50 protein-coding genes, 1 tRNA gene and 2 pseudogenes (1 of these 53 running past the window's edge) are annotated in these 55,961 nt (G+C 72.9%); 25 read left to right on the top strand and 28 right to left on the bottom strand.

Going from position 1 to position 55,961, the window contains the following annotated elements:
• On the top strand, window positions 1-2,067 hold the 3' portion of the coding sequence (locus LG632_RS04985; RefSeq protein ID WP_226725522.1) for a glycosyltransferase family protein. 636 nt of this gene lie to the left of the window's left edge; 2,067 of the gene's 2,703 nt are visible here — the last part of the coding sequence; its start codon lies beyond the left edge, outside the window; the stop codon is at window positions 2,065-2,067.
• 135 nt (window positions 2,068-2,202) lie between these two features.
• Here LG632_RS04985 and LG632_RS04980 read toward each other — a convergent pair whose 3' ends face one another.
• On the bottom strand, window positions 2,203-2,853 hold the full coding sequence (locus LG632_RS04980) for a putative DNA-mimic protein (protein WP_226725521.1): 651 nt from the start codon (window positions 2,851-2,853) through the stop codon (window positions 2,203-2,205).
• A 144-nt stretch (window positions 2,854-2,997) separates the two neighbouring features.
• A complete protein-coding gene (locus LG632_RS04975) occupies window positions 2,998-3,744 on the bottom strand; it encodes an SLATT domain-containing protein (protein WP_226725519.1) in 747 nt (248 codons plus the stop codon).
• Between the two features lie 266 nt (window positions 3,745-4,010).
• Between LG632_RS04975 and LG632_RS04970 the strand changes: the two genes are divergently transcribed.
• The 7 genes from LG632_RS04970 to LG632_RS04940 all read left to right on the top strand — a co-directional run bounded on the left by LG632_RS04970 (window position 4,011) and on the right by LG632_RS04940 (window position 10,224).
• Window positions 4,011-4,355 (top strand): YbaB/EbfC family nucleoid-associated protein, encoded by a 345-nt coding sequence (locus tag LG632_RS04970; RefSeq protein WP_226725517.1) that lies wholly within the window; start codon window positions 4,011-4,013, stop codon window positions 4,353-4,355.
• 165 nt (window positions 4,356-4,520) lie between these two features.
• The gene (gene recR, locus LG632_RS04965; protein ID WP_226725515.1) at window positions 4,521-5,120 is read left to right on the top strand and encodes a recombination mediator RecR; all 600 of its coding nucleotides are present in this window, start codon (window positions 4,521-4,523) and stop codon (window positions 5,118-5,120) included.
• A complete protein-coding gene (locus LG632_RS04960) occupies window positions 5,113-5,760 on the top strand; it encodes a DUF5063 domain-containing protein (protein ID WP_226725513.1) in 648 nt (215 codons plus the stop codon). Before recR ends, LG632_RS04960 begins: the two co-directional genes overlap by 8 nt.
• 169 nt (window positions 5,761-5,929) lie before the next feature.
• A complete protein-coding gene (locus LG632_RS04955; RefSeq protein ID WP_226725511.1) occupies window positions 5,930-7,210 on the top strand; it encodes an aspartate kinase in 1,281 nt (426 codons plus the stop codon).
• A complete protein-coding gene (locus LG632_RS04950) occupies window positions 7,207-8,280 on the top strand; it encodes an aspartate-semialdehyde dehydrogenase (RefSeq protein ID WP_226725510.1) in 1,074 nt (357 codons plus the stop codon). Before LG632_RS04955 ends, LG632_RS04950 begins: the two co-directional genes overlap by 4 nt.
• 262 nt (window positions 8,281-8,542) lie before the next feature.
• On the top strand, window positions 8,543-9,109 hold the full coding sequence (locus LG632_RS04945) for a SigE family RNA polymerase sigma factor (RefSeq protein ID WP_226725508.1): 567 nt from the start codon (window positions 8,543-8,545) through the stop codon (window positions 9,107-9,109).
• Window positions 9,106-10,224, top strand: a complete 1,119-nt coding sequence (locus tag LG632_RS04940) for a hypothetical protein (protein WP_226725506.1) — start codon at window positions 9,106-9,108, stop codon at window positions 10,222-10,224. Before LG632_RS04945 ends, LG632_RS04940 begins: the two co-directional genes overlap by 4 nt.
• 74 nt (window positions 10,225-10,298) lie before the next feature.
• On the opposite strand, the gene LG632_RS04935 is transcribed toward LG632_RS04940, so the two are convergent.
• Complete coding sequence (locus LG632_RS04935; RefSeq protein WP_226725505.1) at window positions 10,299-11,078, bottom strand: SURF1 family protein; 780 nt, start codon at window positions 11,076-11,078, stop codon at window positions 10,299-10,301.
• Window positions 11,079-11,145: 67 nt separating this feature from the next.
• A complete protein-coding gene (locus LG632_RS04930; protein WP_226725558.1) occupies window positions 11,146-12,924 on the bottom strand; it encodes a S9 family peptidase in 1,779 nt (592 codons plus the stop codon).
• 158 nt (window positions 12,925-13,082) lie between these two features.
• Here LG632_RS04930 and codA point away from each other — a divergent pair, with 158 nt between their 5' ends.
• Window positions 13,083-14,393 carry a cytosine deaminase gene (gene codA, locus LG632_RS04925; protein WP_226725503.1) on the top strand — a complete coding sequence of 437 codons (1,311 nt, stop codon included), beginning with the start codon at window positions 13,083-13,085 and terminating at the stop codon, window positions 14,391-14,393.
• Window positions 14,394-14,427: 34 nt separating this feature from the next.
• On the top strand, window positions 14,428-15,039 hold the full coding sequence (locus LG632_RS04920) for an HD domain-containing protein (RefSeq protein WP_226725501.1): 612 nt from the start codon (window positions 14,428-14,430) through the stop codon (window positions 15,037-15,039).
• 44 nt (window positions 15,040-15,083) lie between these two features.
• On the opposite strand, the gene LG632_RS04915 is transcribed toward LG632_RS04920, so the two are convergent.
• From LG632_RS04915 to kdpF, 4 genes are read right to left on the bottom strand one after another with little or no spacing between them, the layout of a single operon-like run.
• On the bottom strand, window positions 15,084-15,782 hold the full coding sequence (locus tag LG632_RS04915) for a potassium-transporting ATPase subunit C (RefSeq protein WP_226725500.1): 699 nt from the start codon (window positions 15,780-15,782) through the stop codon (window positions 15,084-15,086).
• Between the two features lie 5 nt (window positions 15,783-15,787).
• On the bottom strand, window positions 15,788-17,896 hold the full coding sequence (kdpB, locus tag LG632_RS04910; RefSeq protein ID WP_226725498.1) for a potassium-transporting ATPase subunit KdpB: 2,109 nt from the start codon (window positions 17,894-17,896) through the stop codon (window positions 15,788-15,790).
• Entirely contained in the window at window positions 17,893-19,557 is a 1,665-nt protein-coding gene (gene kdpA, locus LG632_RS04905; RefSeq protein ID WP_226725496.1) for a potassium-transporting ATPase subunit KdpA, read from the bottom strand. Before kdpA ends, kdpB begins: the two co-directional genes overlap by 4 nt.
• Before the next feature lie 7 nt (window positions 19,558-19,564).
• Complete coding sequence (gene kdpF / locus LG632_RS30480) at window positions 19,565-19,654, bottom strand: K(+)-transporting ATPase subunit F (protein ID WP_125645268.1); 90 nt, start codon at window positions 19,652-19,654, stop codon at window positions 19,565-19,567.
• A gap of 537 nt (window positions 19,655-20,191) precedes the next feature.
• Between kdpF and LG632_RS04895 the strand changes: the two genes are divergently transcribed.
• Window positions 20,192-20,770, top strand: coding sequence for a hypothetical protein (locus LG632_RS04895; protein WP_226725495.1), 579 nt, complete (start codon window positions 20,192-20,194; stop codon window positions 20,768-20,770).
• A gap of 79 nt (window positions 20,771-20,849) precedes the next feature.
• On the opposite strand, the gene LG632_RS04890 is transcribed toward LG632_RS04895, so the two are convergent.
• The 8 genes and pseudogenes from LG632_RS04890 to LG632_RS04855 all read right to left on the bottom strand — a co-directional run.
• Entirely contained in the window at window positions 20,850-21,506 is a 657-nt protein-coding gene (locus tag LG632_RS04890) for a contact-dependent growth inhibition system immunity protein (protein ID WP_226725493.1), read from the bottom strand.
• A 12-nt stretch (window positions 21,507-21,518) separates the two neighbouring features.
• A complete protein-coding gene (locus tag LG632_RS04885; RefSeq protein ID WP_226725491.1) occupies window positions 21,519-21,818 on the bottom strand; it encodes an RNase A-like domain-containing protein in 300 nt (99 codons plus the stop codon).
• A gap of 62 nt (window positions 21,819-21,880) precedes the next feature.
• The gene (locus LG632_RS04880) at window positions 21,881-22,489 is read right to left on the bottom strand and encodes a hypothetical protein (protein WP_226725489.1); all 609 of its coding nucleotides are present in this window, start codon (window positions 22,487-22,489) and stop codon (window positions 21,881-21,883) included.
• Window positions 22,490-22,505: 16 nt separating this feature from the next.
• On the bottom strand, window positions 22,506-24,275 hold the full coding sequence (locus LG632_RS04875) for an RNase A-like domain-containing protein (RefSeq protein WP_226725488.1): 1,770 nt from the start codon (window positions 24,273-24,275) through the stop codon (window positions 22,506-22,508).
• Window positions 24,275-24,580: a WXG100 family type VII secretion target gene (locus LG632_RS04870; RefSeq protein WP_226725486.1), complete on the bottom strand. Its 306-nt coding sequence runs from the start codon at window positions 24,578-24,580 to the stop codon at window positions 24,275-24,277. Before LG632_RS04870 ends, LG632_RS04875 begins: the two co-directional genes overlap by 1 nt.
• A 22-nt stretch (window positions 24,581-24,602) precedes the next feature.
• Window positions 24,603-25,004, bottom strand: coding sequence for a WXG100 family type VII secretion target (locus LG632_RS04865; RefSeq protein WP_226725485.1), 402 nt, complete (start codon window positions 25,002-25,004; stop codon window positions 24,603-24,605).
• Between the two features lie 229 nt (window positions 25,005-25,233).
• Window positions 25,234-25,307: transfer RNA gene (locus LG632_RS04860), tRNA-Pro, on the bottom strand.
• A gap of 102 nt (window positions 25,308-25,409) precedes the next feature.
• Window positions 25,410-26,345: pseudogene (locus tag LG632_RS04855) on the bottom strand (metallophosphoesterase); the annotation flags it as partial.
• A 76-nt stretch (window positions 26,346-26,421) separates the two neighbouring features.
• On the opposite strand from LG632_RS04855, the gene LG632_RS04850 reads away from it, so the two are divergent.
• Window positions 26,422-26,886, top strand: coding sequence for a GatB/YqeY domain-containing protein (locus LG632_RS04850; RefSeq protein ID WP_226725483.1), 465 nt, complete (start codon window positions 26,422-26,424; stop codon window positions 26,884-26,886).
• Window positions 26,887-27,009: 123 nt separating this feature from the next.
• Here LG632_RS04850 and LG632_RS04845 read toward each other — a convergent pair whose 3' ends face one another.
• On the bottom strand, window positions 27,010-29,313 hold the full coding sequence (locus LG632_RS04845; RefSeq protein ID WP_226725481.1) for a transglycosylase domain-containing protein: 2,304 nt from the start codon (window positions 29,311-29,313) through the stop codon (window positions 27,010-27,012).
• Window positions 29,314-29,699: 386 nt separating this feature from the next.
• On the opposite strand from LG632_RS04845, the gene LG632_RS04840 reads away from it, so the two are divergent.
• On the top strand, window positions 29,700-30,050 hold the full coding sequence (locus LG632_RS04840; RefSeq protein ID WP_226725556.1) for a WhiB family transcriptional regulator: 351 nt from the start codon (window positions 29,700-29,702) through the stop codon (window positions 30,048-30,050).
• 66 nt (window positions 30,051-30,116) lie between these two features.
• Here the strand turns inward: LG632_RS04840 and LG632_RS04835 are convergent, their stop codons facing one another.
• Window positions 30,117-31,637, bottom strand: a complete 1,521-nt coding sequence (locus tag LG632_RS04835) for an ArsA family ATPase (protein ID WP_226725480.1) — start codon at window positions 31,635-31,637, stop codon at window positions 30,117-30,119.
• A complete protein-coding gene (gene bagA / locus LG632_RS04830; protein ID WP_226725479.1) occupies window positions 31,637-32,614 on the bottom strand; it encodes an ATPase BagA in 978 nt (325 codons plus the stop codon). Before bagA ends, LG632_RS04835 begins: the two co-directional genes overlap by 1 nt.
• 86 nt (window positions 32,615-32,700) lie before the next feature.
• On the opposite strand from bagA, the gene sp36 reads away from it, so the two are divergent.
• The 4 genes from sp36 to LG632_RS04810 all read left to right on the top strand — a co-directional run bounded on the left by sp36 (window position 32,701) and on the right by LG632_RS04810 (window position 35,316).
• Window positions 32,701-32,862, top strand: a complete 162-nt coding sequence (gene sp36 / locus LG632_RS04825; RefSeq protein ID WP_007264966.1) for a Sp36 family protein — start codon at window positions 32,701-32,703, stop codon at window positions 32,860-32,862.
• The gene (locus tag LG632_RS04820) at window positions 32,859-33,329 is read left to right on the top strand and encodes a RidA family protein (RefSeq protein WP_226725477.1); all 471 of its coding nucleotides are present in this window, start codon (window positions 32,859-32,861) and stop codon (window positions 33,327-33,329) included. Before sp36 ends, LG632_RS04820 begins: the two co-directional genes overlap by 4 nt.
• A 224-nt stretch (window positions 33,330-33,553) precedes the next feature.
• Window positions 33,554-34,471 carry an NUDIX hydrolase gene (locus LG632_RS04815; RefSeq protein ID WP_226725476.1) on the top strand — a complete coding sequence of 306 codons (918 nt, stop codon included), beginning with the start codon at window positions 33,554-33,556 and terminating at the stop codon, window positions 34,469-34,471.
• Complete coding sequence (locus LG632_RS04810) at window positions 34,468-35,316, top strand: MBL fold metallo-hydrolase (protein WP_226725475.1); 849 nt, start codon at window positions 34,468-34,470, stop codon at window positions 35,314-35,316. The genes LG632_RS04815 and LG632_RS04810 overlap by 4 nt, the downstream gene beginning before the upstream one ends.
• Before the next feature lie 25 nt (window positions 35,317-35,341).
• On the opposite strand, the gene LG632_RS04805 is transcribed toward LG632_RS04810, so the two are convergent.
• Together LG632_RS04805 and LG632_RS04800 are read right to left on the bottom strand one after the other, a co-directional pair.
• On the bottom strand, window positions 35,342-36,292 hold the full coding sequence (locus tag LG632_RS04805) for a nucleotidyltransferase domain-containing protein (RefSeq protein WP_226725473.1): 951 nt from the start codon (window positions 36,290-36,292) through the stop codon (window positions 35,342-35,344).
• A gap of 138 nt (window positions 36,293-36,430) precedes the next feature.
• The gene (locus tag LG632_RS04800; RefSeq protein ID WP_010473292.1) at window positions 36,431-37,105 is read right to left on the bottom strand and encodes a Crp/Fnr family transcriptional regulator; all 675 of its coding nucleotides are present in this window, start codon (window positions 37,103-37,105) and stop codon (window positions 36,431-36,433) included.
• 207 nt (window positions 37,106-37,312) lie between these two features.
• Here LG632_RS04800 and nth point away from each other — a divergent pair, with 207 nt between their 5' ends.
• The 3 genes from nth (at window position 37,313) to LG632_RS04785 (ending at window position 40,194) form a co-directional block, all read left to right on the top strand.
• A complete protein-coding gene (nth, locus tag LG632_RS04795; protein WP_226725555.1) occupies window positions 37,313-38,203 on the top strand; it encodes an endonuclease III in 891 nt (296 codons plus the stop codon).
• A 70-nt stretch (window positions 38,204-38,273) separates the two neighbouring features.
• Window positions 38,274-38,978, top strand: coding sequence for an NUDIX hydrolase (locus tag LG632_RS04790; protein ID WP_226725471.1), 705 nt, complete (start codon window positions 38,274-38,276; stop codon window positions 38,976-38,978).
• 13 nt (window positions 38,979-38,991) lie between these two features.
• Window positions 38,992-40,194, top strand: a complete 1,203-nt coding sequence (locus tag LG632_RS04785; RefSeq protein WP_226725470.1) for a MarP family serine protease — start codon at window positions 38,992-38,994, stop codon at window positions 40,192-40,194.
• A 333-nt stretch (window positions 40,195-40,527) separates the two neighbouring features.
• Here the strand turns inward: LG632_RS04785 and LG632_RS04780 are convergent, their stop codons facing one another.
• From LG632_RS04780 to LG632_RS04760, 5 genes are all read right to left on the bottom strand, one after another.
• The gene (locus LG632_RS04780) at window positions 40,528-41,505 is read right to left on the bottom strand and encodes an alpha/beta fold hydrolase (RefSeq protein ID WP_226725469.1); all 978 of its coding nucleotides are present in this window, start codon (window positions 41,503-41,505) and stop codon (window positions 40,528-40,530) included.
• A complete protein-coding gene (locus LG632_RS04775; protein ID WP_226725468.1) occupies window positions 41,502-41,960 on the bottom strand; it encodes a phage holin family protein in 459 nt (152 codons plus the stop codon). The genes LG632_RS04780 and LG632_RS04775 overlap by 4 nt, the downstream gene beginning before the upstream one ends.
• Window positions 41,961-42,002: 42 nt before the next feature.
• On the bottom strand, window positions 42,003-43,406 hold the full coding sequence (gene nhaA / locus LG632_RS04770) for a Na+/H+ antiporter NhaA (protein WP_226725467.1): 1,404 nt from the start codon (window positions 43,404-43,406) through the stop codon (window positions 42,003-42,005).
• Window positions 43,407-43,642: 236 nt separating this feature from the next.
• Window positions 43,643-45,598, bottom strand: a complete 1,956-nt coding sequence (acs, locus tag LG632_RS04765; protein WP_226725466.1) for an acetate--CoA ligase — start codon at window positions 45,596-45,598, stop codon at window positions 43,643-43,645.
• 188 nt (window positions 45,599-45,786) lie between these two features.
• On the bottom strand, window positions 45,787-48,174 hold the full coding sequence (locus tag LG632_RS04760; RefSeq protein ID WP_226725464.1) for a bifunctional SulP family inorganic anion transporter/carbonic anhydrase: 2,388 nt from the start codon (window positions 48,172-48,174) through the stop codon (window positions 45,787-45,789).
• A gap of 234 nt (window positions 48,175-48,408) precedes the next feature.
• Between LG632_RS04760 and LG632_RS04755 the strand changes: the two genes are divergently transcribed.
• Entirely contained in the window at window positions 48,409-49,704 is a 1,296-nt protein-coding gene (locus LG632_RS04755) for a polysaccharide deacetylase family protein (RefSeq protein WP_226725463.1), read from the top strand.
• On the opposite strand, the gene LG632_RS04750 is transcribed toward LG632_RS04755, so the two are convergent.
• A complete protein-coding gene (locus tag LG632_RS04750) occupies window positions 49,673-50,686 on the bottom strand; it encodes an ATP-binding protein (RefSeq protein ID WP_226725461.1) in 1,014 nt (337 codons plus the stop codon). The two genes, LG632_RS04755 and LG632_RS04750, sit on opposite strands and share 32 nt — an antisense overlap.
• Before the next feature lie 102 nt (window positions 50,687-50,788).
• Here LG632_RS04750 and LG632_RS04745 point away from each other — a divergent pair, with 102 nt between their 5' ends.
• Window positions 50,789-51,631, top strand: a complete 843-nt coding sequence (locus LG632_RS04745) for a Fic family protein (protein WP_226725460.1) — start codon at window positions 50,789-50,791, stop codon at window positions 51,629-51,631.
• A 536-nt stretch (window positions 51,632-52,167) separates the two neighbouring features.
• On the opposite strand, the gene LG632_RS04740 is transcribed toward LG632_RS04745, so the two are convergent.
• Complete coding sequence (locus tag LG632_RS04740; protein WP_226725458.1) at window positions 52,168-53,034, bottom strand: HAD family hydrolase; 867 nt, start codon at window positions 53,032-53,034, stop codon at window positions 52,168-52,170.
• Between the two features lie 433 nt (window positions 53,035-53,467).
• On the opposite strand from LG632_RS04740, the gene ssd reads away from it, so the two are divergent.
• The 3 genes and pseudogenes from ssd to LG632_RS04725 form a co-directional block, all read left to right on the top strand.
• Complete coding sequence (gene ssd / locus LG632_RS04735; protein ID WP_226725457.1) at window positions 53,468-54,583, top strand: septum site-determining protein Ssd; 1,116 nt, start codon at window positions 53,468-53,470, stop codon at window positions 54,581-54,583.
• Window positions 54,580-55,728 (top strand): TadA family conjugal transfer-associated ATPase, encoded by a 1,149-nt coding sequence (locus tag LG632_RS04730; protein ID WP_226725456.1) that lies wholly within the window; start codon window positions 54,580-54,582, stop codon window positions 55,726-55,728. Before ssd ends, LG632_RS04730 begins: the two co-directional genes overlap by 4 nt.
• Window positions 55,725-55,961: pseudogene (locus tag LG632_RS04725) on the top strand (type II secretion system F family protein); the annotation flags it as partial. The gene LG632_RS04730 and the pseudogene LG632_RS04725, both read left to right, overlap by 4 nt.

Genomic DNA, 55,961 nt, shown 5'->3' with positions numbered 1-55,961 from the left:
GGACGCTTGCCGGGCGGCCCGCGGCTCTTCGACGGGGACCGGGCGCGCGCCGCCTTCGGCGCTTCCCGGCTGGACGACCGGGCCGTCGAGGACGAGGTCCTGCGGTACTTCCGTACGCGCGGCTGGCCCGTGGCGGAGGTCCCGCCGTCCCGTCCGGCGCACGACGACCGGCCCGACGGCGACGACTCCCTCGCCCCGCACCAGCACCAGCACCCGCACCAGCGCCAGCACCAGCACAGCGCGAGCCAGGCCCCCGCGGCAGCGGACCCCGCCGGCGCCCGCGCCCCGGGAGCCCCTCGCCTCCGCCTCCGCCTCCGCCTCCGCCTCCGCCCGGGCCTCCGTCGGCTCGGCGGTTCGCGTCTGGCCGTGCCCGGTCTCTTCCTCCTTGTCGCGTTCCTCTTCTACGCCCGCCTCTGGGCCGACCTCGACGGCGCCTACCTCGCCGACGCGATGCAGGACCAGAACCAGTGGGAGTGGTTCTTCGCGGTCACCGCCGACAACGTCGCCCACCTGCGCAATCCGCTGTTCACCGAGTTCCAGGGCATGCCCGACGGCGTGAACCTGATGGGCAACACGGTCATGCTCGGCCTGTCCGTGCCGCTCGCGCCCGTCACCCTCGCCTTCGGCCCGACGGTCACGCTCGCGCTCGTCTTCACGTGCGGGGTCGCCGCCACCGCGTCGGCCTGGTACTGGCTGATCCGCCGGTGGCTGGACGTGGGCCGCCCGGCCGCGGTCGCGGGCGCGGCGCTGGCGACGTTCGCGCCGCCGATGGTCTCGCACGCCGCCGCGCACCCGAACTTCGTCGTCCTGTTCGTGCTCCCGCTGATCGTCGACCGCGCCCTGCGCCTGTGCGCCGGGCGGAACGTGGTCCGCGACGGGATCGTCCTCGGCCTCCTCGCGACGTACCAGATCTACCTCGGCGAGGAGGCCCTGCTCCTGGCCGCCCTCGGGATGCTGGTCTTCGCCCTCGGCTACGCCCTCTTCGACCGCCGGCGGGCCCGGGTGGCGGCGAAGCCGCTGCTGCGCGGCATGCTCGTGGCGGCGGCCGTCTCGGTGCCGCTGGTGGCGTTCCCGCTGTGGTGGCAGTTCGCCGGACCGCAGAGCTACCACTCCGTGCCGCATCCGCAGGGCGCGGCCAACAGCCCGCGCGCCCTGATCGAGTACGCCGGTCACTCGCTCTTCGGCGACAAGGACACCGCCGCACGGCTGTCGATGAACCACACCGAGCAGAACGGCTTCTACGGCTGGCCGCTGCTGGCGTTCGGCACGGCGGTCGCGGTCTGGCTGTGGCGGCGTACGGCGGTCCGCGCGCTCGCCGTGACCGGCGCCGGGATGCTCCTGCTGTCGCTGGGGCCGGCCGTACCGGTGCCCGGGACCGGGCTCGTGGTGCCGGGGCCGTGGCGTCTGCTGACGCAGTTCCCGCTGTTCGAGTTCGTGATCGAGGGGCGTGTGGCGATGGTCTGCGCGCCGGTCCTCGGCATGCTGCTGGCCCTCGCCCTGGACCGGATCCTGGCGTCCGGGGCCGGCCAGCGGCGCACGCTGGGGCTGCTCGCGGTGGCTGCCGCGCTGATCCCGGTGCTGCCCGTGCCGGTCCCGCTGGCGGTGCGGGACCGCGAACCGGTGCCGGAGTTCATCACCTCCGGCGCGTGGAAGCCGTACGTGCAGGAGGGCGAGGCGCTCGTCGCGGTTCCGCTGCCCGACGCGGGGGTGGCCGACGCCCTGCACTGGCAGGTGCGGGCGGACTTCGGCTTCCGGCTGGCGGGCGGGTACTTCATGGGCCCGTGGGGGCCCGAGCGGATCGGCACCTTCGGCGCCACCCCGAGGCACTTGTCCAACCTGCTGCGCGAGGTCCGCTACGGCGCCGACCCGCCGCCGCTCGGGCCGGAATGGCAGGAGCAGGCGCGGCGCGACCTGGCGTACTGGAAGGCCGGGGCGGTGGTCCTGCCCGATCAGGACCGCAGCGAGGAGCTGCGCGTGCTGCTGACCGGGCTGCTGGGGGCCGAGCCGGAACGGGTGCGGGACGTGTGGGTGTGGCGCGTCGGACCCGGCGGGCGCCCGGCCGCGTGATCCGCGGGCGCCCGGCCGCGTGACCACCGGCTCGCCCGGCCGCCTGACCACCCGCTCGCCCGGCCGCCTGACCACCGGCGTCCGGCCGCGTCACCCGTGGGCCGGGCCCGTGGTCGTGCGGATGTCCGCCCCCGCTCAACTGAAGATGATCATCGAGCCTTGGCCCAGGCTCCGGGTCGCCGCCGCGTGCAGGCCCAGCCAGACGTGGCGTTCCCGGGCGAACGGGCTGTCGTCGTACGGGATCGGCCCCGCCGGCTCGTCCAGCGAGGTCGGCCGCCCCGGCGGGGCGGGCGCGGCCGGAGGGTTGCCCGGGTCGATCCCGATGGCGGGCGCCACCAGGGCCAACTCGCGCAGCAGGCCGTGGGCGGAACCCAGCGGTCCGCCGCCGGCCAGCAGTTCCTCGTTGGCCAGCGGAGCGGCGAAGTCCACGGGGACGTAGGCCCCGGCGTGGTCGTAGTGCCAGACCAGGTGGGACTGCTGGGCCGTGCCCTCGAACATCTCCAGCAGCTGCTCGTAGTCCCCGCCCAGCTCGTCGACCGGGGTCACCGGCAGCCCGCAGATCTGCAGCAGGTAGGCCCGGCGCAGGAAGTGCAGGGCGTCGTAGTCGAAGCCGGCGACCGGGGCGACGTCCCCGGACAGGCCCGGCATGTAGGCGAAGACGGGCACGGACGGCAGCCCGGCCTCGCCGAGCGCCTTGTCGTACGCGGCGATCTCCTCCGCGAAGGGGTTGTCGGGGCTGTGGCACAGCACGTCGACAAGGGGGACCAGCCACAGGTCACAGGCCACGCGGGCTCCGTTCGGTCGTTGTGCGCCGATCGGGCCAGAGTAATGTGCCGGACACGCTCCGCGAAGGGGTGCGCAGAACCGCGCCCGCCGACGGCGCCCGGTCCCCGCAAGAACGATCAGGCAGCGGTCGCCGCGGGCATCAGCTCAACGCGGCTGCTCCGGCGGCCGCTGCCGCGGCATGTTCGGCCGGGTGCCCGGGGGCAGCGGGAAGCGGCTCGGGTGCGCGCCCGGCTCCGGGCGCGGCGCGGCGGCGCCCAGCGACTGCATCACCAGCGGGGTGGGCCCCGAGCGGAACTCCACCATCCAGTCGGTGGTCTCCGCGCGCACCAGCTCGGTGACATCCTCCGAGAACCGCCGCAGCACGGACAGGCAGCGCTCCGCCGCCTCGCTGGCGGTGCCCTCGGTGGGTCCGAGGACCTCCCGGACGTTCTCCGAGGCCCAGTCGAACTGCAGGGTCTGGAGTCTTCGCTGCACCGCCTGCGCCGTGGCCACGTCCCGCATCCAGCCGGAGGTCAGCCCGAAGAACCGGTCGCAGGCCAGGCAGGCGGCGCCCAGCAGCAGCGCCAGGTACCCGTACGCCGAGGCGCCGGCCACCAGCCCGGTCAGCTCCAGCAGCGGCATCGTGGCGCCGGTGACCGCGCCGGCCGCCGCGCCGGCGCGCAGCACCCGGGCACCGCGCCGCTTCCAGGCACGGTCGGAGAGGTACCACGCGGCGGTGCGCAGCGCGTCGTCCTCGACCCGCCGGTAGAGCTCGTCGAGCCGCTCGGCGGGCTCGCCCCAGTCGCCCAGGGGGAACGGCCGGCCGGTCAGATCGCCCGCGGCGTCCCGCCCGCTGCTCTCCTCCCGGGGATCCCGGGGTGGCCCCTCGGGCTGCATCTCCGGCTGGCTCACCCGGCACTCCCTCTGCCTGCGCTGACGTGTGGTGGTGCGCGTGCGCGCAATGGTGCGCATGCTCTTCCTACCTCCGAATGGCGGGCTTTGGACAACGAATCCAGGGATTTCCGCCCGCAAGGAGGTCTTGATCAGGTACGCGCCCGTCCTCCACCTCACCCGAAAGAGTAGGTCCGCACGGCGTAGGGCGCGGCGCCCGGCGAGCACGTAGGCTCGGATCGAGGAGAGCGCGACGAGCGCCGACGGACGTCTGGAGTGAGTGACCTGTGATTCCCGGTGGTGGCCAGCCCAACATGCAGCAGCTGCTCCAGCAGGCCCAGAAGATGCAGCAGGATCTCGCCAGGGCCCAGGAGGAGCTGGCGCAGGCCGAGGTCGAGGGCCAGGCCGGCGGCGGCCTGGTCAAGGCGACCGTGACCGGTTCCGGTGAGCTGCGCGCCCTGGTGATCGACCCGGCGGCCGTGGACCCGGAGGACACCGAGACCCTGGCCGACCTGGTGGTCGCGGCGGTCCAGGCGGCCCACGAGAACGCCCAGGACCTGCAGAAGCAGAAGCTGGGCCCGCTGGCGCAGGGTCTGGGCGGCGGCTCGGGCATCCCGGGCCTGCCGTTCTGATCAGCCGGACCGGCACCGGTTCGGCACCGGTTCGGCACCGGCGCGGGCGCCCGCAGCAGGCAGCGGCACCCGCACCGGCACCCGAACCGGCACCAGCCACCACGATCACCGACACATCAGCATCAGCATCAGCATCAACAGCAGCAGCAGGAAGAAGGCAGTCCGTTGTACGAAGGCGTGGTCCAGGACCTGATCGACGAACTGGGCAGGCTGCCCGGCGTCGGGCCCAAGAGCGCGCAGCGGATCGCCTTCCACGTCCTGCAGGCCGAGCCGGCGGACGTACGGCGGCTCGCGCACGCGCTGCTGGAGGTGAAGGAGAAGGTCCGGTTCTGCGCGGTGTGCGGGAACGTCGCGCAGGAGGAGCGCTGTGCCGTCTGCCGTGACCCGCGGCGCGACGACGCGGTCATCTGCGTGGTGGAGGAGCCCAAGGACGTCGTCGCGATCGAACGGACGCGCGAATTCCGTGGGCGCTACCACGTGCTCGGCGGCGCGATCAGCCCGATCGAGGGCGTCGGCCCGGACGACCTGCGCATCCGAGAGCTGCTGGCGCGGCTCGCGGACGGCACGGTCACCGAGCTGATCCTCGCCACCGACCCGAACCTGGAGGGCGAGGCCACGGCCACCTACCTCGCCCGGATGATCAAGCCGATGGGCCTGAAGGTCACGCGACTGGCCAGTGGGCTCCCCGTCGGCGGAGACCTGGAGTACGCGGACGAGGTCACGCTCGGGCGGGCCTTTGAGGGAAGGCGACTACTCGATGTCTGACGCAACGCTGCACGCCCTCGGCCAGGATCCGGACGACTTCGCCGTCCAGATCGCCGACCAGATCGAGTCCTTCATCGTCGCGGTCACGGAGGTGGCCAAGGGCGAGGATCCGGACTCCGCCGTGCCGTTCCTCCTGCTGGAGGTCTCCCAGCTGCTGCTGGCGGGCGGTCGGCTCGGCGCGTACCAGGACGTCCTGCCCGACGAGCGCTACGAGCCGGACCTCGGCCCCGAGCCGGATGTGGACGAGCTGCGGGAGCGGTTCGCGCAGATGCTCGACCCGGTCGACGTCTACTCCGAGGTCTTCGACCCGTACGAGCCGCGCCGGGCGCCGGTCGCGCACCGGATCTCGGACGACCTCGCCGACGTGGTCGCCGACCTGCGGCACGGGCTGATCCACTACCAGGCCGGGCGGACCGCCGAGGCCCTGTGGTGGTGGCAGTTCTCGTACTTCTCCAACTGGGGCGCGACCGCCTCGGCCACCCTGCGCGCCCTGCAGTCGCTGGTCGCGCACGTCCGGCTGGACCAGCCGCTGCAGGAGCTGGACGGCCTGGACACCGACGAGGACCTCGCCGAGGACGACCTCGCCGAGGAGGCGGGCCGGGTGATGGCCCAGGAGCTGGGCGGCCTCGGGCACCACTGAGCGGGTCCGCGCCAGGCCTCGGCGATCCGGTGACCTCGCCCCGAGTGATCATGAGGTGAACAACACATCTCACGATTCGGTACATCCCGATCGGATGGCGGTCCGTCGTTAGACTGGCCCGGACCGCCAGGGCGGTCGTACCGCGTAATGGACTGAGCGAGGAGCGCACGTGGGCCTTGTCGTGCAGAAGTACGGAGGCTCCTCCGTAGCCGATGCCGAAGGCATCAAGCGCGTCGCCAAGCGGATCGTCGATGCCAAGAAGAACGGCCACCAGGTGGTCGTCGTGGTTTCGGCGATGGGCGACACGACGGACGAGCTGATCGAACTCGCCGAGCAGGTATCGCCGATGCCTGCCGGGCGGGAATTCGACATGCTGCTGACCGCCGGAGAGCGGATCTCCATGGCCCTGCTGGCGATGGCGATCAAAAACCTGGGCCACGAGGCCCAGTCGTTCACCGGCAGCCAGGCAGGCGTCATCACCGACTCGGTGCACAACAAAGCGCGGATCATCGATGTCACGCCGGGCCGGATCCGTACCGCGCTGGACCAGGGCAACATCGCCATCGTCGCCGGGTTCCAGGGCGTGTCCGCGGACTCCAAGGACATCACCACCCTGGGCCGCGGCGGGTCCGACACCACCGCCGTGGCGCTCGCCGCGGCGCTGGACGCCGAGGTCTGCGAGATCTACACCGACGTGGACGGCGTCTTCACCGCCGACCCGCGCGTGGTGAAGAAGGCCCGGAAGATCGACTGGATCTCCTCCGAGGACATGCTGGAGCTGGCGGCCTCCGGCTCCAAGGTGCTGCTGCACCGCTGCGTGGAATACGCGCGCCGTTACAACATCCCGATCCACGTGCGGTCGTCCTTCTCCGGACTGCCCGGTACCTGGGTCAGCAACGAGAAGCCCGAGTCGCAAGGGGACGAGCAGGTGGAGCACGCCATCATCTCCGGAGTCGCCCACGACGTCTCCGAAGCCAAGATCACGGTCGTCGGTGTCCCGGACAAGCCGGGCGAGGCCGCGGCGATCTTCCGCGCCGTCGCGGACGCCGAGATCAACATCGACATGATCGTGCAGAACGTGTCCGCCGCCTCCACGGGCCTGACGGACATCTCCTTCACCCTCCCCAAGACCGAGGGCCACAAGGCCATCGACGCCCTGGAGAAGGCGAAGGGCGCGATCGGCTTCGACTCGCTGCGCTACGACGACCAGATCGGCAAGATCTCGCTGGTCGGCGCGGGCATGAAGACCAACCCGGGCGTCACCGCCAGCTTCTTCCAGGCGCTGTCCGACGCGGGCGTGAACATCGAGCTGATCTCCACCTCGGAGATCCGCATCTCGGTCGTGACCCGCCAGGACGACGTGAACGCGGCCGTCGTCGCCGTGCACACGGCCTTCGGCCTGGACTCCGACAGCGACGAAGCCGTCGTCTACGGAGGCACCGGACGATGACGCCCGGCCGGTCGCCCGCCCCGGCCCTGGCCGTGGTCGGCGCGACCGGGGCGGTCGGAACCGTCCTGCTCCAGATCCTGTCCACCCGGGCGGACGTCTGGGGCGACATACGCCTGATCGCCTCCCCGCGCTCGGCCGGCCGCCGGCTGACCGTGCGCGGGGAGGAGACCGAGGTGCTCGCCCTCACCGAGGACGCCTTCGACGGCCTCGGCGCGGGCGACGTGGCCCTCTTCCTCACCCCGGCCGAGGTCTCGGCCCGCTGGGCGCCCGTCGTGGTGACCCGGGGCGTGGCCGTGGTGGACCGGTCGCCCGCCTTCCGCGAGGACCCCGAGGTGCCGCTCGTGGTGCCGGAGGTCAACGGGTACGCGGCGCGGATCCGGCCGCGCGGCATCGTCGCCGGGCCCGACTGCGTGACCGCCGCGATGATCGCGGCCGTGGGCGCCCTGCACGCCGAGTTCGGGCTGGCCGAGCTCGCCGTGTCCTCGTACCAGGCCGCCGGTGCCTCCGGCCGGGCCGGCACCGAGGCGCTGCGCCGCCAGCTGGCCGTGGTCGCGGGCGCGGAGCTGGGCTCGCAGCCCGGTGACGTGCGGCGGGCCGTGGGCGAGGACACCGGGCCGTTCGCGGCGCCGCTCGCGCTGAACGTGGTGCCGTGGTCCGGCGAGCTGCGCGCGGACGGCTGGTCCTCGCACGAACTGGCGATCCGGGCCGAGTCCCGGCGGATCCTGGGGCTGGACGCGCTGCCGGTGTCGGTGACGTGCGTCCAGGTGCCGGTGCTGACCGGGCACTCGCTGACGGTACGGGCCCGCTTCGAGGCCGCCGTGGACGCCGCGCGGGCCCGCGAGGTGCTGGAGTCCGCGCCCGGCGTGGTGCTCGTCGACGACCCGGCGGCGGGGGAGTTCCCGACCCCCGCGGACGCGGCCGGGACGGATCCGGCGTGGGTGGGCCGCGTCCGCGGTTCGCTGGACGACCCGCGGGCGCTGGAGTTCTTCGTGTGCGCCGACAACCTGCGCACGGGCGCGGCCGTGAACGGCGCCCAGATCGCGGAACTGATCGCGCGTGAACATGCGTAATTCGCTTTGTAGGATCGACCCCGATCCCTCGATCAAGGTGAAGGCACCGGTGCCGCCTGGACAGGTAGGGCATTCGGGAAGAGCGGGTACGCATGAGGGCATTTGGCGCACGGCACAAGAAATCGCCGCGCGCGTACAACCCTGACGAGGGCAGGCGCGTCCTACTGACGTGGCACCAGCTCTGCTCGACCACTGCCTCGTACCGGCGCGCCTCGACCTCGTCCCGGCGCCCCGGCCCTCACGCGTTCCCGGCGGTCGCCTCGTGACCGCTCCCGACGCGCAGGACGCGCGGTGCGCGGAGCAGCCGCAGCCCGCACGGCCGGAGGTGGTGGCCGGGACCACGGTCGACCACCTCACCGAGACCTACCAGGCGCACTACCGCTCCCTCCTGGGGCTCGCCGCCCTGCTCCTCGACGACACCGCCTCGTGCGAGGACGTCGTCCAGGAGGCCTTCATCCGGGTCCACTCGGCGCGCAGCCGGGTCCGGGACCGCGAGAAGACCCTGGCCTACCTCCGGCAGACCGTGGTCAACCTCTCGCGTTCCGCGCTGCGCCGGCGCATCCTCGGGCTGAAGCTGCTGTCCAAGCCGATGCCTGACATGGCGAGCGCGGAGGAGGGCGCGTACGACCTGCTGGAGCGGGACGACCTGATCAAGGCGATGAAGAGCCTGCAGCGGCGGCAGCGGGAGGTTCTGGTGCTGCGGTACTTCGCGGACATGACGGAGTCCCAGGTCGCCGAGACCCTCGGCATCTCCCTGGGCTCGGTGAAGGCGTACGGATCGCGGGGCATTGCTGCGCTGCGGGTGGCGATGGAGGCCGCGCAGTCATGAACGAGCACGACGGTCCCACCCGGCACGACGGCCCCGCGGAGCACGCGGCGCCGGACGAGGTCCGCGGCGGGCACGCCGAGGCGCACGCCGACGCACACACCGGCGCGCACGCCGGTGGGCCGGACGCGGAGCAGGAGCGGCTGCGGGCCCTGTTCCACGCGGCGGTCGACCAGATCCAGCCCGCGGCCGGCTCCCTGGACCGGCTGCGGCACGCGGTCCCCGCGCGCCGGGCCCGCCGCCGGCAGACGCTGGTCGGGGCCGCGGCGGCCGTCCTGCTGGCCGGCGCCGGGATCCCCGCCACCTTGCACCTGGCGGACGACGCGCACGGCCCCGACACCGCCGGCCCGGCGACGGCCGGACACCAGCAGGACGCCGTCGGCCGCGTCGACGGCGGCTCCGACCCGCACGCCACCGGCTCGGGCGACCTGCGCAACCCGCCGCGGCACCCCGCGACGGGCGGCCCCGACACGGCCGGCCCCGACCGGCGGCCCGGCACCAGCGCCGGACCCGAGCAACCCCCGGGCACCGGCCCGGCGCCCGGTACGACGCCGAGGAACCCCGGCCCGCTGCCCCCCGCCCAGGCCCCGGGCACCCCCGAGTGCGGCGCCGGGCAGCTGGGCGTCGCCGGCACCGCCGGCCCGCCGGACGCGGACGGCAAGGTCTACGGCAGCTTCCGGGTCACCAACGTCTCGGGCACGGCCTGCGAGGCCACCGGCCTCGACACGGTCACCTCGGCGGCGGGCACCACGGTCCTGCGGCACTCCGCGAGCGACCCCGCGACCGGCCTGCCCGACCCTTCGTACGAGGCGTCCTCGCTGTTCCTGCCGCCGGACACCTCCTACGAGATCCGCTTCGCCTGGGTGCCCTCGGGCCAGTCCTGCCCGGCCCCGCCCAGCCCCACTCCGGCGGGCGGCGCGGGCGGCGCGGGCAGCGCCCCGGGCGCGCAGGCGGCCGGTGGCGGCGAGGTGGCGGGCCCGCCGTCGGGCTCCACCGGCGTCCCGGTCACCTTGACCCCGCGGCCCGGCGCCCCCGGCACCCAGACCACCGTCCCGTCGGCCTGCGGCGGCACCGTCTACCGGACCGGCCTGCTCCCGGTGGCCCCGCCCACGCCGTAGCGTGGCAGCCCGTGCCGTGGCCGTACCCGTAGCGGGCCGCCCGTGCCGTGGCCGTAAGCCGCCCGCGCGCGGGTCTACGGCGTGGCCGGGCCTTCCGCTCCGGCCGGCAGCAGGCCCGCCTCGGCGTCGCGCAGGGTCTCGGTCTCGCGGCGGTACAGGCGGAACCACATGAAGAGGACGAACGCGGCGAAGACGAACCACTCGCCGGTGTAGCCGAGGTTCTGGAAGGCCTTCAGGTCCAGGCCCGTACCGGTCGGTGCCTGCACCGGCACCGGAGTGAGGCCGTCCGCCGGGGTCTGCACCGTCAGCCACGCGTCGTACAGCTCGTAGGGGACCAGGTTGACCAGCGACGCGGCGCCGATGACGCCCAGCTGGCCCGGCGGCAGGCCGCCCTCGGCGTGCACGCCCTTGCTGCTGGAGCTCTCGGCGGCCTGGAGCGCGCCGACGACCTCCACCCGGCCCGTCGGCGGGGCCGGGGCCCGGGACGCGTCCGCCGCGCCCGGCAGCCAGCCGCGCACCACCGGCACGGCCTTGCCGCCGTCGGTGCGCAGCAGCGTCAGGACGTAGAAGCCGGACCTGCCGTCGAGGCGGCGTTCGGGCACCAGGAACTGCTCCGCGTACTGCCCGGAGACCGAGGCCGGCCGACCCGAGGTCCTCTTGTCCACCGGCAGCAGCGAGTCCAGCGGCGCCGCCGCCTCGGACGCCGGCCGCTCGGCGGTGGCCTCGCGGTGCGAGTCGACGCGGTCCTCGAACCGGCCGAGCTGCCACGACCCCATGAAGAGGCAGACGGGGACGGCCAGCACGACGAAGAGGTTGATCCCCCACCAGCGCGGGGTCAGCAGAAACCGGTGCACCCCTCCACGGTACGGGGGGTGCACCGGTCGTCCGGCCGCGGGGCCGCTCACCCGGCCGCCGGCGGGCTCACGCCCGGCGCGGCAGGTGCTTCAGCGCGAAGTCGAGCTCCATCCGCAGCTGCTTGATCCGCTCGGACACCACCAGCGAACCGTGCCCGGCGTCGTAGCGGTACACCTCGTGCACCGCGCCGCGCGCCGCCAGCCGGTCGACGTAGTGGTCGATCTGCCGGATCGGGCAGCGCGGGTCGTTGACCCCGGCCGCGATGTGGACCGGGGCGCGCACCGCGTCCACGTACGTCAGCGGCGAGGACGCCGCCCACCGCTCCGGCACCTCCTCCGGGGTACCGCCGAACAGCGTGCGGTCCAGCGCCTTCAGCGTCTCCATCTCGTCGTGGTACGCCGTCACGTAGTCCGCCACGGGCACGGCCGCCAGCCCGACCGCCCAGGCCTCCGGCTGGGTGCCCAGGCCCAGCAGCGTCAGGTAGCCGCCCCAGGAACCGCCCGAGAGCACCAGCCGCGCGGGGTCGGCCAGGCCCGAGGCGACGGCCCACTCGCGGACGGCCGCGATGTCCTCCAGCTCGATCAGGCCGACCCGGTGCTTGAGCGCGTCCGTCCAGGCCCGGCCGTAGCCGGTCGAGCCCCGGTAGTTGACCCGCACGACCGCGAAGCCGTGGTCGAGCCAGGCCGCCGGGCCCGCCGCGAAGGCGTCGCTGTCGTGCCAGGTCGGGCCGCCGTGGATCTCGAAGATCGTCGGGAACGGGCCGTCGCCGTGGCCCTGCGGGCGCTGGGCGAGCGCGTGGATCCGGCCGCCGGGACCGTCCACCCAGGCGTCCTCCACCGGCACCGAGCGCGGCGCCTTCAGACCGGGCAGCTCCAGCACCACGCCGCCCGCGGTGGACCGTACGGACGAGGGCTCCGCGGCGGAGGACCACTGGTACTCCACGGTCCCGTCGGGCCGGGCGGAGGCGTCCGAGACCGTGCCGGGCGGGGTCTCCACCCGGGTCAGGGCCCGCTCGGCGAGGTCGTAGCGCCACAGTTCGCTGCGCGCCTCGAAGCCGTGCGAGACGAGCAGGGCCGAGCCGTCGGGGTACCACTGGGCGCCCACGTCGCCGGGCAGGTCGATCTCCAGCGGCTGCTCGGTGCCGGCCGCCACGTCCCAGATCATCGGCTCCCAGCGGCCGCGCCGCTGGTGGCAGACCAGCAGCCGGGTGTCGCCGGCCACCGGCGCGAAACCGAGGACGGACAGCCCGAGCTCCTCGGTGCCGCCGCGGGTGTCGTCGAGTTCGGCGACGGTCTTGCCGTCGAGGGCGACCACGCGCAGCGAGGAGTGCATGGAGTCACCGTGCTCGGTGTGCTCGATCGCGATCAGCGTGCAGTCGCGGGACAGGTCGCCGACCACCGCGCTCTCGCGGTGCCGGTAGATCTCCACCGGTTCGGCACCCGGCCGGCACACGTAGATCGTGGAGCCCTCCTCGTCGGTGGAGCGGCCGACGACCGCCGTGCCGTCCCGGCCGAGGGCCAGCCCCTCGGGGTAGGCGGGGGCCAGCCCCGGCGTGGCCGGCTCGTCGGGGCCGCCCGTGAAGGGCTGGCGCACCCACGTGCCGAACTCGTCGCCGTCGGTGTCGGAGAACCACCAGATCCACTCGCCGTCCGGGGACAGGGTGCCGTCGGTGGTGCCGTTGGGGCGGTCGGTGACCTGGCGCCGGGCGCCGGTGGCGCGGTCCCAGGCGTAGAACTCGTAGGTGCCCGTCTCGTTCGAGATGTACAGCGCCCGGTCCGGGGCGTCCTCGGCCCATTCGGGCATCACCACCCGGGGCGCGCGGAAGCGCTTCTCCCAGTCGGGCATGTCGGACGTGGCCGAAGTCGCGTCGGTCGCGTCGGTCGCGTCGGTCGGGTCGGTCGCATCGCTGGTCATGAGGACATTCTCGGCGTCCGGCGCACCGGGCCGCCGCCGGTTCGCCCGGTTCCGCCCCTGGGGGCACGCGCCGCCCTAGGGTGGGCGGCATGCGGATGATCGTGCGCGGTGCCCGGCTGTACGGCGGGGGCGGCGAGCTCTCGCCCTCCCTGATGGACGTGGAGGTGGGGGAGGACGGCCGCGTCGCGCGCGTCGTCCCGTACGACGACCAGAAGGAGCCGCCGGCCACCGGCGTCCTGATCGAGGCGCACGGCGACCTGCTCAGCCCGCCGTTCGTCGAGCCGCACATCCACCTGGACACCGCCCTGACGGCCGGCGAGCCGCGCTGGAACGCCTCCGGCACGCTCTGGGAGGGCATCGCCTGCTGGAGCGCGCGCAAGCAGAGCCTGACCCGCGAGGACGTGGTCGCCCGCGCGACCGAGGTGCTGCGCTGGCAGGCGGCCCAGGGCGTGCTGCACGTACGCACCCACTGCGACGTGACCGACCCGCAGCTCACGGCGCTGGACGCGCTGGTGGAGGTGCGCGACCGGGTCCGGGAGGTGATGACGCTGCAGATCGTCGCGTTCCCGCAGGAGGGGATCGTCTCCTTCCCCGGCGGCCAGGAGCTGATGCGGACGGCGGTCGCCCGCGGCGCGGACGTGGTCGGCGCGATCCCGCACTTCGAGGACACCCGGGAGGACGGGGTGGCCTCCTTGCACCTGGCGTTCGAGCTGGCCGAGCGGCACGGGCTGCGGGTGGACGCGCACTGCGACGAGATCGACGACGAGCAGTCCCGCTTCGTGGAGGTCATGGCCGCCCTCGCGCTGCGCACCGGACTGCGCGACCGGGTCACCGCCTCGCACACCACGGCCATGGGCTCGTACAACGGGGCGTACAGCTACAAGCTGCAGCGGCTGCTGCGCCGCTCGGGCGTGCACCTGGTGTGCAACCCGTTCGCGAACCTGGCCCTCCAGGGCCGGTTCGACGGCTACCCCAGGCGGCGCGGCCTGACCCAGGTCAAGGAGATGCTGGGCGCGGGCGTGAACGTGGCCTTCGGCCACGACGACGTCATGGACCCGTGGAACCCCCTGGGCACCGGCAACCCCTTGCAGACCGCCCTGACCGGCCTGTACGCCGCCCAGTTGACCGGCGCGGACGAGATCCCGACCGCCTTCTCGATGGTGACCGACCGCGCGGCGGCCGTCCTGGGCCTGGCGGACTACGCGATCGCCCCGGGCGCCCCGGCCTCCTTCGTCCTGCTGCCGGCCCGCACCCCGTACGACGCCCTGCGCCGCCAGGTCCGCCCCACCCACGTCGTCTCCCACGGCTCGGTCCTGGCCACCACCGCGCCCACCCCGACCCGCCTCACCTGGCCGGGGGAGCCCCCGGCGGAGGTCTCGTTCGCCCGTCCCCTACTGTGATCGACAAGTGGGCCCACGACGAGGGGGAATCGGCATGGACACGTGGACGGACCTGGGGCAGGGACCGGCCGGCCGGGCGGCGGGGGCGGCGCGCGAGCTCGCGGCCGAGTACGCCGACGAGGCGCTGCTGAACCACTCGATCCGCTCCTACGCCTTCGGCAAGGAGTACGCCCGCCGGCACGGCCTCGCCTTCGACGAGGAGCTGTTCTACGTGGCGGCCCTGCTCCACGACCTGGGCCTGACCGGCGCGTTCGACAACCACGCGCTGCCCTTCGAGGAGGCCGGCGGCCATGTGGCCCGCGCCTTGACCACGGGCCTGGGCTGGCCGGCGGCGCGGCGCGCCCGCGCCGCCGAGGTGATCGTCCTGCACATGCGGGACGACGTCACGGCCGCCGAGGACGTCGAGAGCCACCTGCTCCAGGTCGGCACCAGCGCGGACGTCTCCGGCCTGCGCGTGGCGGAGTTCGACCAGGGCTTCGTCACCGCCCTCCTGTGCGCCCACCCCCGTCTGGGCTTCGGCCCGGCCTTCCTGTCCCTGGTCGAGGACCAGGCGGACCGCAAGCCGGCGTGCGCGGCGGCCGACCTGGTGCGCGGCGGCGTGGCCGGCCGCATCGCCGCGAACCCGCTGGACCGGCCGGCCTCGTGACCCGTTCCGCCGGCAGGTGACCGACGGAGCCGGGAGGTCCGGGGTCAGCCCCGGCCCTCGGTGAGCGCCTTGAGCGCCACGTTGAGCTCCAGGACGTTCACCCGCGGCTCGCCGATGAAGCCGAGCACGCGCCCCTCGGTGTGGTCGGCGACGAGCTGCTCGACCCGCTGCACGTCGAGCTGGTTGCGCTCGGCGACCCGGTGGGCCTGGAGCCGGGCGTACTGCGGGGAGATGTCCGGGTCCAGGCCGGAGCCGGAGGAGGTGACCGCGTCGGCGGGCACGTCCTCGGGCCGGACCCGGTACGTGGCGGTGGAGTTGTCGGCGACGACCGCCTCCTTGGCCTCGGTGACCGCCTTGACCAGGTCCTCGTTGTCCCCGGCCTTGTTGGTGGCGCCGGAGACGAGCAGCGCGTACTGCCGGTTGAGGGTGTTGCTGCCGAGCCCGCCGGAGGGGCGCGGCTGGAACCACCTCAGGTCCGGCTCCGCCGCCTCCGGCGGATTCTGCGCGTCCTGCGACTCCCGCGGGTCCTGGGGCAGGTCGTAGCGCTGCCCGATGAGCGAGGAGCCGACCACCCGACCGCTCGCGTCCTTGACCTCGGAGCCGTTGGCCCTGCCGGGGAAGAGGCCCTGGGCGACGCCGGTCACGGCGAGCGGGTAGAGCACGCCGCACACGACCGTCAGGGCCAGCAGCGCCCGGAGGCCGGCGCCGAGCAGCCGGGCGGTGTTTGCTACGGAAGTGTTCATGACGATCAGCCGATTCCGGGGACGAGGGAGAGGACGAGGTCGATGAGCTTGATGCCGACGAACGGGGCCACCAGACCGCCCAGGCCGTAGACGGCCAGGTTCCGGCGGAGCATCCGGTCGGCGCTGGTCGGCCGGTACCGCACGCCCCTGAGCGCGAGCGGCACCAGTGCCACGATGACCAGCGCGTTGAAGACGACGGCGGACAGGATCGCGGACTGCGGCGAGGCCAGGCCCATGATGTTGAGCTTGTCCAGGCCCGGGTGGGCGACCGCGAACATCGCGGGGATGATCGCGAAGTACTTCGCGACGTCGTTGGCGACGGAGAACGTGGTCAGCGCGCCGCGGGTGATCAGCAGCTGCTTGCCGATCTCGACGATCTCGATGAGCTTGGTCGGGTCGGAGTCGAGGTCGACCATGTTGCCGGCCTCCTTCGCGGCCGACGTACCGGTGTTCATCGCGACGCCGACGTCCGCCTGGGCCAGCGCCGGGGCGTCGTTGGTACCGTCCCCGGTCATCGCGACGAGCTTGCCGCCCGCCTGCTCCCGCTTGATGAGGGCCATCTTGTCCTCGGGGGTGGCCTCGGCGAGGAAGTCGTCGACGCCCGCCTCCTCGGCGATCGCCTTGGCCGTCAGCGGGTTGTCACCGGTGATCATGACGGTCTTGATGCCCATGCGGCGCAGCTCCGCGAAGCGTTCCCGCATGCCCTCCTTGACGACGTCCTTGAGGTGGACCACGCCCAGCACCCGGGCGCCCCTGTCGTCCTCGACCGCCACCAGCAGCGGCGTACCGCCGACCTCGGAGATCGAGCCGGCCAGGGCGTCGGCGTCGTCCGCGACGGTGCCGCCCTGCGCGGTGACCCAGGCGATGACCGAACCGGCCGCGCCCTTGCGGATCCTCCTGCCGTCCACGTCCACGCCCGACATGCGGGTCTGGGCGGTGAACGGGACCCAGGTGGCGTGCGCCAGCTCGCCCCGGTGGCGCTCGCGCAGGCCGTACTCCTCCTTCGCCAGGACCACGATCGAGCGGCCCTCGGGGGTCTCGTCGGCCAGCGACGACAGCTGCGCGGCGTCGGCGACCTCGGCCCGGGTGGCGCCCTCGACGGGGACGAACTCGGCCGCCCTGCGGTTGCCGTAGGTGATGGTGCCGGTCTTGTCGAGCAGCAGCGTGGAGACGTCACCGGCGGCCTCGACCGCCCGCCCGCTCATGGCCAGGACGTTGCGCTGCACGAGCCGGTCCATGCCCGCGATGCCGATCGCGGACAGCAGGGCGCCGATGGTGGTCGGGATCAGGCAGACCAGCAGCGCGGTCAGCACGATCAGGGAGGTCTGCCCGTCGGCGCCGGCGTGGATCGCGAACGGCTTGAGCGTGACCACGGCCAGCAGGAAGACGACGGTGAGGGACGCCAGGAGGATGTTGAGGGCGATCTCGTTGGGGGTCTTCTGCCGGGAAGCACCCTCGACCAGGCCGATCATCCGGTCGATGAACGTCTCACCCGGCCGCGTGGTGATCCTGACGACGATCCGGTCGGAGAGCACCTTCGTCCCGCCGGTGACGGCCGAACGGTCGCCGCCGGACTCGCGGATGACCGGGGCGGACTCCCCGGTGATCGCCGACTCGTCCACGGAGGCCACGCCCTCGACCACGTCGCCGTCACCGGGTATGACGTCGCCTGCCTCGCAGACCACCAGGTCGCCGATGCGCAGGTCGGTGCCCGGCACCGGTTCCTCGGCGCCGTCGGCGGTCAGCCGCCGCGCCACGGCGGCGGTCTTGGCCTGGCGCAGGGTGGCGGCCTGGGCCTTGCCGCGGCCCTCGGCGACGGCCTCCGCGAGGTTGGCGAAGAGCGTGGTCAGCCACAGCCAGCCGGCGATCGCCCAGCCGAACCAGTCCGCCGGGTCCTTGACCGCCAGCACGGTGGTGACCACCGAGCCGACGAACACCACGAACATGACCGGCGACTTGACCATGACCCGGGGATGGAGCTTGCGGATCGCGTCCGGCAGGGACCTGACCAGCTGCGCGGGGTCGAAGAGGCCGCCGCCGACGCGGCCGGCCGCGGGCCCGTGCCCGGCCGGGACGTCGTCGTGCGGGGCGCGGACGGGGGTGATGGTGCTCATGCTGCGAGCCCTTCGGCGAGCGGACCCAGCGCGAGGGCGGGGAAGTAGGTGAGACCGGTGACGACGACGATCGTGCCGACGAGCAGACCGGCGTAGAGCGGCTTGTCGGTGCGCAGCGTGCCTGCCGTCTGCGGCACCGGCCGCTGCTCGGCGAGCGAGCCGGCCAGCGCGAGGACGAAGACCATCGGCAGGAAGCGGCCCAGCAGCATGGCGAGGCCGATCGTGGTGTTGTACCACTGCGTGTCGGCGTTCAGGCCGGCGAAGGCCGAGCCGTTGTTGTTGGCGCCGGAGGTGTACGCGTACAGCACCTCGGAGAAGCCGTGCGCGCCGGGGTTGAGCATCGAGTGCGGCGGGGTCGGCAGGGCCATGGCCATGGCGGTGAAGCCGAGCACCAGCGCGGGGGTGACGAGGATGTAGCAGGCGGCCAGCTTGATCTCGCGGGTGCCGATCTTCTTGCCGAGGTACTCGGGGGTGCGGCCGACCATCAGGCCGGCGAGGAACACCGCGATGACCGCCATGACCAGCATGCCGTAGAGGCCGGAGCCGACCCCGCCGGGCGCGATCTCGCCCAGTTGCATGCCCAGCAGCTGGATGCCGCCGCCGAGGCCGGTGTAGGAGGAGTGGAAGGAGTTGACCGCGCCGGTCGAGGTCAGGGTGGTGGCGACCGAGAAGATCGCGGAGCCGCTGATGCCGAACCGGGTCTCCTTGCCCTCCATCGCCCCGCCCGCGACCTCGAAGGCCGGACCCTTGCCGGCGAACTCGGTCCACATCATCAGCGCGGTGAACCCGAGCCAGATGACGGCCATCGTCGCGAGGATCGCCCGGCCCTGCCTGGCGCTGCCGACGAGCGTGCCGAACGTACGGGTCAGCGCGAAGGGGACGACCAGGATCAGGAAGACCTCGAAGAGGTTGGAGAACGGGTTCGGGTTCTCGAAGGGGTGGGCGGAGTTGGCGTTGAAGTAGCCGCCGCCGTTGGTGCCCAGCTCCTTGATGACCTCCTGCGAGGCCACCGCCCCGCCGTTCCACTGCTGCGAGCCGCCCGCGAACTGCCCGACCTCGTGGATGCCGGCGAAGTTCTGGATCGCGCCGCAGGCGACCAGGACGAGCGCGCCGACCACGGCGAGGGGCAGCAGGATGCGGAGGGTGCCGCGCACCAGGTCGGCCCAGAAGTTGCCGAGCTCCCCGGTACGGGACCGGGCGAAGCCCCGGACGAGCGCCACCGCCACGGCCATGCCGACGGCGGCGGAGACGAAGTTCTGCACCGCCAGGCCGCCGGTCTGCACGACGTGGCCCATGGCCTGCTCGCCGGCGTACGACTGCCAGTTGGTGTTCGCCACGAAGGAGGCGGCGGTGTTGAAGGCCTGGTCGGGGTCGATCGAGGCGAAGCCGAGCGAGCCGGGCAGGACGCCCTGGAGCCGCTGGAGGGCGTAGAGGAAGAGGACGCCCACCGCGGAGAAGGCCAGGACGCCGCGCAGGTAGGCGGGCCAGCGCATCCCGGCGTCGGGGTCGGCGCCGATCGCCTTGTAGATCCACCGCTCCGGCGCGTAGTGCCGGCCGGAGGAGTAGACCCGGGCCATGTGGTCGCCGAGCGGCCGGTGGACGAGGGCGAGGGCGCCGACCAGCGCGAGCAGCTGGAGCACACCAGCGGTCTGGGGACTCATGCGGGACTCAGAACCTCTCCGGGTACACGAGGGCGAGGACGAGGTAACCCAGCAGGGCGACCGCTACGGCGAGCCCGACGACGTTCTCGACGCTCACAGCTTCGCCACCCCCCTGGCGACGAGACCCACCAGCGCGAACACCGCGACCGTGGTGAGGACGAAGGCCAGATCGGCCATCGCGAGCTCCTGGATGAAGTGAGGGGACGGAATCGGCCGGACCGGCCGGAGACCATCTCAACCCGGCCGGAACGGGCCGCCGAGGCTCCTTGACGGCCTCCATACGGGGGCGGGCGCCGTCTTGACGGGACCCTGACGCGGGGCGCGCGTGCGTCGCCTCCGCGCGCCGGACGCCTCCGCCGCGCCGGACGTCTCCGGCGTCAGGCTCGGGCGCGCCACTGCCCACGCACTGGGCCGAACCGTCCACATACTGACCACGCCCCGCCGTTACCGGACTGATGCGAAGGCAGAACGCCCCCAACTGGACCTGCCGCGAACCCGGTTGCGAGACCCCCGGCCGCGCGGCGCACCGGGCGCCCCGTTCCGACTTGACGAAGCGGCCGCGCCGCGACTTAGGTACGCCTTACTTAATCACCGGCATACGAACCCCTTGCGTGCCAAGGACGGAGGCAGACCCGTGGCAACGATCACCACCGCACCCGACGGTGTCGCCCCGACCCGGTCGGGCCCCACCGCCGAGGAGACCCCGGCCTGGATCCTGATCGCCCTCGGCGTGCTCGTCGCCGGGGCCCTGGCCGCCGTGTGCTGGATGTCCGGCCACGTCCACGCCGACGACACGCTCCGGACGGCGGCCCGGTTCCTGCACGTGGCCGCCATGGTCGTGGGCCTCGGCGCCGTCCTGGCCGTCGACTGGTACGCCGTCCTGTGGCTCCTCGGCCGCCGCCGCCTCGCCGACATCCTCGGCACGGCCACCACCCTCCAGGTCCCCATCTGGGCCGGCCTGACCGGCCTGATCATCAGCGGCCTCTTCCTCCACCCGGACCTGTCCTCCCCCCTGACCCGGACCAAGCTCGCCCTGGTCCTGGCCATCACGGTGAACGGCCTCCTGGCCCACCGCCTCGCCGAACGCCTGGCCCCGTACCGCGACACCCACCCCCCGCGCCCCCTCCTGGCCCGCTCCGCGACCTCGGCCGCCGTCAGCCAACTGGGCTGGTGGGGCGCCTGCCTGATCGGCTTCGCGAACAGCCAGTCGTGAGCCCCGGGGCGGCCACGCCAGGCCGACGCGCCCCGTCACACTGCCTGTCGGCCGACCCCCCGTCCGGGGGGCGGCGGGCTCAGGGAGCCGTCAGGGTCGTGGTCAGGGACTGGAACCAGGCGCCGTAGGAGAACGGGGGCGGTGGGGCCACCTCCATGCCCAGTTCGGCGGCGGCCAGGGCGTAGTCCGCCTCGTCCAGCGGGAGCGCGAGCAGCTCGTGGAGTTCGCCCACCAAGCGGGCGATCAGCTGGGGGTCGGTGGTGGCGGCGTAGTTGGCGACGGCGGCCTCGTGGTCGGGGAACTCGTCCACGACGTCCTGCGAGAACCAGCCGCCCAGCAGCTGAGCGGTCTCCGGGAAGCGGGCGTGCCACTCCCAGTGGGTCTGCGGTGACGCCGGCGGAGGTACGTCGCCCTCCTCGACGCTCTGCTTCAGGTGGTCCGCGAGCACCACGAGCCAGTCCCGGATCGCGGCCTGCGGCATTCCGGTGTCCGGTACGGCGTAGAACTCGCCCAGTCCGAGCCGGATCCGCCCTGGAGGGTTGCGGCTGTACTCACGCAGCTGGCGCTCCGCCTCGGCAATGGCCCAGGGGCGGGTGTGCCAGGTGTGGCGCAGATAGGCGTCCAGCGCGCGGCTGCGCCGCTCCGGGGTGTCGTCGGCCGGCTGACCGAGGTACGCGCGCATCACCTGGTCGAGCTCGCCGTAACGCCGGTCGTGTTCCAGGGGCTTCATGGACATGGTCGTGGGCCCCTACAGGTAGAACGGAACGGTGGTCTGGACGACGAAACCGTGCGGACTCGACGCCTCTCGGCGCAGCACGACGCGTGCGGCCCGGACGTCGACCGGTCCGCGCCCGGCCAGCAGGTCGCCTTCCAGCTGCACCCGGCCCACGGGCTCCTCCCGGGACGGCCACGCAGCCTCCAGGGTGAGGCGGGCCCGGGTGCCCTGGGCCAGCCAGCGGTGGACGACCTGCTCGTTGGCGGTCACCACCTGCTGCGTCGCCCACTGGGCGGTCTCCCGGTCGGGGTAGGAAGCGGAACGGGTCAGCACAGGGGCATCCTCTCAAAGCACCTCAGGGGGGACGGGCGCCCGGTCCGGCGCCCGGCTCCGGATCAGTAGTCGGCGAAGTTCCAGAACAGGCCCACCTCGGCCGCCGAGACCACCACCAGGCCGCTGTCCTCGGTGTAGACGCTCAGCGGGCTGTAGCTCCAGTCCGAGACCGTGAAGTCGAGCGCGCCCTCGCTTCCCGCCCCTGCCCGGCGGACGTTGGTGTGGCAGGAGTACGCGTCGCCGTAGCGGGCGAGGACGGTACGGGCCATGGCGCGGAGCTCCGTCGGGCTCTCCGGGAAGCGCTCCAGGTTGGACAGGGTGCAGCCGTCGTCCGTCAGGGCCAGGAGCAGGTCCTCGGCGCTGCTGCGGTCGATCTCGTGGAGACGTTCGGCGAGGTACTCCGGCGTGAGGTCGCGGAAGGGGTACGCCGGGCGCGCCGACCGTTCCGGGTTCTCCGCCTCGTCGTCGAGCCCCGCCCAGCCCCGCGGGTCGGGGACGGAGCGGCTCATCACCGCGAGGACGTCGAGCCGCCAGTCCTCGTGGCGGCGCGGCCCGGTGGCGACGTACGCGTAGGCGTCCTCGTACAGGTGCCGCACCGCGGCCTCCCAGGACGCCTGGTCGGTCCGGCCGGGTTCGTCGCCCACGTCGGGCTGGTCGTCGTCGGCAGGCATGGGGTGCGGGCCTTCCTCAGGGCTTGTACGGCATGGACGTCATGATCGTGAACGGCGGGTTCCTGCTGCTGTCGTAACGGATCCGCGTGTCGATGCCGTTCACGTCGACCGCCTTGGCGTTGATGCCGCCCTGCTTGTAGCCGGACATCGGGTCGTTCGGGTCCGTGGGCTGCTTGCTCACGCTGCGTCCGCTGGTCTCGCCGTTCGGCGCGGTGGCGTAGAACGACTTGACGTCGCCGTCGGCCGGCGGCGGCGGGCCCTTGATCCAGGCCTCGATCGCGGAAGCGTTGTGGTTGAGGTTGTACTCGGTCAGCTGCTCGGCCCGCTGGTAGTTCGGGAAGGACGACGAGCTGCCGATCTTCGGCTTGCCGTACGGCCAGGCCTGCGTCGGCCCGTTGGCCTGCTGGTCGCGCAGACGCTGCGCGAGCTGCTCGTCCGTCTTGCCGACGTGCTTGTCCAGCGTGTGGCCGTCCGCCATGTACTCGTTGGCACCGAGGTTCAGGTCGTACGCGCCGTTGGAGTCGATCTTGAGCCAGATCTGGGAGCCCTTGAACTCCTCCAGTGCCCGGGCGCCGAAGCCCGTCGCGCGGGCCACACCCGCCTCGAACTTGGGCGCACTGAGGTACGCCTCGTCCAGGGGCTCCTTCAGCGCCTCCATCCGCGTGGTCAGGCCGCCCAGGATGCCGGTGTACTTGTCCACGATCCGGTTCAGCTTGGCCGTGTCGATGTTCAGGACCGTCTTGACGTCGAACGACAGGACCAGCCCCGCGCCCTTGCCGATCACGGACGTGACGGTGCTGAGGATGCTCTTGGGGTCCTTGGGTTTGGCGAGGTCTTCGAGGATCTCCTTGGCGGCCTTCCACATGGCCCGGTGGAGTTCCTCCGCGACGTCGTGGTTCAGCTCGACGGCGGCCTCGGCGTACTCGCGCAGGATGGTGGCGATCTTGTCCGCGGTGTCCTTCAACACGGCCATCACCGGCTCGCTGCCGGTGGGGACGCGGGGGGTGCCCGGGCCGGAGTTGGCCGTCTGGCCCCACTGGTAGCCGTGCCGCGACTGCCCCCAGGCCGTCGCGCCCCACAACGCGCTGCAGAAGGTCCGCATGGCGGCTTCCCAGTCGGCCTGCTGGTGATTGGTGATGGTGTCGACGATCTGCGTGAGGCGGTCCGCCCCCATCGCGCCGGCGATGGAGGCGTTCATCCAGCTGTGGCACAGGGAGTTGAGGTAGTGCTGCTGCGGGAAGGGGTAGACGTCCGCCACCTTCCCGACCCGGAACACGTGCTTGCACAGCGGATGGAGGACGTCCCGGACGATGTCGGGAATGCCCTCCATCAGACCACGCAGGATGTCGTCCCCGCCGTCGTCGTCGCCCCACTTGATGTCCGGCACGGAGCCGAAGTTCGGCTCCTTGTCGATCACCGCGGGCCGCGGGCGCTGCTCGGCGGTCTTGCCCGGTTGCGGATGAGCCGCCGCGTCCGCCTTGGTGTAGGCGTTGGCCGTCTCCGTGAAGCCGACGGCGACACCGCCGACGCTGAGCACGGACCGGCTCCAGACCTCGAGCCAGCGGTTGCCGATCTTCTTGTACGCCTGGGCGAACTTCTCGGCCTCGGTGCCCGCGCCTCCGGCGTCCGGGTACTTGCGCAGCTCCTCCAGGAGCGTGTTGGCGCTCCGGACCAGGAACTCCTGCTGCGTGGCGACCTGGCCCGAGACCCGCCAGAGGTCCGTCGGCTTGACGTCGATCGCCCCGTTGCCGCCCGGCGACTGGGCGGGGGCCGAGGGGCCGGCCATCAGGCGCCGCCTCCCCAGCCTTCGAGGACGGAGCGGTTGGCGGCGGCGTAGTTCAGGTGGCCCTTGACGACGACCTCGTGGAGCCATGCCTGGGCGGCCTTGAGGTCGTCGGCGGAACGGCTCCACTTGTCCAGCTCGTCGATGAAGGCCTCGCGGGCCTCACCGTCCCAGCTGAGGACGACCTTCGTGGCTCGCTCGTACAGGGCGTCCAGCTTCTCGTTGAGGGCGCGGAGGATGTCCTCCAGGTCCCCCGAGAGCCGCTGCAGAGTGGCGAAGTTGACGGTGATCCGGTCTTCGTCGGACATGGTGCTGCTGATCCCCCGTGGTTCAGACGTCCAGGATGCGACTCTTCGACGGGCCGGCCGTGGCCGCGGGCTCCGGGTCCGGCACGGTCAGGGCGCGCGCGGCCGCCGCAACGTCCTCGGTGTCCTGCATCCGCTTGATCCGCGCCAGGTTCTCGAGCTCCTGCTCCGTGAAACCGTCCCGCGAGGCGCGCATGGCCTCTTCGAGCAGGACCATCACCTGACGGATCCTTACGGCGTCCTCGGCGACCCCGCGGTGCAGCGACCGGTACGCCGTGGCCGTCGGCCCCTGCCAGCCGGCGGCGATGCTGTCGACGACCTGGTCCATGCGGCGCGTCTGCTGCTCCAGGTGGCGCTGCATGTCGTCGAGGTCGTTCGCCAATGTGCCGAGGTCGTCGCCCGAGACCTCAAGATCGGCATCACGCACCCTGAGCCCCCACTCTCACCACGGTCGTACGGTCCTGATCACGTACGGGAGATCACTCTAGTGGCTGACGTTCCTCAGCCCACCGAGGATCACCTGGGCGGAGCCGGGCCGGGCCGGTGCGATCGGCCCGTGGACCTGCTTGATCGCTGTCGCCGGCGAGAACGCCCGTGAACGCCAGCAGGGGCTCGATCCGCGATGCGGATCAAGCCCCTGATCTGGTCTTACGAAGTCGGGGTGGCGGGATTTGAACCCACGACCTCTTCGTCCCGAACGAAGCGCGCTGCCAAGCTGCGCTACACCCCGATCGTCGCTTCGGCGGTCCTGCTGCCCTGGCGACATCGATTACTTTAGCGGACCCGCGCGCAGAGACGAAATCCGGTTTTCGCGGGGCTCGGTGATCATGGGATCGGCCGGGGTCAGGGTCAGCAGGGTGGCCTCCGGGGGGCAGGCGAAGCGGACCGGGGTGAAGCGGTTCGTGCCGCAGCCCGCCGAGACGTGGAGGTAGGCGCGGTTGCCCTGGGCCTCGTGCGTGGACAGGCCCTTCACGCGGTCGGTGTCGAGGTCGCAGTTGGTGACCAGGGCGCCGTAGAAGGGGACGCACAGCTGGCCGCCGTGGGTGTGGCCGGCGAGGATCAGCGGGTAGCCGTCGGCCGTGAAGGCCTCCAGGCTGCGCAGGTACGGGGCGTGCACCACGCCCATCGAGAAGTCGGCGTCCGGCTCCGGACCGCCCGCCACCTGCTCGTAGCGGTCCCGCTTGATGTGGGGGTCGTCCAGGCCCGTGAAGGCGAGCTCCGCGTGGCGCAGCTTCAGCCGGGCCCGGGTGTTGGTCAGGTTCAGCCAGCCCGCCGCGTCGAAGGCGTCGCGGATGTCCTCCCACGGGTTGTGGACCGCGCCGACGACCGGCTTGTTCCCGTTGAGGCCGTGCCGGCCCTGGGCCTTCTCCAGCAGGTAGCGGGCGGGGTTGCGCAGCCGCGGTCCGTAGTAGTCGTTCGAGCCGAAGACGTAGACGCCGGGGAAGTCCATCAGCGGGCCGAGCGCGTCCAGCAGCTCCGGCACGCCTTCGGTGTCGGAGAGGTTGTCGCCGGTGTTGACCACGAGGTCCGGCCGGAGCCCGGCCAGCGACTGCAGCCAGGCGCGCTTCTTGCGCTGGCCGCGGACCATGTGGATGTCGGAGACCTGCAGGAGGCGGATCGGGCGCATGCCGCGCGGGAGGACCGGGACCGTCACCCGGCGCAGCCGGAAGGACCTCGCCTCGAAGCCGGCGGCGTACGCCACTCCTGCGGCTCCCACCGCCGCGAGTCCGGCGGTGACCTTGAGCGGGATTCCGTAACGCGCGCGCATGGGGACATGGTCGCAGACCCGGCACACCGGGAAAACGAGTGGGCGCGGGCCGTGCCGCACCTGGCAGACTCAAGTCATGACCACGCTCAAGGCCAAGCTCCAGGAAGACCTCACGACCGCCATCAAGGCGCGCGACGAGCTGCGCTCGTCCACGCTCCGGCTGACCCTCACCGCCATCTCCAAGGAGGAGGTCGCGGGCACCGAGGCGCGCGTGCTCTCCGACGACGAGATCCTCAAGGTGATCGCCAAGGAGGCGAAGAAGCGCCGCGAGGCCGCGGAAGCCTTCGCGCAGGGCGGCCGTCCGGAGCAGGCCGAGCGCGAGACCGCCGAGGGTGAGGTCCTGAACGCCTACCTGCCCAAGCAGCTCAGCGACGACGAGCTCGCCGCGATCGTGGCGGAGGCCGTCGCGGAGGCGAAGGCGGGCGGCGCCGAGGGGCCGCGGGCCATGGGCGCCGTCATGAAGATCGTGAACCCGAAGGTGGCCGGACTGGCCGAGGGCGGCCGCGTCGCCGCCGCCGTGAAGCAGGCCCTCGCCTCCTAGCCGGCCGCGGCTCCTGGGCCTCCCGGGCCGACCGCCGCTCCCGCCGCCCGCGCACCGATGTGCGAAGGCCCCCGGTCGATCCTCGACCGGGGGCCTTCGCGCGTCACGTCGCCGTCCGGGGGCTCAGTCCCGGCCGCCGGGGCCGCGCCCGTCCGTCGGGCCGCCGATCACGCCGCCCGGCCCGAGGGTGATCCCCGGGAACGGGTTGGTCGTCCCGCCCGTCGTCCCGCCGGTGGTGCCGCCGGTGGTCGTGCCCGGGCGGGTGTCGCCGGGCTTGTTGTCGCCGGGCCGGTTCGGCTTGCCGGGCTTGTTCGGGCGGGTCGGCTGGGTGGTGCCGGGGCGGCTGCCGCCCGCGGCGCCGCCGTCACCGACGTAGACGGTCTGGAAGGTCAGCGCCTCGTGGCCGGCCAGGGCGCCGGTGACGGCCTGCTTCCAGATCGGGCCGGGCAGGCAGCCACCGCAGACCTCGGCGTAGTACTGGCCGCCGATGGTGATGTTCTCCATCGACACCTGCTTGGCGCCGCCCGAGCCGAGCCAGGTCGCGCCCGAGATGTTCGGGGTGTAGCCGACGAACCAGGCGTTGTAGCGCTCGTCGGTGGTACCGGTCTTGCCCGCGCTCTGCCGGTCGGTGAGGCCCGCCTGGGCACCCGTGCCGGAGTCGACCACACCGAGCAGCAGCGTGTTGATGGTGTCGGCGGTCCGCTCCGTCATCACCCGCTCGCACCTGGACTTCGGCACCTGCAGCGCCTTGCCGTGCGCGTCGGTGATCGACTCGATGGCGACCGGGGTGCAGTGCACGCCCCGGTTGGCGAAGGTCGCGTACGCGTTGGCCATGGTCAGCGGCGACATGCCCTCGGTGCCCAGCGCGATCGAGGGCACCTCCTTGAGCTTGGTGCCGTCGGCCGGGATGACGCCGAGCTTGGTGGTCAGCTGCGTCAGCGGGCACAGGCCCACCTCGGAGATCATCTCCACGAAGTAGGTGTTGACGGACATCGCCATGGCGTCCCGCATGCCGTACGGGCCGACCTCGGAGGCCTTCTCGTTCTCCACGTGGTCGCGCGGGAAGCTGTTGTTGACCCAGGTGCCGTTGCAGGTCTGCACCGGGCTCGGGTAGTCCATCTCGAACGGCGACTGGTAGACCTTGGTCGCCGGGATGCCCTGCTCGATGGCGGCGGCGGCCACGAACGGCTTGAAGGTCGAGCCGGTCGGGAAGCCGAAGTTCGAGCCGCCCATCCGCTTGTCGACCGAGTAGTTGATCTGCGTCTCGTTCTTGCCGAAGCCGTACGGCTTGGACTGGCCCATGCCGAGGACCCGGCCGGTGCCCGGCTGGACCAGGGTCACGGCGGTGGCGACCTTGTCCTCCTGGTCGACGTGGTCCTTGATCGACTCGTTGACGGAGTCCTGGGCCTTCGGGTCCAGCGTGGTGCGGATGGTCAGACCGCCCTGGTTCCACAGGCGGCCCCGCTCCTCGCGGGTCTTGCCGAAGACCGGGTCGGTCAGGAACGTGTTGCGCACGTAGTCGCAGAAGAAGCCGGCGCCCTTGACCGCGGTGATGCAGCCGTTCTTGGGCCGGGTCACCTTGAGCTGGATCGGCCTCTTCTTCGCCTCGTCGGCCTCGGCCTGCGAGATGTCCTTGACGTCGGCCATGCGCTGCAGGACGACGTTGCGCCGCTTCATGGCCTCGGCGGAGTCGTTGACCGGGTCGTACCGGCTCGGCGACTGCACGACGCCGGCCAGCAGCGCGGACTCCTCCAGGGTCAGGTCCTTGGCGGGCTTGCTGAAGTAGCGCTGCGAGGCGGACTCGATGCCGTAGGCCTGCTGCCCGAAGTAGGTGATGTTGAGGTAGTTCTCGAGGATCTTCTTCTTCCCGAGCTCCTCCTCGACCTGGATCGCGTACTTCAGCTCGCGGACCTTGCGGCCGAGGCTCTTCTCCTGCGCCTCGCGCACCTTGCTCTCGTCGTCGCCCGCCTCCTCGACGAAGACGTTCTTGACGTACTGCTGGGTCAGGGTGGACGCGCCCTGCGCGGCGCTGCCCTCCTGCGCGTTGCGGTTGACCGCGCGCAGGATGCCCTTGAGGTCGACGGCGCCGTGCTCGTAGAACCGGGAGTCCTCGATCGCGACGATCGCCTTCTGCATGTACGGAGAGATGGCGGTCAGCGGCACCACCTGCCGGTCGCGCGAGTAGACGGTGGCGATCAAGCCACCCTCGGCGTCCAGGATCGTGGTGCGCTGGCTGAGCGGCGGAGTCTTGAGATTGGCCGGGATCTCGTCGAAACCCTCGACCGTGCCCTTGGCCGCCAGACCGAAGGCGCCGGCGGCCGGAATGGCCAGGCCGGCGAGCACGACTCCTGCGAGAACGGACACTCCGAGGAACTTGGCGGCCTGATGGCTCCCCGAGAGCCCTGCGCCCGAGCGCTTCTTTCCCATGGAGGGCAGCCTACGTTCTCATTCGCCGGACAGACGTATATGCCTTGGCCTAAGCTGCTCCCAACTGTCACAGCAGTGCGGTGCGACATCAACCCCTCGGCTTGATTTTCACCCTTCCCGAATGGGGTGGACTCATGTCCGATTCTTGTCGGCCGCAGGGAACGGGTCCCGGTGATTACACCCGAATTGCCGGAATGGTCGGGCATGTCGCCGGATCACTCCGTCGGGTGATCTGCCGCTTACCCATAGTCCGTTCGGACCATCCAAGATTGGGCCCGTCGGGGGTGTTGCACCGTCCTCGCCTTCCGTAACGTCCTCAACTGGCAGCGGTGAATATGCCGCTGCCGCCGTGGGGGAGCCTCGATTCGGGAGAGGACGGCGCCGGGATGGGCTGGGTAACCGACTGGAGTGCGCAGGCAGCCTGCCGCACTACCGATCCGGATGAACTGTTCGTTCAAGGAGCGGCACAGAACAGGGCCAAGGCGGTGTGCACCGGATGTCCGGTGCGGACCGAATGCTTGGCGGACGCGCTCGACAATCGTGTCGAGTTCGGCGTGTGGGGCGGAATGACCGAGCGGGAACGCCGTGCGCTGCTGCGCAGGCGCCCCACCGTCACCTCGTGGCGGCGGCTGCTCGAAACCGCCCGCACGGAGTACGAACGCAGTACGGGCATCCTCTCCGTGGACGTCGATACGGAAGTTGACGTTCCGTACGAGACGTACGCGGCCGCCGGGTAGGCGGCCGGAACGGTGACCACGCCGCGTCCCGCGCGCCAGCACGACGCGGAACGCGGAACGCGTGGTTCACCCCGTGGCGAGGCGTACCCCGATGGCCCGCAGCCCGGCGAGGTCGTGCACATCGCCGGGCAGGGCCGCCACTTCCGTCACCGGCACGTCAGGATGCAGTGACGTGAAGCGGTCGCGCGTGCGCTGCTCACGCGCGATGACCTGCATGCGCTCGGCGTGCAGGCGGAGCAGTCCTGCGGTGATCTCGTCGGCCGTGATCCCGTCGGCCGTCATGTCGTCGGCCGTGGTCTCGGTGGTCCGTGCCGCCGTGGTCGCGTCGGCCGTGGTCTCGTGGGCCGTGGTCCGTGCCCCCGTGGTTCCCTCGGCCGTGACCTCGTCCGCGTGCGGGGGAGGGCCCGCGTCGGGGTCACGAAGTCCATGTTTCCCGGGCCCCTGATCCACAATGCCGCCCTCTTCAAGATTCTCTGCGGCGGCCAGTGCCCGCTCCGCCGAGAGCTGGTCGGCACCGCTGCCGTGCACCCGGTTCAGCACCAGCCCCGCCAGCGGCATCCGGTCCGCGGCCAGCCGCTCCACGAAGTACGCCGCCTCGCGCAGCGCGTCCGGCTCGGGCGCCGCGACCACGAGGAAGGCCGTCCCCGGCGCCTGGAGCAGCCGGTACGTCGCGTCGGCGCGGGTGCGGAAGCCGCCGAACATCGTGTCCATCGCCGCCACGAACGTCTGCACGTCCTTCAGCAGCGAGGCCCCCATCAGCTTGCTGAGCGTGCCGGTCATCATCGACATGCCGACGTTGAGGAACTTCATCCCGGCCCGGCCGCCCACCTTCGCCGGCGCCATCAGCACCCGGATGAACGTGCCGTCCAGGAACGACCCCAGGCGCTTGGGCGCGTCCAGGAAGTCCAGCGCGGAGCGGCTGGGCGGGGTGTCCACGACGATCAGGTCCCAGTCGTCACGGGCCCGCAGCTGCCCGAGCTTCTCCATCGCCATGTACTCCTGCGTGCCCGCGAAACCGGCCGACAGGGACTGGTAGAAGGGGTTCGCGAGGATGGCCCGGGCCCGCTCGGCGTCCGCGTGCGCCTCGACGATCTCGTCGAAGGTCCGCTTCATGTCGAGCATCATGGCGTGCAACTCGCCGCCGCCCCCACCCGTGGCGCCCGTGCCCGTGCCGCCCGCCTCGGCGCCGTCCGCGTCGGTGCCGGCGTCCGCGCCGCCGCCCTCGATGCCCGTCACCCGCCGCGGCGTGTTGTCGAGCGAGTCGATGCCCATCGACTGCGCCAGCCGCCGGGCCGGGTCGATCGTCAGCACGACCACCTTCCGCCCCCGTTCGGCGGCCCGCACCCCGAGCGCCGCGGCCGTCGTGGTCTTGCCGACCCCGCCGGCGCCGCAGCAGACGATGATCCGGGTCCCCGGATCGTCCAGCAGCGCGTCCACCGCCAGCCGCGGCGCGGTCCCGACGGCCGTCCGGCCACCGGGCTCGCCCGTGCCGGTCCGCGTACTCGCCGCCGCGCCCGCCGCCGCGCCCGCGCCCGTCGCCGCGCCCGTCCCCGTGCCCGTCTTCGTGCTCGTCGTCCCCGCGGTCATCACTCGTCGCCCTGCTTCCGCAGCTCCGTGGCCAGTTCGTACAGCCCCGCCAGGTCCATGCCCGCCCCCAGCAGGGGCAGTTCGTACGTCGGCAGGCCCAGGCCCGCCAGGACGGCGCGCTGCTCGCGCTCCAGCTCCACCCGCCCGGCGTGCTCGGCGGCCTGCTCCAGCAGCGGGTCGACCAGCCGTTCGGCCAAGCCCCCGCGGCGCGCGCCGCCGAGCCCCGCCCGAGCCAGGGCCTGGGCCACCTCGCCGCGCCGCTCGCCGGCCGCGGCCCGCAGCGTCTCCTCGTCGAGGTGGTGCGGGCGGACCTTGTTCACCACCACCCGGCCCACCGGGAGCCCGGCCTCGCGCAGTTCCGCGATGCCGTCCGCGGTCTCCTGGACGGGCATCTCCTCCAGGAGCGTCACCAGGTGGACCGCGGTCTGCGGCGACTTCAGCACGCTCATGACCGCCTGTGCCTGGTTGTGGATCGGCCCGAACCGGGCCAGCCCCGCCACCTCGTCGTTGACGTTCAGGAACCGGGTGATCCGCCCGGTCGGCGGCGCGTCCATCACCACGTGGTCGTAGACGAACCGCCCGGCCTTGTCCTTGCGCCGCACCGCCTCGCACGCCTTGCCGGTCAGCAGCACGTCCCGCAGACCGGGCGCGATGGTGGTCGCGAAGTCGATCGCGCCCAGCTTCTTGAGCGCCCGGCCGGCCGAACCGAGCTTGTAGAACATCTGGAGGTAGTCCAGCAGCGCCCGTTCCGCGTCGATCGCGAGCGCGTGGACCTCCCCGCCGCCCGGTGCGACGGCGATCTTGCGCTCCTCGTAGGGGAGCGCCTCCGTACCGAAGAGCTGTGCGATGCCCTGCCTGCCCTCGACCTCCACCAGTAGAGTCCGCCTGCCCTCGCGTGCGAGGGCGAGCGCGAGTGCCGCGGCGACCGTGGTCTTCCCGGTTCCGCCCTTGCCGCTGACCACCTGGAGCCTGCTCACAGCCATCGAGCGTAACCACTGGGTCCGCACGGCCGGGCGTCCGGGGCGGGCATGGGCGCGTGGCGTCAGGCACTACGCTCGCTCCCATGACCAAGAAGTTCGAATACGCGACGGTCCCGCTGCTGGTCCACGCCACCAAGCAGATCCTGGACACCTGGGGCGAGGACGGCTGGGAGCTCGTCCAGGTCGTGCCCGGCCCGAACAACCCCGAGCAGCTGGTGGCCTACCTCAAGCGGGAGAAGGCATGAGCGGCGCCGTCGAGGCCAAGCTCGCCGAGCTGGGCCTGACCCTGCCCGAGGTCGTCCCGCCGCTGGCCGCGTACCAGCCGGCCGTGCGCTCGGGTTCGTACGTCTTCACCGCCGGCCAGCTGCCGATGGTGCAGGGCAAGCTGCCGCTGACCGGCAAGGTCGGCGCGGAGGTGACCCCGGAGCAGGCCAAGGAGCTGGCGGCGACCTGCGCGCTGAACGCCCTGGCCGCCGTGAAGTCCGTGGTCGGTGACCTGGACCGGATCGCCCGCGTGGTGAAGGTGGTGGGCTTCATCGCCTCGGCCCCCGACTTCACCGCCCAGCCGGCCGTCCTCAACGGCGCCAGCGAGCTGCTCGGCGCCGTCCTCGGCGACAAGGGCGTGCACGCCCGCAGCGCGGTCGGCGTCGCCGTCCTGCCGCTGGACGCGCCGGTGGAGGTCGAGATCCAGGTCGAGCTCACCTCGGCCTGACGCATCCGGGCGCGGTCCGGGCACGTCCCGGACGCGCCCCGCGCGGATCCCGCGCCCGTCCGCTCCTCGGGGCGGGCGGGGAACGCGGCTCGCCCGAGGACGGCCCCTCCGGGAACGGGCTCCCCGGGGAACGGCCCCTCCGGGAACGGCCCCTCGGGGGACGTGCCCACCGCCCCTGGCCAGCGCCTCTCGAACATCGAGTCGGATGGTCGTAGCATCCGCCCATGGCAGCGAACGGGCAGACGCAGTCCCCAGGGCAGGCTCCGGCTCGGCACACGGCCGGTGGTCAGTGGTACCCGCCGGAGTGGCCGGACCGGATCCGCGCGCTCGCGGACGGCTCCCTCACCCCGGTCGAGCCCCGGCGCGCCGCCACGGTCATGCTGCTGCGCGACGGCCCCGGCGGACCGGCCGTCCACATGCTGCGCCGCCGCTCCTCCATGGCTTTCGCGGGCGGCGCGTACGCCTATCCGGGCGGCGGGGTCGACCCGCGCGACGAGGACCACCGCATCGGCTGGGCCGGCCCCACCCTGGAGGAGTGGGCGGACCGGCTCGGTACGGACACCGCCAGCGCCCAGGCCATCGTGTGCGGCGCCGTGCGCGAGACGTACGAGGAGGCCGGGGTGCTGCTCGCCGGCTCCGCCGACGGCAGCCTGGTCTCGGACCTCACCGGCGACGACTGGGAGGCCGACCGGCAGGCGCTGGTGGCCCGCGAGCTGTCCTTCGCGCAGTTCCTGGAGCGGCGCGGGCTGCTGCTCCGCTCCGACCTGCTGGGCGCCTGGGCGCGCTGGATCACGCCCGAGTTCGAGCCGCGCCGCTACGACACCTGGTTCTTCGTCGCCGCCCTGCCCGAGGGCCAGCGCACCCGCAACGCCTCCACCGAGGCCGACCGGACCGTCTGGATCCGCCCCGCGGACGCCGCCGACGGCTACGACCGGGGCGAGCTGCTGATGATGCCGCCCACGATCTCCACCCTGCGCTCCCTCCAGCCGTACGGCACCGCCGCCGACGCCCTGGCGGCGGCCGGCGCGCAGGACCTCACCCCGGTCCTGGCCCGGGCCGCGCTGGAGGACGGCGAGCTGGTGCTGAGCTGGCCGGGCCACGACGAGTTCACCAAGCGGGTACGGCCGGGAGGTGCGGCATGACCGACGCGTCCCTCCTGCCCGGCCAGCCCCGCGGCGTGGTCACCTCCGGGCAGGCCACCGCCCGGGCGGTGAACGTGCTGGCCCCCAACCCGTCCGCGATGACCCTGGACGGCACCAACACCTGGCTGGTCTCCGAACCGGACTCCGAGCTGGCCGTCGTCATCGACCCCGGCCCGCTGGACGAGTCCCACCTGCGCGCCGTGATCGCGGCCGCCGAGCAGGCCGGCAAGCGGGTCGCGCTGACCCTGCTCACGCACGGGCACCCCGACCACGCCGCGGGCGCGGGCCGGTTCGCCGAGCTCACGGGTACCAAGGTGCGTGCCCTGGACCCGGCGCTGCGCCTCGGGGACGAGGGCCTGGCCCCGGGCCGGACCGTCCGGGTGGGCGGTCTGGAGCTCCGGGTGGTGCCCACCCCGGGCCACACGGCCGACTCGCTCTGCTTCCACCTGCCGGCCGACCGGGCGGTCCTGACCGGCGACACGATCCTGGGCCGGGGCACCACCGTGGTCGCCCACCCCGACGGCCGGCTGGGGGACTACCTGGACTCGCTGCGCCGCCTGCGGTCGCTGACCGTGGACGACGGCGTGCACACGGTCCTGCCGGGCCACGGCCCGGTCCTGGACGACGCGCAGGGCGCGGTGGAGTACTACCTGGCCCACCGTGCCACGCGTCTGGCCCAGGTCGAAACGGCTGTGGAGAACGGTTTCACCACCCCCGAGGCCGTGGTGGCCCACGTCTACGCGGACGTGGACCGCTCCCTGTGGCCGGCGGCCGAGTGGTCGGTCCGGGCCCAACTGGAGTACCTCCGCGAACACGGCCTGATCCCGGGCGCCGAACCCTTCTGACCACCGCGAGGGGCCGGCGGCCGGCCTACGCCGAGACGATCAGGCCCTCGCCCTCGCCCTCGCCCCCGCCCGCGGACGCGCCCTTGCGGCCGTGGACGCGGGTGTACTCCGCCTCCAGCCAGGGCCCGAGGTCCTCGGCGTAGACCCGCAGGACCGCCGGGTCGGAGCCCGGCGCCTGCGCGTCGGCGGCCGCGCCCCGGACCTGCGCGCTCCGCTCCGGGTAGTACCGCCCGAAGATCTCCGCCGACCGCTCCAGATCGCTGGTCCAGCCGCCCCACCGCGGCATGACCAGCGTGAACGCCGTCCGCACCAGCTTCCGCGCCCAGGCCCGCCGCAGCCGCCGTACGGCACCCGGATCCGGCACCACGTCCGCTCCGGCCCCGCCCACATCCGCTCCGCCCCCGGCCCCGCCGCCGGCCACACCCCCGGCCCCGGCTCCACCCCTGGCCCCGCCCGCGACCGCGGCCGTCCGCTCCCGCCAGCGGGGCAGTACCTCGGCCAGGTCGCCGTTGGTCTCCCGGGCCAGGACGCTGTCCGGCCGGTAGCGCGGCAGGTGCTCCGCGAGATCGGCCCCGAGCAGCGGAGTGCACAGGCACGCCACGAACCACCCCAGGTCGTAACGTTCCTGCTCGCTCAGCAGGCGGTCCTTCCCGTACAGCAGCAGGCCGACCCCGTCGACCACGGCGAAGTCCTCGTCCAGCCCCCGCGCCAGCGCCTCTGCGGTCTGCCGGTCCTCCTCGGTGGGCGGCGCGTGCAGCGCCAGCAGCACGTCCAGGTCGGAGCGGCCGGGCCGGGCGGTGCCCCGGGGCACCGAGCCGTAGAGGTAGGCGCTGTGCAGCCGGCGCCCGTACGCCTCGGCGGTCCGGGCCCGGGCGGTGGCGACCAGCTCCGCGTACGCGGGCTGCACCCGCCCGAGGGAGCCCTCCCGCTCGATCCAGCCGCGCGCGTCCACCCCGCGCCCCGCCTCGTTCACCATGCGACCACCATGCGCCCACTGTGCGCCCGACGGGAGGCCCGGGGCAGGCGTACACGGCCCGTACGCGGCCGGAAACGCACGCGGGGCCCCACCCGGCGGGGTGGGGCCCTACGACACGACGGCAGCGGCGCCGGCCGCTCAGCGGCTGCGCTTGGCCAGCCGCTCCACGTCGAGCAGGATCACGGCACGCGCCTCCAGCCGCAGCCAGCCGCGGCCCGCGAAGTCGGCCAGGGCCTTGTTCACGGTCTCGCGGGAGGCGCCGACGAGCTGCGCCAGCTCTTCCTGGGTGAGGTCGTGCACGACGTGGATGCCTTCCTCGGACTGGACGCCGAAGCGGCGCGACAGGTCCAGGAGGGCGCGGGCGACACGGCCCGGCACGTCGGAGAAGACCAGGTCGGACATCTGGTCGTTGGTCTTGCGCAGGCGGCGCGCCACGGCGCGCAGGAGGGCGCTGGCCACCTCGGGCCGGGCGTTCAGCCACGGCTGGAGGTCGCCGTGGCCGAGGCCGAGGAGCTTGACCTCGGTCAGGGCGGTGGCGGTGGCGGTGCGCGGGCCGGGGTCGAAGAGCGACAGCTCACCGATCAGCTCGCCGGGGCCGAGAACGGCCAGCATGTTCTCGCGGCCGTCCGGAGAGGTCCGGTGCAGCTTCACCTTGCCCTCGGTGACCACGTACAGCCGGTCGCCGGGGTCGCCCTCGTGGAACAGGGCGTCGCCGCGTGCGAGGGTGACCTCGCTCATCGAGGCGCGGAGCTCCGCGGCCTGCTCGTCATCGAGCGCCGCGAAGAGCGGGGCGCGCCGCAGAACGTCGTCCACGAGTCTCTCTCCTATGTCGACCGGTTCAGGGGACCGTGCTCCCCATTTTGCCGGACGCATCAAACAGTGCGATCAGTCACAAGGATGCCGGACGTACGGGTGTGCTGGGTGGTGTTACCGGAGGTCCGGGCGGGTGTCAGCCACCCGCCGTAGGCTGGCCGGGTGTCCAATAAGCCGGTGAGAGCACAGGCCAAGGGGTCCACGGGAGTGACCGGGGCCCGGAATTCAGCTGTGGGCGAACAGGGTGCCACACGGGCCCCCGCGCCGTCCACGGCCCGACCCAAGAGCAAAGCTTCGGCCAAGAAAGCGGCCGCCCGACCGGAGTCCCGCCTGGCCATGGTCCGCCGGGCCCGGCGCATCAACCGCGAGCTCGCCGAGGTGTATCCGTACGCCCACCCCGAGCTGGACTTCCGCAACCCCTTCGAGCTGCTGGTCGCGACGGTGCTGTCGGCCCAGACCACCGACCTGCGGGTGAACCAGACCACCCCGGCGCTGTTCGCCAAGTACCCCACGCCCGAGGACATGGCCGAGGCGGCGCCGGAGGAACTGGAGGAGATCATCCGGCCGACGGGGTTCTTCCGGATGAAGGCCAAGTCCCTGCTGGGCCTGTCCGCGGCCCTGCGGGACGACTTCGGGGGCGAGGTCCCGGGGCGGCTGGAGGACCTCGTCACGCTGCCCGGGGTCGGCCGCAAGACCGCCCACGTGGTCCTCGGCAACGCCTTCGGCGTCCCCGGCATCACGGTCGACACCCACTTCGGCCGCCTGGTGCGCCGCTGGAAGTGGACGGAGGAGACCGATCCGGTGAAGGTCGAGGCGGAGATCAGCGCGATCTTCCCCAAGAGCGAGTGGACCATGCTCTCCCACCGGGTCATCTTCCACGGCCGCCGGATCTGCCACGCCCAGAAGCCGGCCTGCGGCGCCTGCCCCATCGCCCCGCTCTGCCCAGCGTACGGGGAGGGCGAGACGGACCCGGACAAGGCCCGCAAGCTGCTCAAGTACGAGATGGGCGGGTATCCGGGCCAGCGCCTGAACCCGCCGCCGGACTATCCGGGCCGCCCGGCACCCCCGCTGGGCGCGAACGGCTCCACGAACGCCTGAGGGCCGCAGGAACGAACCACTACCCGGCACGCGTTGGGGCCGGTACGGACGACACGGAGGCAGGGCGCCCATGACGCGCGGAACGCGGGACGAGAGCACCACCGGTGACGGGCTGGCCGTCACCACGCACGGCCTGCCCGCGTGGCTGGACCCCGTCGTCGAGGCCGTCCGTACCGTCCGGCCGACCCAGCTGAGCCGGTTCCTGCCGCCCGCCGACGGCAGCGGGCGGCAGTCGGCCGTGCTGATCCTGTTCGGCGAGGGGGAGCGCGGCCCGGAGCTGCTGATGATGGAGCGGGCCGGTTCGCTGCGCTCCCACCCCGGCCAGCCGTCGTTCCCCGGGGGCGCCCTGGACCCGGAGGACGGCGACCCGGAGACCACCGGCCCGCTGCGGGCCGCGCTGCGCGAGGCCCAGGAGGAGACCGGTCTGGACCCGGCCGGGGTGCAGATCTTCGGGGTGCTGCCCCGGCTCTACATCCCGGTCAGCGAGTTCGTGGTGACCCCGGTCCTCGGCTGGTGGCGCGAGCCCAGCCCGGTCGGGGTCGTGGACCCCGCCGAGACGGCCCGGGTCTTCACGGTCCCCGTGGCGGATCTCACGGATCCGCAGGCCCGCGCCATGGCGGTGCACCCCAGCGGGCACCGGGGGCCGGCCTTCCTGGTCGCGTCGGCCCTGGTGTGGGGTTTCACGGCGGGGGTGATCGACCGGCTGCTGCACTTCGCGGGCTGGGAGCGGCCGTGGGACACGTCACGACAGGTCCCGCTCGACTGGCGCGCATGAGACGGTGGCCCACGTGAACGTGCTGGACATCCTGTTGCTGGTCGCCGCCGTGTGGTTCGCGATCGTCGGCTACCGCCAGGGGTTCGTCGTCGGCATCCTGTCGGTGATCGGCTTCCTGGGCGGTGGCCTCGTCGCCGTGTTCGTCCTCCCGGTGGTGTGGGGCTGGGTGACCGACGACACGGCCCGGGTGACCACCACCGAGGTGGTCCTCGCCGTCGTCGTGGTGATCGTCTGCGCCTCGATCGGCCAGGCCTTCACCACCCATCTGGGCAACCGGCTGCGCCGCCACATCACGTGGTCGCCTGCCCGCGCCCTCGACGCCACCGGCGGCGCGCTCGTGCACGTCATGGCGATGCTGCTGGTGGCCTGGCTCATCGGCTCCGCGCTCGCCGGGACGTCACTTCCCACGCTGGGCAAGGAGGTCCGCAGCTCGAAGGTGCTGCTCGGCGTGTCGCGGGTGCTGCCGGAGCAGGCCAACACCTGGTTCTCCGACTTCAGTTCCACCCTCGCGCAGAACGGCTTCCCCCAGGTCTTCACGCCGTTCTCGAACGAGCAGATCAACCAGGTCAGGGCGCCCGACCAGGCGCTGGCCAGCAGCCCGGTGGCCGAGCGCGCGAAGCAGTCCATCGTCAAGGTCGTCGGTACGGCGCCCAGTTGCAGCAAGGTGCTGGAGGGCACCGGCTTCGTCTTCGCCCCCGGCAAGGTGATGACCAATGCCCATGTCGTCGGCGGCGTCGCGGAACCCACCGTGCAGATCGGCGGCGAAGGCAAGCTGTACGACGGCAAGGTCGTGCTCTACGACTGGCAGCGCGACATCGCCGTCCTGGACGTGCCCAAGCTCAAGGCGCCCGCCCTGGAGTTCACCGACAAGGACGAGACCGGCGGCGCCGACGCCATCGTGGCCGGCTTCCCGGAGAACGGCGCGTACGACGTCCGCGCGGCCCGCGTCCGCGGCCGGATCAACGCCAACGGCCCGGACATCTACCACCGGGGCACCGTGCGCCGCGACGTCTACTCGCTGTACGCGACGGTCCGCCAGGGCAACTCCGGCGGCCCGCTGCTGACGCCCGACGGCAAGGTGTCCGGGGTCGTCTTCGCGAAGTCGCTGGACGACCCGAACACCGGGTACGCGCTCACCGTGGACGAGGTCAGTGAGGACATCCGCATCGGCCGGACGGCGCAGTCGCGCGTGTCGAGCGACGGCTGCGCCTTGTGACGGACCTTGACGGACCTGACGGACCTGACGGACCTTGAGGGACCTGACGGACCCTCGACGGCCCTACGTACGCGGATGCCGCAGGCGGGCCGAGACCCAGCGGGCCCGGCGGCGCAGGATGCGTGGGATGCCCAACCGGGGGTCGTGGCCCTGGCGGCCCGCCCTCTCGTGGGTGCCGGCCGGCGTGGCGGCGCGGCGGCCTTCGCGTGCGGAGTCACCGTAGTCGTGCGTCCAGCCCATACTTCGACGTCTGCCCGGCGCCCAAGGTCGGTAACCGCCCCGGAGCCCGCCAATTGGCCTATGCGCCAGGCATGTGAGCGTTCGAGGTCCGTTCTAACGATCGGGCTCGGGGTCGCCCAGCCAGTTGACGAGCTCGGTGGAGAAGGCGACCGGGTCCTCCTCGTGCGGGAAGTGCCCGAGGCCGTCGAAGAGCCGCCAGCGGTACGGGGCTTCGACGTACTCGCCGGAGCCGGCGGCGCTGCGGGTGCGCATCACCGGGTCGAGCGACCCGTGCAGGTGCAGCGTGGGGACGCGCACCGGCATCTTCATGCGGCGGTTGAACTGCAGACCGTCAGGCCGGGCCAGGGAGCGCATCATCCAGCGGTACGGCTCGATCGAGCAGTGCGCGGTGGACGGGATGCACATGGCCCGCCGGTAGACCGCCAGGGTGTCCTCGGCCGAGTCGTCGAGCTCCTCCTGCAGCCGCGGCCCGGACCATTCGCGGATCAGCTGCCCGACGAGCGCGCCGTCGTCGGCCACCAGCCGGCGCTCGGGGATCCAGGGGCGCTGGAAGCCCCAGATGTGCGAGCCGGCCCGGGTCTGGGCGAAGTCCGAGAGCATGGCGGCGCGCCAGCGGCGCGGGTGCGGCATGGAGGAGACCACCAGGCGGCGGATGAGCTTGGGCCGCATCACGGCCGCCGTCCAGGCGAGGTAGCCGCCCAGGTCGTGGCCGACGAGGGCGGCGTCCGGCTCGCCGAGGGACCGGATGACGCCGGTGACGTCCAGCGCCAGGTTGGCCGGGTCGTAGCCGCGCGGGGTGCGGTCGCTGCCGCCGACCCCGCGCAGGTCCATGGCCACGGCGCGGTAGCCGGCGTCGGCGAGGGCGCCCAGCTGGTGCCGCCAGGTCCACCAGAACTGCGGGAACCCGTGCAGCAGCAGGACCAGCGGCCCGTCACCGGCCTCGGCGACGTGGAACCGGGCGCCGTTGGCCGCGACGTTGCGGTGGGTCACCGGACGGCCGCCGGGGAGGTCGAGCCGTACCGCCGATTCGGCCGTGGGCGGGTTGCCGGAGTCCGGTGCGGTCGCTGTCATGAGGACGAGCGTGCCACACCCACCGCCTTGTCACTCAACGGGCGCGGGTGCGGCTTGACGGTCCCGACGAGCGCCGCGGTCTGCTTGACGGAGGCGATGGACCTCTCCGGCGGGCTGACCTTCTTGAACTTGGCGACGGCCAGCAGCGCGAGGATGCCCGCGACGACGAGGAAGGCCGCGCCCACGACGAGGAACGACCAGGCGAGGCCGAGGCCCAGGTTGTGGATGCCGTACGCCGCCGCGAAGCTCAGCACGGGCAGCGAGAACAGGCCGAACACGCCGGCGATCGCGATCGCGCCGCCGCCGATGCCCACGCGCTTGACGTCCTGGCGGATCTCCGCCTTGGCGAGGGCGATCTCGTCGTGCACCAGGGCGGACATCTCGGCGGTGGCCGAGGCGACCAGCTGGCCGAGGGTCCGTTCGGCTCCGTGCGCCCCTTGGTCCACTGCGCTCATCGCTTGCTCCCTTTGGTCGTCAGGGTCCTGTCGTCCCTCAGATCATGCCGGACGACCGCCTCCGGTGCGGGACCCGGCCGCTGCTTCGGCCCGGCGCCGGTGCTCGGCGGCCTTCTCCTCGTGGATGCGCGCCATGCGCAGGTGGTACTCCGGGTTGTGCTCCTCGTAGATGTCCGGGATGCCGTCCTGGTCCTCGTCGCGCTCCTCCTCGGCCGTCAGGGCGCGGTAGGTGCGGTCGCGCAGTTTGAGCAGGACGCACGCCACGACGGCCGCGACGAGCGAGCCGAGCAGGACCGCGGCCTTGATCTCGTCGGTGAGCGTGGCGTTGCCGGCGAAGGCGAGTTCACCGATGAGGAGGGAGACGGTGAAGCCGATCCCGGCGAGGCAGGCCACGGCGAACACGTCGGGCCAGGCGAGGTCCTCGTTCAGCTCGGCCTTGGTGAAGCGGGCGGCGAGCCAGGTGCCGCCGAAGATGCCGACGGTCTTGCCGACGACCAGGCCGAGGATCACACCGAGGGTCTCGGGCCGGGTGAAGACCTGGGCGAGCGAGTCGTCGGAGAGCGAGACGCCGGCGGAGAACAGCGCGAAGAGCGGCACGGCCAGGCCCGCGGACAGGGGGCGCACCAAGTGCTCGATGTGCTCACCGGGGGAGTGCTCCTCGCCCTCGTGGCGGTGGCAGCGCAGCATCAGGCCCATGGCGACACCGGCGATGGTGGCGTGGACGCCGCTGTTGTACATCAGGCCCCAGACGACCAGGGCGAGCGGGACGTAGACGTACCAGCCGCGCACGCCCTTGCGCAGCAGGAACCAGAACAGCACCAGGCCGGCGAGGGCGCCGCCCAGCTGCGGGAAGCTGATCTCGCTGGTGAAGAAGACGGCGATGATGATGATCGCGAACAGGTCGTCCACGACGGCGAGGGTCAGCAGGAACGCGCGCAGCGCGGACGGCAGCGAGGTGCCGATGACCGCGAGCACGGCCAGGGCGAAGGCGATGTCGGTGGCGGTGGGGACCGCCCAGCCGGCCAGCGAGCCGCCGCCGGTGGTGCTGACCAGGGTGTAGACGAGCGCGGGTACGGCCATCCCGCAGACGGCGGCGATGACGGGCAGGGCGGCGGCCTTGGGGTCGCGCAGGTCGCCGGCCACGAGCTCGCGCTTGAGCTCGATGCCCGCGACGAAGAAGAAGATCGCGAGGAGGCCGTCGGCGGCCCAGTGCTGGAGCGAGAGGTCCAGGCCGAGGGCGGCGGGGCCTATGTGCAGGTCCCGCAGGGAGGCGTAGCTCGCGGAGAGCGCGGGGACGTTCGCCCACAGGAGGGCGGCGACGGCGGCCGCCAGGAGCAGGACGCCGCCGACGGTCTCGGTGCGCAGGGCGTCGGCCACGAAGCGCCGCTCGGGCAGGGACAGTCGGCCGAGGAACTTGCGGCCCTGGGTGGGCGGGGGCGTGGCCACGAGGGGGTACCTCCGGGTGGGTTGGACGGCATGGCGGAACTCGTGCCGACCAGACTTCCCGGCGCACCCTGTGGTGATGTTGCGGTTCTTGACGCTTTTCTTACTTTACAGGGCGCACGCAAGGACACATCCGGTGATCGTCACCTTAAAGGCAAAAGGGGCATCCGGCGCGCTCGCGCCGGATGCCCCGCACGTCCCCGGGAAGGGGTGCCTCGGCCTCTTCGAGGCCGTACGGCTCAGTCCTCGCTGGACGCCGCCGGCAGCTTGCTCTGGATGAGGTCCATGACGGAGGAGTCCGTCAGCGTGGTCACGTCACCCAGCTCGCGGTTCTCCGCGACGTCGCGCAGCAGGCGGCGCATGATCTTGCCGGACCGGGTCTTGGGCAGCTCCGCCACCGGCAGGATCCGCTTGGGCTTCGCGATCGGGCCGAGGGTGGCGCCCACGTGGTTGCGCAGCTCCGCGACGAGGTCGTCGTCCTCGTGGGCCGTGCCGCGCAGGATCACGAACGCCACGATGGCCTGGCCGGTGGTCTCGTCCGCGGCGCCCACGACGGCCGCCTCGGCGACCGCCGGGTGCGAGACGAGGGCCGACTCCACCTCGGTGGTCGAGATGTTGTGGCCGGACACCAGCATCACGTCGTCCACCCGGCCCAGCAGCCAGATGTCGCCGTCGTCGTCCTTCTTGGCGCCGTCGCCCGCGAAGTACTTCCCCGCGAAACGCGACCAGTAGGTGTCGATGAAGCGCTGGTCGTCACCCCAGATGGTGCGCAGCATCGACGGCCACGGCTCGGTGAGCACCAGGTAGCCACCGCCGCCGTTGGGAACCTCGTGCGCCTCGTCGTCGACGACGGTGGCGCGGATGCCCGGCAGCGGGCGCTGGGCGGAACCCGGCTTGGTCTCGGTGACGCCCGGCAGCGGAGAGATCATCATCGCGCCGGTCTCGGTCTGCCACCAGGTGTCCACGATCGGGCAGCGGTCGCCGCCGATGTGCTTGCGGTACCAGATCCACGCCTCGGGGTTGATGGGCTCACCGACCGAGCCGAGGACCCGCAGGGACGACAGGTCGAACTTGGCGGGGATGTCGTCGCCCCACTTCATGAACGTCCGGATCGCCGTGGGCGCCGTGTAGAGGATCGTGACGCCGTACTTCTGCACGACCTCCCAGAACCGGCCCTGGTGCGGGGTGTCCGGGGTGCCCTCGTACATGACCTGGGTGGCGCCGTTGGCCAGCGGCCCGTAGACGATGTACGAGTGCCCGGTCACCCAGCCGATGTCGGCGGTGCACCAGTAGACGTCGCTGTCCGGCTTGAGGTCGAAGACCGCGTGGTGGGTGTAGGCCGTCTGGGTGAGGTAGCCGCCGGAGGTGTGCAGGATGCCCTTCGGCTTGCCCGTGGTGCCCGAGGTGTACAGGATGAACAGCGGGTGCTCGGCGTCGAAGGCCTGGGGCGTGTGCTCCTTGGACTGGCGGCCGACCAGCTCGTGCCACCAGACGTCGCGGCCCTCGGAGAACGGGGTCTCCTGGCCGGTGCGCCGGACCACCAGCACGTTCTTGACCTGCGGGCACTTGGCGACGGCCTCGTCGATGGCGGGCTTGAGCGCCGAGGCCTTGCCGCGGCGGTAGCCGCCGTCGGCGGTGATCACCAGCTTGGCGTCCGCGTCCTGGATGCGGGAGGCGACGGCGTCCGCGGAGAAGCCGCCGAAGACCACCGAGTGCGCGGCGCCGATGCGGGCGCAGGCGAGCATCGCGACGACCGCCTCGGGGATCATCGGCAGGTAGACGGCGACCCGGTCGCCGGCCTGGACGCCCAGCTCCGTCAGGGCGTTGGCGGCCTGGGAGACCTCGTCCTTCAGCTCGGCGTAGGTGATCGCGCGGCTGTCACCGGGCTCGCCCTCGAAGTGGATCGCGACCCGGTCGCCGTGGCCCGCCTCGACGTGGCGGTCGACGCAGTTGTAGGCGACGTTCAGCTTGCCGTCGGCGAACCACTTCGCGAAGGGCGGGTTGCTCCAGTCGAGCGTCTCGGTCGGCTCGGTGGCCCAGGTCAGCCGCCGGGCCTGCTCCGCCCAGAAGCCCAGCCGGTCGGCGTCCGCCTGTTCGTACGCCTGCGCCGTGACGTTCGCGGCCGCGGCCAGCTCTGCGGGCGGAGCGAATCGCCGCTCCTCCTTCAGCAGGTTCGCCAGGCTCTCGTTGCTCACCGACATCTCCCTTTCCCAGGGTGTCCGTTGTGTCCCCGGGCATAGCTCATCAGCCGAAGGGCCCGGTGGCAAGGCCCTGACCCGAAATTGGTGTAGACCTGTAGGGCCGTGTCGGGCCAGGGCCCCGCCGGACACCGCGGAGCGGGGAGGGGCCCTGCGTACCTGCACGCTTCCCCGGCGTGTCGGGTTCAGTGCCCGGCCGCGACGGTGTCGAAGACGCGGCAGTCGAAGTGGTCCTCACCCCCGCTCAGCAGATAGGCCTGGGCCTCGCCGACGTGGAAGTACATGCCGTGCAGCTCCAGCGTGCCCTCGGCGAGCCGGCGCGCCACCGCCTCGTGGGCCCGCAGGTGCTCCAGCTGCTGCACCACGTTGGTCAGGCACAGCTGCTCCACGGCGTCGGCCGGGAGCCGGCCGGCGATCCGGGCCCAGGCGTGCTGCCGGCTGGCCATGCGGGCCAGGCTCGGCTCGCCGTGCCGCAGCCAGCGGCGCAGCGGGGTGTCGTCCGGGGCGGCGGCGCCCGGGGCGTCCCGGCTGTCGCGGGAGTCGGCGGCGGAGTTCAGCAGGGCCTGCATCGCCCCGCAGCCGGAGTGGCCGCAGACCGTGATGCTGTCGACCTGGAGCACGTCCACGGCGTACTCGATGGCGGCGGCGACGGAGTCGTCGCCCGACTCCGCGCCCGGCAGCGGCACCAGGTTGCCGACGTTGCGCACGGTGAACAGGTCGCCCGGCCCGCTCGCGGTGATCATGCTGGTGACCAGCCGGGAGTCCGCGCAGGTCAGGAACAGCTGCGACGGGCGCTGCCCCTCGCGCGCCAGCCGGGCCAGCTCGTCGCGGACGTGCGGCGCGGTGTCCCGCTGGAACGTCCGGATCCCGCTGGCCAGTTGACCGGCGCCGCGGCGCGGCGCGGCCGCCGGGGCGGCGCGGTGGGCGCAGTGGTTGGCCCACGGGGTCCAGGGACGGCAGCACTGGTGGCCGCGGCCGTCGCCCCGGCCCTCCCCGCGCCGCTCGCCGCCTCCGTCCCCGCGTACGTCGCCGGTGCCGGGCTCGGCCGCCTCGGTGAACGGCGCCGCGGCCGGGCCGGTCAGCTCCAGCGAACCGCCGTGCGCCAGATGGGCGTCCTGCCAGTCCTTCAAGGTCTCGTACGCCGCGTGGTCCATGAACGAACCGTCCAGCTCGACCACCGCGTGCCCGCCGTGCGGGACCTGCCCCAGCACCCGGCTCAGCCGGGGGACCGCCAGGAAGGTCAGCTGCCCCCGGGCCCGTACGCGGTGCACCCCGTCGGCCGAGGACAGGGTGATCCGGGTGCGGGCGAGCCGGTGCAGGGCGAGGGTCACCGCCATCGCGATGCCGCAGGCCACGCCCTCCAGCACGCCGCCGAGCACCACGCCGGTGATCGTGGTCAGGTAGACGAGGACCTCGCGGTGCCGGGTGACCGTGCGCATGTGGGTGATGTTGACCATCTGCACGCCCACCGCCATCACCAGCGCCGCCAGCGCCGCGAGCGGGATCAGGTCCAGCACGGGGACCAGCAGGGCCGCCGCGAGCACCACCCAGCAGCCGTGCATGATCGATGACTTCCGGCTGACGGCACCGGACTTGACGTTGGCCACGCTCCGGACGGCCACGCCGGTGATCGGCAGGCCGCCGAGGGCGCCGGAGACGATGTTGGCCGCGCCCTGCCCGCGCAGCTCCCGGTCGAGGTCGGCGCGCGGCGGCCGGTCCGCCGCCTTGCGCTCGGCACCGATCAGCTTGTCGGTGGCGACCGCGGAGAGGAGGGACTCCACGCTGCCCACCAGGGTGATCGTCAGCACGGCGGCGACGATCCCCAGGACAGGGCCCTCGGGCAGCTCCGGCAGCGCGTGGTTGCGCCAGGACGGCAGGTCGACCCGCGGCAGGTGGAACCCGGCCAGCACCGCGAAGGCCGTGGCACCGGCGACGGCCGCGAGTGCGGCCGGGACCTTGCGCAGCACCGCGCCGGCCCGGCCGGGCAGCCGGGGCCAGCCGAGCAGGAGCACCAGCGTGAGCGCGCTGACGGCCAGGGCCGCCGGGTGCGGGTTCGCCAACTGCTCGGGCAGGCCGAGGACGTTGGCCACGGCCGAGCTCTGCGGGGTGCCGCCGAGCACGATGTGCAGCTGGGCCAGGGCGATGGTCACCCCGATGCCGCCGAGCATGCCGTGCACGATGGCGGGGCTGACCATCAGCGCCGACCGGGCCGTGCGCAGCAGCGCCAGGCCCAGCTGGCAGAAGCCGGCGAGCACGGTGACGGCGCAGGTGGTGCGCCAGCCGTAGCGCTGGATCAACTCGGCGGTCACCACGGTCAGTCCGGCTGCGGGACCGCTCACCTGGAGCGGGGCCCCGCCGAACCGGCCCGCCACGATGCCCCCGGCCGCCGCCGCGACCAGGCCGGCCTGCAGGGGCGCGCCGGTGGCCAGGGCGATGCCGAGGGAGAGCGGCAGGGCGATCAGGAACACGGCGATGGACGCGGAGAGGTCCGCGCTGAAGCCTGTGGTGCGGGCGGTCGGTTTCGGGGGCGGGGACGCGGTCGTGGTGGTGGCCGGGGTCGTGCTCGGGGTCATTCCCGTCTCCTCTGGTGCAGGGACGAAGCGGCGGGATTTCTCAACAATCGGTAAATGAAAGGTAATGGAGAGTAAAGGAGGCCGCGCGACATAACGGACAAACAGGCTAGGGATTCCCTCTGTCGAGTGATTAAGCATTTTGTACGGCTTGTCATACCTTTCCCGGGTCGGTCGCGTGGGAGGTTTCGCTCGAAGCAGCGCACACACCTACGCGCGAGGGAGAGGTGGGCGGAGATGGCCGCCACGGACACCACCAAGAAGATCGCCGGCGGCCTGGTCGCCACCGCGCTGGTGCTCGGCGTCGCCGGATGCGGCGGCTCCGACTCCGACCGGCACCCGTCCGGCTCCCGCAAGGGCGCGGCGGCACCCGAGGCGCCCGGCAGCGTGCTCCGGCTGATCGGGGACGGTTCGACCTCGTACACCGGTCCGCAGCCGAACCTGGTGAAGGCCGAGCGCCTCCGGCCCGGTGAGAAGCCGCCCCAGTTCGTCGTCTTCTCCTGGGACGGCGCCGGTGAGGACAGCCAGAGGCTCTTCTCGCACTTCCGCGAGGTGGGCAAGAAGTACAACGCGCGGATGACGTACTTCCTCAGCGGCCTCTACATGCTGCCGGAGGAGAAACGTTCGCTCTACACGGCTCCCCAGCACGGGTCCGGGCGCTCCGACATCGGCTTCGGCGACCTCCAGGGCATCAAGGACACCGCCGAGCAACTGCGCGGCGCCTGGCTGGAGGGCAACGAGATCGGCACCCACTTCAACGGCCACTTCTGCGGCCCCGACGGCGGCGTGGGCACCTGGTCGGTGGAGGAGTGGCGCAGCGAGATCAACCAGGCCAAGGCGTTCGTGAAGAACTGGAAGACCAACTCCGGCCTGAAGCAGGAGAAGGCGCTCCCCTTCGACTACGACAAGGAGCTGATCGGGGCCCGCACCCCGTGCCTGGAGGGCCAGAAGAACTTCATGCTGGCCGCCAAGAACATGGGCTTCCGCTACGACTCCAGCGGGATCGGCAAGCAGAAGTGGCCCAAGAAGACGGACGGCCTGTGGGACGTCCCGCTCCAGCTCGTCCCGATGCCCGGCCGCGCCTTCGACACGCTGAGCATGGACTACAACTACATGGTCAACCAGTCCGGGACCACGTCCCAGGGCGATCCCTCCCAGCACGCCTACTGGGGCGACCAGATGCGCGACGGCCTGCTCCAGGCCTTCGAGCGCGCCTACCGGGGCAACCGCGCCCCGCTGATCATCGGCAACCACTTCGAGTCGTGGAACGGCGGCACCTACATGCGCGCCGTGGAGGAGACGATCAAGACGGTCTGCACGCAGAAGGAGGTCCGCTGCGTGCCGTTCCGCGAACTGGTCGACTGGCTGGACGCCCAGGACCCGAAGGTCCTGGAGTGGCTGCGCACGCTCGACGTCGGCCAGGCGCCGAAGGAGGGCTGGGCGACGTTCCTGACCAAGGGTCCGGCCGTTCCGCTGCCCGCGCCCCCGGCGCCCGCCGAGGTCACGCAGGCTGAGGAGTCGGACGAGGAGTGAACTCCCCGGGTGCCAGGTGGTGCTCGCCGAGGACGAAGCCGGGGTCGATCTGCGTCGCCAGGTCGGCCCCGGTCCTGGCGTTGCCCCAGCTCTCGGCGTTGCGCAGGTGGAAGTGGACCATCTGCTCGGTGTAGCGCAGCGCGTCACGGTCGGCGTACGAGCCGTCGGCCGCGTCCTGGAGCACCTCCAGCGCCTGCCGGTTCGCCGCCTCCAACTCCCCGAACGGGGCGGGGCGGCCCTTCTCCATCGCCCGGACCCAGTCCGACTGGCCGACCGTCACCAGCAGGTCCTCCCCCACCTCGGCGCGCAGGAAGTCCACGTCGTCCGGCCCGTGCACCTTGTTGCCGACCACCTTCAGCGCCACGCCGAAGTCCCGCGCGTACTCCTTGTACTGGCGGTAGACCGAGACGCCCTTGCGGGTCGGCTCGGCGACCAGGAAGGTCATGTCGAAGCGGGTGAACAGGCCGGAGGCGAAGGAGTCCGAGCCGGCCGTCATGTCGACGACGACGTACTCGCCGGGGCCGTCCACGAGGTGGTTCAGGCAGAGTTCGACCGCGCCGACCTTGGAGTGGTAGCAGGCCACCCCCAGGTCCGCCTCGGTGAACGGGCCCGTCGCCATCAGCCGTACGGCGGCGCCGTCGAGGGCGACCGGGACGGCGCAGGACCGGTAGACCGGGTTGTCCTCGGTCACCCGCAGCAGCCGGGAACCGGCCCCGGGCGGGGTGGTCTTGATCATCTCCTCGGCCGACCGGATCCGCGGGTTGGTGCCCCGCAGGTACTCCTTGATCAGCGGGAGGTGCGCGCCCAGGGCCGGCAGCCGGGCGGCCTCCTCCTCGGTGAGGCCGAGCGCCGCCCCCAGGTGCTGGTTGATGTCGGCGTCGACGGCGACGACGGGGGCGTGCTGGGCGGCGAGGTGGCGGATGAAGAGGGAGGACAGCGTGGTCTTGCCACTGCCGCCCTTCCCCACGAAACCGATCTTCATGTTCACGAAGCGTAGCGCCACGGATGCGCTGGGTGGTCAAGGCGAGTGAAGAAGACCACTCGAACGTGGGGCGGGCAGGCAAGGTGCGTACGCTCCTTACCTATGAGTACGTCAGCCACCACGCCCGCCGGTCCGTCCGATCCGCTCGCCGCGCTGGCCGCGCTCCCGGGCGTGGCCGAGGCCGTGGAATCCGTGCGCAAGGCCGTCGACCGCGTCTACGGCCACCGCGTGATGCGCCGCCGCAGCGCAGAGATCACCTCGGAGGCCGCCCTGCGCGGGGCGCGCGGGAGCGCGGCGCTGTCCGGGGCCGACTGGGCGCTGGAGGAGGTACGCCGGCGGACCGACTTCGGCGCGGACGACGAGGCCCGGACGGTGGGCGCCGCGCTGCGGCTGACCGCCGAGGCCGGGCAGCTGCTGAGCATCTGGCGGCAGTCCCCGCTGCGCGTGCTGGCGCGGCTGCACCTGGTCGCGGCCGGCGGGGGCGCCGCCGACGAGACCGTGGGCCGGCCGCGGCTCGCGGGCGAGCCGGTGGCGGAGCCGCTGGTGGAGCTGCCGCTGCCGGGCGCGCAGGAGGTGGCCGGGCGGCTGGACGGGCTGTCGCGGCTGATCATCGCGGGCGGCTCGGCGCCGGCGCTGGTGACCGCGGCGGTGGTGCACGGGGAGCTGCTGGCGCTGCGTCCGTTCGGTTCGTACAACGGGGTCGTCGCCCGGGCCGCCGAGCGGATCGTGCTGATCAACAGCGGTCTGGACCCGAAGGCGATCTGCCCGGCCGAGGTCGGGCACGCGGAGCAGGGGCGGGCGGCGTACCTCGCGGCGCTCGACGGCTACGTCTCGGGGACCCCGGAGGGGATGGCGGCCTGGATCGCGCACTGCGGGCGGGCGGTCGAGCTGGGCGTGCGGGAGTCGACGGCGGTCTGCGAGGCGCTCCAGCGCGGGGCGGCCTGACCCGGGCGGGCCTTGCGGGGCGAGCGCGCGGGCGCGGGAAGCGCCCCGACACGGGTTGCGGCGACACCGTACTGCTCATGGTGTCGCCGCTGGCATTCACGCCCAGTTACCAAGCGTCCTCGATAGTTGCCCATCAGGTCGGGATCTCTGCCCGTCTCCCTGGTGCGGCTGGCCCGTAATCGACGGGTCGACGTCGCGTGGGTGCCAAGCGTTCATGCTCCGGTCCGTGGGGCCTTTGCTGCGTTCTAAAGATGATCCTCTCGGATGTCCTTGGTCTCGCGGGCCGTTGACTCCTTTGTACTCCGCCGGGCAAGCGAGCGGAACCCCTTGCCGCACTTCTTTACTTTCCGGGACGCCTCCGGGCGAATCGGACAGGCGTCGTCGTGGCAGGTCGGCCGGGGTGGTGGCCGGAGCCTGCGCGGGTGCGGCGGGGGTCGGTTGGGGGTCGGTGGTGGCGTGGGCAGGCGGCGGGGCGGCGGCTTGCGGCGGGTGGCGGATCGGCGGCGGATGGCGGATCGGCGGCGGGCGAGGGCGCCTCAGCAGGCCGCCGCCGCGGCGGCGCGGCGCCGGCTGGCGTACCAGACCAGGCCGGCCGTGGCCGCGGCCGCGCCGACGGCGGCCGCCGCGACCAGCGCCGGCCGGGTCGGCATGGACAGCCCGCGCACCCGCTGCTTGAGCCGGACGGGACGGTTGAAGACCAGCACCGGCCAGTCCCGCGCGTACGCCTCCTTGCGCAGCGCCCGGTCCGGGTTGACCGCGTGCGGGTGGCCGACCGCCTCCAGCATCGGCAGGTCGGTCGCCGAGTCGCTGTACGCGTAGCAGCGCGCGAGGTCGTAGCCCTCGGACTCGGCCAGCTGGCGGACGGCCTCGGCCTTGGTGGGGCCGTAGGCGTAGTACTCGACCTCGCCGGTGAAGCAGCCGTCCTCGCCCACCACCATGCGGGTCGCCACGACCCGGTCGGCGCCCAGCATGGCGCCGATGGGCTCGACCACCTCGGCGCCGGAGGTGGAGACGATCACCACGTCGCGGCCGGCGGTGTGGTGCTCCTCGATCAGGGAGGCGGCCTCGTCGTAGATGATCGGGTCGATGAGGTCGTGCAGCGTCTCCGCGACGATCTCGCGCACCTGCTGCTGGTTCCAGCCCTTGCACAGGGCGGACAGGTACTGGCGCATCCGTTCCATCTGGTCGTGGTCGGCGCCGCCGGCCAGGAAGATGAACTGGATGTACGCGGTGCGCAGCACCGCCCGGCGGTTGATCAGCCCGCCACGGTAGAAGGACTTGCTGAACGTCAGTGTGCTCGACTTCGCAATGACCGTCTTGTCCAGGTCGAAGAAGGCTGCGGTGCGAGGCAAGGAGTGCGGCAAGGACTGGTTTTCCACGAGGCGAGCATATGCGCCCACCATTCGGCGTAAGGTGGGGCGCGTGGGTTTGCCTGAGAAGGCCTTCGGGTACACCATGGAAGTCACGGATCGTTCGCGACCGTGCTAACCCGGTCCGACTCCTCCCCCCCCGAGTCGGCCGTGGGGACGACCCCCGCTCTCCCCCCCGGCGGGGGTCGTCGCATGTCCGGACGCGGTTCGTCCGTCCGGCAGTTCGTTCCTTCCTCTTGAGCCGCCCCGTGGGGCATCGGCCCACACCGCCGGGGACGTGTCACGGTCCGTAACGGTTCCGCCGCGCTGTGGAACTCACCTGTTGGGGTGAGCGAGTTATTCACAGGGGGCATGTCGTCCACAGTTTTGGACCAAGATCCACTTGTTTTCCCGGATCGCTGCACGGTGATTCCGACCGCGAAGTTCGCGCGGTTGTGGATTTGCGGTGAGAAGGGGGCGACAGGCCGTGGCTGGATCGAAGTCGTGTGAAGCATCGGAAGCGCGGGAGCGCGCCCTGCCCGGCGAGGGCAGGCCGCTGATCGTCACCGAGGACCCGGCGCTGCTGGACGACCTGTTACGGCTGTGTGCCGCGGCGGGCGCCGAGGCGCACGTGCGGCAGACGGTGCCGGAGCAAACCGCGTGGGAGCGGGCCGCGCTGGTCCTCGTCGGCGACGACGCGGCCCGGCGGGTGCGCGGGGCCCCGCGGCGGGACGGGGTGTTCCTCGTCGGACGGGAACCGGCCGAGCCGCCCGTGTGGCAGTGGGCGGTGGAGATCGGGGCCGAGCAGGTGCTGCGGCTGCCCGAGGCCGAGGGGCAGCTGGTCGACCGCATCGCCGATGTGGTCGAGGGCGCCGGCCGGCCCGCGCTGACAGTCGGTGTGATCGGGGGCAGCGGCGGCGCCGGGGCCTCCACCCTGGCCTGCGCCCTCGCCCTGCGGGCCGCCCGCGCCGGACAGCGCACCATCCTGGTCGACGGCGACCCGCTCGGCGGCGGGCTGGACGTGCTGCTCGGCGGCGAGGGCGCCGAAGGGTTGCGCTGGCCGGACTTCGCCCGCTCCCGCGGCCGGGTGGCCGCCGGAGCCCTCGCGGAGTCCCTGCCCGAGCTGCACGCGCTGCGCGTGCTCAGCTGGGACCGCGGCGACCGGGTGGTGGTGCCGCCCGCGGCGACGCGGTCGGTGGTGGCCGCCGCCCGCCGGCGCGGCGGCGTGGTCGTGGTCGACCTGCCCCGGCGGGTGGACGAGGCGGTGGCGGAGGTGCTCGCCCAGCTGGACCTGGTGCTGCTGGTGGTGCCGGGCGAGCTGCGCTCGGTCGCGGCCGCGGCCCGGGTCGCGGCCGGGGTGCGGATCGCCGCCCGGGACGTCAGAGCCGTGGTGCGCGGCCGGTGCCCGGCCGGGCTCGACGCGGAGGCGGTGGCCGGGCTGCTGCGGGTACCGCTCGCGGGCGAGGTGCCGCTGGAGGTGGGGCTGCCCGGACGGGTGGCCGAGGGCGAGCCGCCGGGCGCGCAGGCGCGCGGGCCGCTGGCGGCGTTCTGCGACGGCTTCTGGCAGCGGGCGCTGGCCTCCGGGCAGGGGGTGCCGGCATGAGCGCGGGACTGCTCGACGCGGTGCGGCAGCGGCTGGCCGAGAGCGGGGCCGAGCCGACGCCGGCCCGGGTGGCGGCGGCGCTGCGCGCCCAGGGCCGGCTGCTGGGGGACGCGGAAGTGCTCGGCGTGGCCGCCGAGCTGCGCTCGGAGCTGGTGGGCGCGGGGCCGCTGGAGCCGCTGCTGGCCGACCCGGAGGTCACCGACGTGCTCGTCGCCGCGCCGGACCGGGTCTGGGTCGACCGGGGCGGCGGGCTGGAGCTGACCCGGGTGTCCTTCCCCGACGCCGAGGCGGTGCGCCGGCTGGCGCAGCGACTGGCGTCGGTGGCCGGCCGGCGGCTGGACGACGCCCGGCCCTGGGTGGACGCCCGGATGCCGGACGGCACCCGGCTGCACGCGGTGCTGCCGCCGGTGGCGGTCGGCTCGGCCTGTCTGTCGCTGCGGGTGGTGCGGCCGCGGGCGTTCACGCTGGAGGAGTTGGTGGCCGCCGGCACGCTGCCGCCCGGCGGGGCGCGGCTGCTCGGGGCGGTCGTGGAGGCCCGGCTGTCGTTCGTCGTCTCGGGCGGCACGGGCACCGGGAAGACCACGCTGCTCAGCGCCCTGCTGGGGCTGGTGGGGCCCCAGGAGCGGATCGTCCTGGCCGAGGACTCCGCCGAGTTGCGCCCCGACCATCCGCACGTGGTGCGCCTGGAGGCCCGGCCGGCCAACCAGGAAGGGGCCGGGCTGGTCACCCTCGCCGATCTGGTCCGGCAGGCCCTGCGGATGCGGCCCGACCGGCTGGTGGTGGGCGAGGTGCGCGGTCCGGAGGTCGCCGACCTCCTCGCCGCCCTCAACACCGGCCACGAGGGCGGCTGCGGCACGGTCCATGCCAATGCCGCCGCGCACGTCCCGGCCCGGCTGGAGGCGCTCGGCACGGCCGCCGGGCTGGACCGGGCCGCTCTGCACAGCCAGTTGGCGGCCGCGCTGGACCTGGTGGTCCATCTGGCGCGCGACCGGGAAGGGCGGCGGCGGGTCGCCGAGGTGCATGTGCTGGAGCGGGACGCGGCCGGCCTGGTGGTCACGGTGCCGGCGCTGCGCTGGGCGCCGCGCGGCTTCGTACGGGAGCGGGGCTGGGAGCGGCTGCGGCCGCTGTTGGGAGGTGCGCGATGACCGGGGCGGCCGGCGGCCTCGGACACATGCCGCTGTTCACCGCCGCGTTGTGCGCCGCGGCGGCGGCGTGGCTGCTGGCCGGCGGCGACCGGGCGGCGAAGCGGGCGCGGCTGGTCCTGGCCGGCGGTGCCGCGGTGCCCTCGGCGGGGGCGCCCCTGCGCCGGGAGCGGCTGTCGGCCGCGGTCCGGCTGCGGGCGGCGCGCTGGCGCGAAGGGGTCTGCCCGCTCGCCGGG

It is taken from the genome of Streptomyces antimicrobicus (assembly GCF_020532625.1).
Lineage (GTDB): Bacteria > Actinomycetota > Actinomycetes > Streptomycetales > Streptomycetaceae > Streptomyces > Streptomyces antimicrobicus.
Note: the sequence above shows the minus strand (reverse complement) of the source record. Positions and strands in the feature narration are given on the sequence as shown.

Bases quoted from the DNA above. Each gene is read 5' to 3' on its own strand.
- kdpB (WP_226725498.1), bottom strand. From the start codon at position 17,896: ATGAGCACCATCACCCCCGTCCGCGCCCCGCACGACGACGTCCCGGCC.
- LG632_RS04920 (WP_226725501.1), top strand. From the start codon at position 14,428: ATGGACACGTGGACGGACCTGGGGCAGGGACCGGCCGGCCGGGCGGCG.
- LG632_RS04790 (WP_226725471.1), top strand. From the start codon at position 38,274: ATGACGCGCGGAACGCGGGACGAGAGCACCACCGGTGACGGGCTGGCC.
- LG632_RS04940 (WP_226725506.1), top strand. From the start codon at position 9,106: ATGAACGAGCACGACGGTCCCACCCGGCACGACGGCCCCGCGGAGCAC.
- LG632_RS04840 (WP_226725556.1), top strand. From the start codon at position 29,700: ATGGGCTGGGTAACCGACTGGAGTGCGCAGGCAGCCTGCCGCACTACC.
- kdpA (WP_226725496.1), bottom strand. From the start codon at position 19,557: ATGAGTCCCCAGACCGCTGGTGTGCTCCAGCTGCTCGCGCTGGTCGGC.
- LG632_RS04890 (WP_226725493.1), bottom strand. From the start codon at position 21,506: ATGTCCATGAAGCCCCTGGAACACGACCGGCGTTACGGCGAGCTCGAC.
- LG632_RS04930 (WP_226725558.1), bottom strand. From the start codon at position 12,924: ATGCCCGACTGGGAGAAGCGCTTCCGCGCGCCCCGGGTGGTGATGCCC.
- sp36 (WP_007264966.1), top strand. From the start codon at position 32,701: ATGACCAAGAAGTTCGAATACGCGACGGTCCCGCTGCTGGTCCACGCC.
- LG632_RS04850 (WP_226725483.1), top strand. From the start codon at position 26,422: ATGACCACGCTCAAGGCCAAGCTCCAGGAAGACCTCACGACCGCCATC.
- LG632_RS04845 (WP_226725481.1), bottom strand. From the start codon at position 29,313: ATGGGAAAGAAGCGCTCGGGCGCAGGGCTCTCGGGGAGCCATCAGGCC.
- LG632_RS04755 (WP_226725463.1), top strand. From the start codon at position 48,409: ATGGCCGCCACGGACACCACCAAGAAGATCGCCGGCGGCCTGGTCGCC.
- LG632_RS04815 (WP_226725476.1), top strand. From the start codon at position 33,554: ATGGCAGCGAACGGGCAGACGCAGTCCCCAGGGCAGGCTCCGGCTCGG.
- LG632_RS04760 (WP_226725464.1), bottom strand. From the start codon at position 48,174: ATGACCCCGAGCACGACCCCGGCCACCACCACGACCGCGTCCCCGCCC.
- LG632_RS04820 (WP_226725477.1), top strand. From the start codon at position 32,859: ATGAGCGGCGCCGTCGAGGCCAAGCTCGCCGAGCTGGGCCTGACCCTG.
- LG632_RS04835 (WP_226725480.1), bottom strand. From the start codon at position 31,637: ATGACCGCGGGGACGACGAGCACGAAGACGGGCACGGGGACGGGCGCG.
- LG632_RS04745 (WP_226725460.1), top strand. From the start codon at position 50,789: ATGAGTACGTCAGCCACCACGCCCGCCGGTCCGTCCGATCCGCTCGCC.
- LG632_RS04880 (WP_226725489.1), bottom strand. From the start codon at position 22,489: ATGCCTGCCGACGACGACCAGCCCGACGTGGGCGACGAACCCGGCCGG.
- LG632_RS04915 (WP_226725500.1), bottom strand. From the start codon at position 15,782: ATGAACACTTCCGTAGCAAACACCGCCCGGCTGCTCGGCGCCGGCCTC.
- LG632_RS04960 (WP_226725513.1), top strand. From the start codon at position 5,113: ATGTCTGACGCAACGCTGCACGCCCTCGGCCAGGATCCGGACGACTTC.
- LG632_RS04950 (WP_226725510.1), top strand. From the start codon at position 7,207: ATGACGCCCGGCCGGTCGCCCGCCCCGGCCCTGGCCGTGGTCGGCGCG.
- LG632_RS04805 (WP_226725473.1), bottom strand. From the start codon at position 36,292: ATGGTGAACGAGGCGGGGCGCGGGGTGGACGCGCGCGGCTGGATCGAG.
- codA (WP_226725503.1), top strand. From the start codon at position 13,083: ATGCGGATGATCGTGCGCGGTGCCCGGCTGTACGGCGGGGGCGGCGAG.
- LG632_RS04740 (WP_226725458.1), bottom strand. From the start codon at position 53,034: ATGGTGGGCGCATATGCTCGCCTCGTGGAAAACCAGTCCTTGCCGCAC.
- LG632_RS04780 (WP_226725469.1), bottom strand. From the start codon at position 41,505: ATGACAGCGACCGCACCGGACTCCGGCAACCCGCCCACGGCCGAATCG.
- LG632_RS04870 (WP_226725486.1), bottom strand. From the start codon at position 24,580: ATGTCCGACGAAGACCGGATCACCGTCAACTTCGCCACTCTGCAGCGG.
- LG632_RS04875 (WP_226725488.1), bottom strand. From the start codon at position 24,275: ATGGCCGGCCCCTCGGCCCCCGCCCAGTCGCCGGGCGGCAACGGGGCG.
- LG632_RS04810 (WP_226725475.1), top strand. From the start codon at position 34,468: ATGACCGACGCGTCCCTCCTGCCCGGCCAGCCCCGCGGCGTGGTCACC.
- LG632_RS04775 (WP_226725468.1), bottom strand. From the start codon at position 41,960: ATGAGCGCAGTGGACCAAGGGGCGCACGGAGCCGAACGGACCCTCGGC.
- LG632_RS04750 (WP_226725461.1), bottom strand. From the start codon at position 50,686: ATGAAGATCGGTTTCGTGGGGAAGGGCGGCAGTGGCAAGACCACGCTG.
- LG632_RS04730 (WP_226725456.1), top strand. From the start codon at position 54,580: ATGAGCGCGGGACTGCTCGACGCGGTGCGGCAGCGGCTGGCCGAGAGC.